The sequence below is a fragment of the Rhodococcus sp. BUPNP1 genome (assembly GCF_002215235.1).
GTDB lineage: Bacteria > Actinomycetota > Actinomycetes > Mycobacteriales > Mycobacteriaceae > Rhodococcus.
Genome location: NZ_NERM01000007.1, coordinates 1 through 57,671 on the forward strand (window position 1 = coordinate 1; position 57,671 = coordinate 57,671).

The 57,671-nt window shown below is 68.6% G+C and carries 44 protein-coding genes (1 of these 44 running past the window's edge); 38 read left to right on the plus strand and 6 right to left on the minus strand.

The window, feature by feature from the left end; all coding sequences use genetic code 11:
* The 5 genes from B9C99_RS08870 to B9C99_RS08890 form a co-directional block, all read left to right on the plus strand.
* On the plus strand, nucleotides 1-5,675 hold a 5,675-nt coding region (locus tag B9C99_RS08870; protein ID WP_143543549.1), incomplete at its 5' end, for a non-ribosomal peptide synthetase.
* A gap of 214 nt (nucleotides 5,676-5,889) precedes the next feature.
* Nucleotides 5,890-11,694, plus strand: coding sequence for a non-ribosomal peptide synthetase (locus tag B9C99_RS08875; protein WP_172414900.1), 5,805 nt, complete (start codon nucleotides 5,890-5,892; stop codon nucleotides 11,692-11,694).
* Nucleotides 11,695-11,849: 155 nt separating this feature from the next.
* Nucleotides 11,850-17,690 carry a non-ribosomal peptide synthetase gene (locus tag B9C99_RS08880; protein WP_088897608.1) on the plus strand — a complete coding sequence of 1,947 codons (5,841 nt, stop codon included), beginning with the start codon at nucleotides 11,850-11,852 and terminating at the stop codon, nucleotides 17,688-17,690.
* Between the two features lie 183 nt (nucleotides 17,691-17,873).
* Nucleotides 17,874-31,694 (plus strand): non-ribosomal peptide synthetase, encoded by a 13,821-nt coding sequence (locus B9C99_RS08885; protein WP_253250016.1) that lies wholly within the window; start codon nucleotides 17,874-17,876, stop codon nucleotides 31,692-31,694.
* Between the two features lie 110 nt (nucleotides 31,695-31,804).
* Nucleotides 31,805-32,875, plus strand: a complete 1,071-nt coding sequence (locus B9C99_RS08890; protein WP_172414901.1) for an alpha/beta hydrolase family protein — start codon at nucleotides 31,805-31,807, stop codon at nucleotides 32,873-32,875.
* A 114-nt stretch (nucleotides 32,876-32,989) separates the two neighbouring features.
* On the opposite strand, the gene B9C99_RS08895 is transcribed toward B9C99_RS08890, so the two are convergent.
* The 5 genes from B9C99_RS08895 to B9C99_RS08915 form a co-directional block, all read right to left on the minus strand.
* Nucleotides 32,990-34,054 carry a triacylglycerol lipase gene (locus B9C99_RS08895; RefSeq protein ID WP_088897610.1) on the minus strand — a complete coding sequence of 355 codons (1,065 nt, stop codon included), beginning with the start codon at nucleotides 34,052-34,054 and terminating at the stop codon, nucleotides 32,990-32,992.
* Nucleotides 34,055-34,154: 100 nt separating this feature from the next.
* Complete coding sequence (locus B9C99_RS08900) at nucleotides 34,155-35,036, minus strand: ABC transporter permease (protein WP_088897611.1); 882 nt, start codon at nucleotides 35,034-35,036, stop codon at nucleotides 34,155-34,157.
* Between the two features lie 4 nt (nucleotides 35,037-35,040).
* Nucleotides 35,041-35,907: an ABC transporter permease gene (locus B9C99_RS08905; RefSeq protein ID WP_033096988.1), complete on the minus strand. Its 867-nt coding sequence runs from the start codon at nucleotides 35,905-35,907 to the stop codon at nucleotides 35,041-35,043.
* Complete coding sequence (locus tag B9C99_RS08910) at nucleotides 35,904-36,959, minus strand: ATP-binding cassette domain-containing protein (RefSeq protein ID WP_088897612.1); 1,056 nt, start codon at nucleotides 36,957-36,959, stop codon at nucleotides 35,904-35,906. Before B9C99_RS08910 ends, B9C99_RS08905 begins: the two co-directional genes overlap by 4 nt.
* Before the next feature lie 151 nt (nucleotides 36,960-37,110).
* Nucleotides 37,111-37,806: a GntR family transcriptional regulator gene (locus B9C99_RS08915; RefSeq protein WP_088897613.1), complete on the minus strand. Its 696-nt coding sequence runs from the start codon at nucleotides 37,804-37,806 to the stop codon at nucleotides 37,111-37,113.
* 282 nt (nucleotides 37,807-38,088) lie between these two features.
* Here B9C99_RS08915 and B9C99_RS08920 point away from each other — a divergent pair, with 282 nt between their 5' ends.
* The 25 genes from B9C99_RS08920 to map all read left to right on the plus strand — a co-directional run bounded on the left by B9C99_RS08920 (nucleotide 38,089) and on the right by map (nucleotide 52,865).
* On the plus strand, nucleotides 38,089-39,597 hold the full coding sequence (locus B9C99_RS08920) for an amidase (RefSeq protein ID WP_088897614.1): 1,509 nt from the start codon (nucleotides 38,089-38,091) through the stop codon (nucleotides 39,595-39,597).
* Nucleotides 39,598-40,082: 485 nt separating this feature from the next.
* Nucleotides 40,083-40,388: a 30S ribosomal protein S10 gene (gene rpsJ / locus B9C99_RS08925; RefSeq protein WP_003938093.1), complete on the plus strand. Its 306-nt coding sequence runs from the start codon at nucleotides 40,083-40,085 to the stop codon at nucleotides 40,386-40,388.
* 45 nt (nucleotides 40,389-40,433) lie between these two features.
* On the plus strand, nucleotides 40,434-41,087 hold the full coding sequence (rplC, locus tag B9C99_RS08930) for a 50S ribosomal protein L3 (RefSeq protein ID WP_006554610.1): 654 nt from the start codon (nucleotides 40,434-40,436) through the stop codon (nucleotides 41,085-41,087).
* Entirely contained in the window at nucleotides 41,084-41,767 is a 684-nt protein-coding gene (gene rplD, locus B9C99_RS08935; protein ID WP_016694619.1) for a 50S ribosomal protein L4, read from the plus strand. Before rplC ends, rplD begins: the two co-directional genes overlap by 4 nt.
* Entirely contained in the window at nucleotides 41,764-42,069 is a 306-nt protein-coding gene (rplW, locus tag B9C99_RS08940; protein ID WP_006554608.1) for a 50S ribosomal protein L23, read from the plus strand. The genes rplD and rplW overlap by 4 nt, the downstream gene beginning before the upstream one ends.
* Before the next feature lie 38 nt (nucleotides 42,070-42,107).
* Nucleotides 42,108-42,941, plus strand: coding sequence for a 50S ribosomal protein L2 (rplB, locus tag B9C99_RS08945; RefSeq protein ID WP_024101620.1), 834 nt, complete (start codon nucleotides 42,108-42,110; stop codon nucleotides 42,939-42,941).
* 19 nt (nucleotides 42,942-42,960) lie between these two features.
* On the plus strand, nucleotides 42,961-43,242 hold the full coding sequence (rpsS, locus tag B9C99_RS08950) for a 30S ribosomal protein S19 (RefSeq protein WP_003938088.1): 282 nt from the start codon (nucleotides 42,961-42,963) through the stop codon (nucleotides 43,240-43,242).
* Complete coding sequence (rplV, locus tag B9C99_RS08955; protein ID WP_006554606.1) at nucleotides 43,239-43,631, plus strand: 50S ribosomal protein L22; 393 nt, start codon at nucleotides 43,239-43,241, stop codon at nucleotides 43,629-43,631. The genes rpsS and rplV overlap by 4 nt, the downstream gene beginning before the upstream one ends.
* Complete coding sequence (gene rpsC / locus B9C99_RS08960; protein ID WP_006554605.1) at nucleotides 43,631-44,428, plus strand: 30S ribosomal protein S3; 798 nt, start codon at nucleotides 43,631-43,633, stop codon at nucleotides 44,426-44,428. The genes rplV and rpsC overlap by 1 nt, the downstream gene beginning before the upstream one ends.
* 4 nt (nucleotides 44,429-44,432) lie before the next feature.
* The gene (rplP, locus tag B9C99_RS08965; protein WP_006554604.1) at nucleotides 44,433-44,849 is read left to right on the plus strand and encodes a 50S ribosomal protein L16; all 417 of its coding nucleotides are present in this window, start codon (nucleotides 44,433-44,435) and stop codon (nucleotides 44,847-44,849) included.
* Nucleotides 44,849-45,085: a 50S ribosomal protein L29 gene (gene rpmC, locus B9C99_RS08970; RefSeq protein ID WP_006554603.1), complete on the plus strand. Its 237-nt coding sequence runs from the start codon at nucleotides 44,849-44,851 to the stop codon at nucleotides 45,083-45,085. The genes rplP and rpmC overlap by 1 nt, the downstream gene beginning before the upstream one ends.
* Complete coding sequence (gene rpsQ / locus B9C99_RS08975; protein WP_024101619.1) at nucleotides 45,082-45,366, plus strand: 30S ribosomal protein S17; 285 nt, start codon at nucleotides 45,082-45,084, stop codon at nucleotides 45,364-45,366. Before rpmC ends, rpsQ begins: the two co-directional genes overlap by 4 nt.
* 319 nt (nucleotides 45,367-45,685) lie before the next feature.
* A complete protein-coding gene (rplN, locus tag B9C99_RS08980) occupies nucleotides 45,686-46,054 on the plus strand; it encodes a 50S ribosomal protein L14 (RefSeq protein WP_006554601.1) in 369 nt (122 codons plus the stop codon).
* Nucleotides 46,054-46,371 (plus strand): 50S ribosomal protein L24, encoded by a 318-nt coding sequence (gene rplX / locus B9C99_RS08985; protein ID WP_016694617.1) that lies wholly within the window; start codon nucleotides 46,054-46,056, stop codon nucleotides 46,369-46,371. The genes rplN and rplX overlap by 1 nt, the downstream gene beginning before the upstream one ends.
* Before the next feature lies 1 nt (nucleotide 46,372).
* The gene (rplE, locus tag B9C99_RS08990) at nucleotides 46,373-46,939 is read left to right on the plus strand and encodes a 50S ribosomal protein L5 (protein ID WP_006554599.1); all 567 of its coding nucleotides are present in this window, start codon (nucleotides 46,373-46,375) and stop codon (nucleotides 46,937-46,939) included.
* A 4-nt stretch (nucleotides 46,940-46,943) separates the two neighbouring features.
* Nucleotides 46,944-47,129 (plus strand): type Z 30S ribosomal protein S14, encoded by a 186-nt coding sequence (locus tag B9C99_RS08995; protein WP_006554598.1) that lies wholly within the window; start codon nucleotides 46,944-46,946, stop codon nucleotides 47,127-47,129.
* Nucleotides 47,130-47,302: 173 nt separating this feature from the next.
* Entirely contained in the window at nucleotides 47,303-47,701 is a 399-nt protein-coding gene (gene rpsH, locus B9C99_RS09000) for a 30S ribosomal protein S8 (RefSeq protein ID WP_006554597.1), read from the plus strand.
* A gap of 15 nt (nucleotides 47,702-47,716) precedes the next feature.
* Nucleotides 47,717-48,256: a 50S ribosomal protein L6 gene (gene rplF / locus B9C99_RS09005; protein WP_016694616.1), complete on the plus strand. Its 540-nt coding sequence runs from the start codon at nucleotides 47,717-47,719 to the stop codon at nucleotides 48,254-48,256.
* Between the two features lie 2 nt (nucleotides 48,257-48,258).
* Nucleotides 48,259-48,666, plus strand: coding sequence for a 50S ribosomal protein L18 (gene rplR, locus B9C99_RS09010; RefSeq protein ID WP_006554595.1), 408 nt, complete (start codon nucleotides 48,259-48,261; stop codon nucleotides 48,664-48,666).
* Nucleotides 48,667-48,697: 31 nt separating this feature from the next.
* Nucleotides 48,698-49,345 carry a 30S ribosomal protein S5 gene (rpsE, locus tag B9C99_RS09015; RefSeq protein ID WP_006554594.1) on the plus strand — a complete coding sequence of 216 codons (648 nt, stop codon included), beginning with the start codon at nucleotides 48,698-48,700 and terminating at the stop codon, nucleotides 49,343-49,345.
* A complete protein-coding gene (rpmD, locus tag B9C99_RS09020; RefSeq protein ID WP_006554593.1) occupies nucleotides 49,345-49,524 on the plus strand; it encodes a 50S ribosomal protein L30 in 180 nt (59 codons plus the stop codon). Before rpsE ends, rpmD begins: the two co-directional genes overlap by 1 nt.
* Nucleotides 49,525-49,526: 2 nt before the next feature.
* Nucleotides 49,527-49,970, plus strand: a complete 444-nt coding sequence (gene rplO, locus B9C99_RS09025; RefSeq protein ID WP_006554592.1) for a 50S ribosomal protein L15 — start codon at nucleotides 49,527-49,529, stop codon at nucleotides 49,968-49,970.
* 227 nt (nucleotides 49,971-50,197) lie between these two features.
* Nucleotides 50,198-51,511 carry a preprotein translocase subunit SecY gene (gene secY, locus B9C99_RS09030; RefSeq protein WP_059382411.1) on the plus strand — a complete coding sequence of 438 codons (1,314 nt, stop codon included), beginning with the start codon at nucleotides 50,198-50,200 and terminating at the stop codon, nucleotides 51,509-51,511.
* Entirely contained in the window at nucleotides 51,508-52,053 is a 546-nt protein-coding gene (locus tag B9C99_RS09035; protein ID WP_006554590.1) for an adenylate kinase, read from the plus strand. Before secY ends, B9C99_RS09035 begins: the two co-directional genes overlap by 4 nt.
* Nucleotides 52,054-52,067: 14 nt before the next feature.
* Complete coding sequence (gene map, locus B9C99_RS09040) at nucleotides 52,068-52,865, plus strand: type I methionyl aminopeptidase (protein ID WP_026061662.1); 798 nt, start codon at nucleotides 52,068-52,070, stop codon at nucleotides 52,863-52,865.
* A gap of 24 nt (nucleotides 52,866-52,889) precedes the next feature.
* On the opposite strand, the gene dtd is transcribed toward map, so the two are convergent.
* A complete protein-coding gene (dtd, locus tag B9C99_RS09045) occupies nucleotides 52,890-53,327 on the minus strand; it encodes a D-aminoacyl-tRNA deacylase (protein ID WP_059382409.1) in 438 nt (145 codons plus the stop codon).
* 219 nt (nucleotides 53,328-53,546) lie between these two features.
* Between dtd and infA the strand changes: the two genes are divergently transcribed.
* The 8 genes from infA to truA all read left to right on the plus strand — a co-directional run.
* Complete coding sequence (gene infA / locus B9C99_RS25560) at nucleotides 53,547-53,768, plus strand: translation initiation factor IF-1 (protein WP_006554587.1); 222 nt, start codon at nucleotides 53,547-53,549, stop codon at nucleotides 53,766-53,768.
* A 92-nt stretch (nucleotides 53,769-53,860) separates the two neighbouring features.
* The gene (rpmJ, locus tag B9C99_RS09055) at nucleotides 53,861-53,974 is read left to right on the plus strand and encodes a 50S ribosomal protein L36 (protein WP_003938068.1); all 114 of its coding nucleotides are present in this window, start codon (nucleotides 53,861-53,863) and stop codon (nucleotides 53,972-53,974) included.
* A gap of 209 nt (nucleotides 53,975-54,183) precedes the next feature.
* Nucleotides 54,184-54,552, plus strand: coding sequence for a 30S ribosomal protein S13 (rpsM, locus tag B9C99_RS09060; RefSeq protein WP_016694609.1), 369 nt, complete (start codon nucleotides 54,184-54,186; stop codon nucleotides 54,550-54,552).
* Entirely contained in the window at nucleotides 54,552-54,965 is a 414-nt protein-coding gene (rpsK, locus tag B9C99_RS09065; protein WP_006554585.1) for a 30S ribosomal protein S11, read from the plus strand. Before rpsM ends, rpsK begins: the two co-directional genes overlap by 1 nt.
* A gap of 22 nt (nucleotides 54,966-54,987) precedes the next feature.
* Nucleotides 54,988-55,593, plus strand: coding sequence for a 30S ribosomal protein S4 (gene rpsD, locus B9C99_RS09070; RefSeq protein ID WP_016694608.1), 606 nt, complete (start codon nucleotides 54,988-54,990; stop codon nucleotides 55,591-55,593).
* A 101-nt stretch (nucleotides 55,594-55,694) separates the two neighbouring features.
* Complete coding sequence (locus tag B9C99_RS09075) at nucleotides 55,695-56,756, plus strand: DNA-directed RNA polymerase subunit alpha (RefSeq protein WP_016694607.1); 1,062 nt, start codon at nucleotides 55,695-55,697, stop codon at nucleotides 56,754-56,756.
* 30 nt (nucleotides 56,757-56,786) lie between these two features.
* Entirely contained in the window at nucleotides 56,787-57,341 is a 555-nt protein-coding gene (gene rplQ / locus B9C99_RS09080; RefSeq protein WP_006554582.1) for a 50S ribosomal protein L17, read from the plus strand.
* A gap of 65 nt (nucleotides 57,342-57,406) precedes the next feature.
* Nucleotides 57,407-57,671 carry the start of a tRNA pseudouridine(38-40) synthase TruA gene (gene truA / locus B9C99_RS09085; protein ID WP_253250017.1) on the plus strand. 572 nt of this gene lie beyond the right edge of the window, so the window shows 265 of its 837 coding nt (coding positions 1-265); the start codon lies at nucleotides 57,407-57,409; its stop codon lies beyond the right edge, outside the window.

The following is a 57,671-nucleotide window of genomic DNA, read 5'->3' on the forward strand; positions in this document are numbered from 1 at the left end:
CGTTCGTCGATCTCGGTGGTAATTCGTTGGCGGCGACGCGGTTGGTGGCGCGGTTGTCGGCGCGGTTGGGGTATCGGGTGGCGGTGCCGGTGGTGTTCGAGGCGTCGTCGGTGCAGGAGTTGGCGGCTCGTGTCGATATCGATGCGGCCGGTGCCGGTGCCGGTGCCGGTGCGGGGGCGGCGCGGTTGGTGGCGCGGCGGCGTCCGGATCGGGTGCCGTTGTCGTTGGCGCAGCAACGCATGTGGTTCCTCAACCGGCTCGAACCGCACTCCGCCGTGAACAACATCCCTGTGGCCATTCGCCTTTCGGGACGACTGGACATCGACGCGCTGCAGGCGGCGGTCTCCGACGTGGTGGAACGCCACGAATCGCTCCGCACGGTCTACCCCGAGATCGACGGTGTCGGCTACCAGCAGGTGCTGCCCGCCTCGGACGCGGTCGTCGAGGTCCGCCCCGAGACCGTCGGTGCCGACGAGGTCGCGGCCCGGGTCGCCGAAGCGGTCACCACCGGTTTCGATGTGACGCAGCAGGTTCCGATCAGGGTGCGCCTGTTCTCGGTGGCCCCGGACGAGCACGTGCTCGTCGTCGTGGTGCACCACATCTCCGCCGACGGCTACTCGATGGGACCGCTGACCCGCGACGTGGTGACGGCCTATGCCGCACGTGTCGCGGGCGGAGAACCCGGATGGGTCCCGCTCGAGGTGCAGTACGCGGACTACACGCTCTGGCAGCGCGAGGTCCTCGGCGACGAGTCCGACCCCGAGTCGCTCATGGCGCGGGAGACCGATTTCTGGAAGCGGACCCTCGCGGATCTGCCGGAAGAGTCGACGCTGCCGTCCGATCGTCCCCGGCCGGCCGTCGCGAGCTATCGGGGTGCCTCACACCGGCTCACCCTCGACGAGCGCGTCCGCGCAGCGATCGCCGACCTCGCCCGCCGTAGCGGCGCAACGGAATTCATGGTCGTCCACGCCGCGCTCGCCGTACTTCTGGCGCGGCTCGGCGGCAACGACGACATCACGATCGGCACCCCCGTCGCCGGCCGCGGCGACGCCGCGCTCGACGACCTGGTGGGCATGTTCGTCAACACCCTGGTGCTGCGTACACCCGTCGAACCCGATGCGTCCTTCGGCGACTTCCTCGACTCGGTGCGCACGGCCGACCTCGAGGCGTTCACCCATGCCGACGTGCCGTTCGAGCGGCTCGTCGAGGTGCTCGATCCGCCACGTTCGCAGGCGCGTCACCCGCTCTTCCAGGTGATGCTCACCTTCCAGAACATGCCGGTCTCGCAGCTTGAACTGCCCGAGCTCACCGTCTCCGGTATCGACTTCGACGCGCAGGTCGCCAAGTTCGACCTGCAGGTGACCGTCGCGGACGTCGTCGACGCCGCCGGCGATCCCTCCGGTCTCGTGGTGGAGTTCAACTACGCCACCGAACTGTTCGACCCGCAGACCGTCGCCGGTGTCGCAGAACGATTCTCGCGGATCCTCGAGGCGGTCACCACCGATCCGCGCGTCGCGGTCGGCGACGTTCCGCTCGTCACCGACGACGAGCTCGACCGCATCCTCACCGAGTGGAACACACTCGGCGAGTCCGTCCCGATCGTCGAACCGGCCACGCTGGCTGCACGTTTCGACGCCGCCGTCCGCGTGCACGCCGCGAATGCCGCGGTGACCCACGGCGAGACGACCCTCACGTACGCCGAGCTCGGTGCCCGCGCGAACCGGATCGCACGCCGGCTCGTCGCCGCAGGCGTCGGGCCGGGAACTCTCGTCGCGGTGGCCCTGCCGAGGACCGAGGACCTCGTGGTCGCCCTCACCGCGGTCGTGCTCTCCGGCGGCGCCTACCTGCCGATCGACACCGCACATCCGCAGGATCGTGTGCGATACATCCTCGACCAGGCCCAGCCCCGCGTGATCCTCACCTCCGATGCGCTCGGAGACGAGTCCGGAGCGGACGCGTTGCGCGGCAGCGGAATCGACATGCTCGACGTCGCCGCCGCACAGAACGACGACTCGGTCTCGGCCGATCCGCTCACCGACGCCGACCGGATCGCGTCGCCGCAGCCGGACGATCTCGCGTATGTCATCTTCACCTCCGGTTCCACCGGCCGCCCCAAGGGCGTCGCCGTCACGCACCGGAACGTGCTGACCTTGTTCGCCAACGCCGAGCCCCGCTTCGGCTTCGGCCCGGACGACGTGTGGACGCTGTTCCACTCCTACGCCTTCGACTTCTCGGTGTGGGAGCTGTGGGGACCGCTGCTATACGGGGGCCGGCTCGTCGTCGTCGACTACCTCACCTCCCGGTCACCCGAGCTGTTCGCACAGCTCGTCCGCCGCGAGGGCGTCACGGTGCTCAACCAGACGCCCTCGGCGTTCTACCAGTTCGACGAGGCCGATCGCACTCTCGCCGCCGACACGGCACCGCTCGCGCTGCGCTACGTCGTCTTCGGCGGCGAGGCACTCGACCCGGCCCGGCTCGCGGGCTGGTTCGATCGTCACCCCGCCGGCCCACAACTGGTGAACATGTACGGCATCACCGAGACCACGGTGCACGTGTCGTACCAGCCCATCGACCGCACCCTCGCGAAGGCCGGTGCCGCCAGCGCGATCGGACGGTCGCTTCCCGGACTGGACGCCTACGTCCTCGACCGGCGCCTGCATCCCGTGCCCGCCGGCGTGCCGGGCGAGCTGTACATCTCCGGCGACCAGCTCTCCCGCGGATATCTCGGACGCCCCGACCTGACGGTCGCGCGCTTCGTCGCGAACCCCTTCGGTCGCGGTCGCCTCTACCGCACCGGCGACATCGCGCGGTGGAACGGTGAAGGCATCCTCGAATACGCGGGTCGCAGCGACTCGCAGGTCCAGCTCCGCGGCTTCCGCATCGAACTGGGCGAGATCGAGTCGCAGCTACTGCAGGCTCCGGGTGTCGCACAGGCCGTCGCCATGGTCCGGGACGACGGACTCGGCGAACGTCTCGTCGGTTACGTCGTCGCCCGCACCGGTGAGACCGTCGACGCGGCCGCGGTGCGCGCGCACGCGTCCGAATTCCTCACGGGGTACATGGTTCCCGATGTGGTGACCGTGCTCGACGAACTGCCGCTCACGGTGAACGGCAAGCTCGACCGGCGCGCTCTCCCCGCACCCCGCATCGACATCGACGCCGATCGTTTCCGCGAACCGGCCACCGAATCGGAACGGATCGTCGCGCAGGTCTGGACCGAGGTGCTGGGCATCGAACGCGTCGGTGCCGACGACTCGTTCTTCGACCTCGGCGGCAACTCCCTCGTCGCGACGCGGGTCGTCGCGCGCATCAACGAGGCGACCGGAGCGAGCCTGGCCATCCGGGAACTGTTCGAGGATCCCACCGTCGAGGGTCTGGCGGCGCGCGTCGACGCCGGCGGTTCCGATCGGGCTGTGCCGGAACTCGTCGCACGGCCGCGTCCCGATCGCATCCCGCTCTCGCTCGCGCAGCAGCGCATGTGGGTGCTCAACCAGCTCGATCCGGGCTCCGCGACCTACAACATCCCGCTCGCCATCCGCCTGAGGGGTGCGCTCGACATCGATGCGCTGACCGCAGCGGTGGGCGACGTCGTCGAGCGTCACGAGACGTTGCGCACCGTCTACGCGCAGGACGAGCAGGGCCCCTTCCAGAAGATTCTGGATGCGGAGTCGATGCCGCCGCTCGAGGTGATCCGGGTGGCCTCCGAGCAGGAGGCATTCGAGGCCGTGGTCGACGTCGCCGCGCAGGGATTCGACGTGTCCTCCGAGCCACCCGTGCGCGGTCGCCTCGTCTCGATCTCTGCCGGCGGCAGCGCCGGCCCGGTCGTCTCCGACGATCATGTCCTCGCGCTCGTGGTGCACCACATCTCGGCCGATGGCGCCTCGCTCGTGCCGTTGGCGCGCGACCTCATGGAGGCCTACGTCGCCCGGCTGTCCGGATCGCGCCCCGATCGCCCGCCGCTCGAGGTGCAGTACGCGGACTTCGCGACGTGGCAGCAGGAGACCTTCGGCGACGCCGAGAACCCCGACTCGCCGGCAGGCCGCCAGCTCGCCTACTGGAAGCAGCAGCTGGCCGGGGTGCCGGACCTGCTCGACCTTCCCACCGACCGGCCGCGCCCCGCGGTACCGAGCCTGCGCGGGGCCACGGTCTTCACCGAGGTCGACGCGTCGACCCGGCAGCGGCTCGAGGCACTGGCGACCGAGAACCGCGCGTCGTTGTTCATGGTCGTCCACGCCGCGCTCGCCGTCCTGCTCGCGCGGATGAGCGGTTCGCGCGACGTCGTCGTGGGCACCGCTGTCGCGGGACGCGGCTCACGGGTGCTCGACGACATCGTCGGCATGTTCGTGAACACACTCGCGCTGCGCACGGACGTCGATCCGGGCGCGCATTTCGCCGACATCCTCGGACAGGCACGCACCGCCGATCTCGAAGCGTTCGCGCACGCCGACATCCCGTTCGAGCGCATCGTCGACGAGGTCGTCGCCACCCGGTCGCCGGCACGTCATCCCGTCTTCCAGACGATGCTCTCGTTCCAGAACCTCGAACCCGCCCGGCTCGAACTGCCCGAGCTCACGGTGGAAGCACTCGATTCGGGGGTGCTCGCCGCGAAATTCGACCTGCAGGTGACCGTGGAGCCGCTCGCCGACGACAACGGCATGCGGATCGCGCTCACCTACGCCGTCGATCTCTTCGACGAGACGACGGCGCAGGCACTCGCGCAACGCTTCGTGACGGTCCTCGACGCCGTTGCCGCGGATCCCGGTTCGGTGGTCGGCGACATCGAGGTCCGGACCGAGACCGAGCGCGAGGCGGCAACCACCTCGGTCGCCGTTCCGGTGCGGGAAACCGCTCTCGAGACGGTCGACCGGACCGTCGTCCAGGAGTTGCAGATCGCGGTCGAGTCCGATCCCGAGGCGCCCGCCGTGGTGGTGGGCGACACCGAGCTCGGCTTCGTCGACGTCGAGCGCCGGTCGTCGCAGTGGGCCCGGTACCTCATCTCCCGCGGAGCGGGTCCGGGTCGCACCGTCGCCGTCGACCTTCCGGTCGGTCCCGACCTGATCGTTGCGGTGTGGGCCGCCGTCAAGACGGGAGCCGCCGTCACGGTCGACCCCACGGTCACTGCCGACCACGTGCTGACCACCCTCGCACGCAGCGACGATCTGCCGTCCTCGGTCGCGGGGACGTTCGTCGACGATCCGGAGACGCTCGCCCTCGTCGCGGAGCAGCCGACCCGCTCGATTGCGTACACCGACCGTTCCGGTGTCCTCGGCCCCGATGACACGGCCGTCCGGACGAGTGAACTCGAGCTCACCCACGGTGCGGTCGTCGCGGCGCTGCGGCGCGGCCGGAAGGATCTCGATCTGACCTACGAGTCGCGGGTCCTTCTCGCCGGTTCCCGCCTCGACCAGTGGACGGTCTTCGCCGTCCTGGCCGCGGCGATCACCGGTGCCGTCGTCGTTCCCGCCGGTCCCGACCATGATCCGGGCATCCTCGTCGACGAGGAGTGGGTGACCCACGGCTTCGTCCCGGCCGACGAACTCGCCGCTCTGCCCGACACCGAGGATCTCGTGGCGGTCGTCGTCACGGACGGACCGGCGCACGACGGTGCGGAGCTGTCCGCCGGTCTCGCCGGCAAACTCTCCGACCTGCGTTCCCCCTGGGTCCTGCAGGAATGATTGCGGAAAGGTAACTTTACTTACCGGCCGAGTTCGTTCGGGGTGTCCACGGCCGGAAGGAGAGCTGTTCCGTGTTGCACAGAGGTCTTGTCGGGGGCCGAGCACGCTCGGGGACGCGCACACGGATGGGGGAACCCACCGCATGAGGGCACGGAGCCAGGACCGTGCTCGCCCTCGTGCTCCGCGTATGACCCGTGGTCGTCGTGGTGTGTTGTTGCCGCAGTTGTTGGTGTCGGCGGTGGAGTCCGCGGGTGATGCGGTGGCGGTGGTGGAGGGTTCTCGGTCGTTGTCGTATCGGGAGCTCGATGCGGTGTCGTCGCGGTGGGCGCGGTGGTTGATCGGTCGTGGGGTGGGGCCGGGGGATGCGGTGGTGGTGGCGGTGCCGCGGTCGCTCGAGTCGGTGGTGGTGTTGTGGGCGGTGGCGAAGTCGGGGGCGACGTTTGTGCCGGTGGATCCGGGTTATCCGGCCGAGCGGGTGCAGTTCATGGTGGCCGATTCGGGTGCGGTGTTGGCGTTGACGGTGGCGTCGGTGGCGCAGGTGGTGGCTGAGGCGGCGGGGTCGGTGCCGGTGGTGGCGGTCGACGAGGTGTCGGTGGCTGCGCAGGTGGGGCAGTTGTCGTCGCGTCCGGTGTCGTATGCGGATCGGGTGCGTTCGCTCGAGCTGTCGGATGCGGCGTGGATGATCTATACCTCGGGGTCGACAGGGCGGCCGAAGGGTGTGGTGGTCTCGCATGCCGGTGTCGGTGGGGTGGTGTCGGCCGAGCGTGAGCATTTCGGGGTCGATGCTTCGTCGCGGGTGTTGCATGTGTGTTCGCCGAGTTTCGATGTGTCGTTGCTCGAGTTGGGGGTGGGGTTCTCGGCGGGGGCGACGGTGGTGGTGGCGCCGGCGGGGGTCGGTGGTGGTCCGGATCTGGCGGATGTGATTGCCTCGCAGTCGGTGTCGCATGTGTTCATGACGCCGGGTGCGTTGGGGTCGATGGATCCTGCGGGCTTGGACGATCTGCGTGTGGTGGTGGTGGCGGGGGAGTCGTTCACCCCGGATCTGGTGCGGCGGTGGTCGGTGCCGGGTCGGCGGCGGTTCTTCAATGCCTATGGTCCGACGGAGACGACGATTCTGGCGACCTCGTCGGCGGAGTTGGTGTCCGATGCGCCGGTGGTGATCGGGTCGGCGATTGCGGGGGTGGGGGCGTTCGTGCTCGATGAGCGGTTGCGTCCGGTGCCCGAGGGTGTGGTCGGTGAGTTGTATGTGGCCGGGGCGCAGGTGGCGCGGGGTTATCACGGTCGGTTCGGGTTGACCGCGGCGCGGTTCGTGGCCGATCCGTTCACTCCGGGGGCTCGGATGTATCGGACGGGGGATCTGGTGCGTCGCGGCGCCGATGGGGTGTTCGAGTATGTGGGGCGTAGTGATTTCCAGGTCAAGATCCGGGGGTTCCGGATCGAGTTGGGGGAGATCGATGCGGTGTTGTCGTCGGTGCCGGGGGTCGGGTTCGCGGTGACGGTGGGGGCGGCGTTGGCGTCGGGGGAGTCGGCGTTGGTGTCGTATGTGGTGCCCGAGGCGGGGGTGGTGCTCGATCCGGCGCAGGTGCGGGCGTCGGTGGGGGAGGTGTTGCCCGGTTATATGGTGCCGTCGTCGGTGACGGTGCTCGACGAGGTGCCGTTGACGCCGGTGGGGAAGGTCGATCGGGCGGCGTTGCCGGCGCCGGTGTTCGAGGTGGCCGAGTATCGGGCTCCGCGGACGCCGGTGGAGGTGGCCGTGGCCGAGGAGGTCGCGCAGGTTCTGGGGGTCGAGCGGGTCGGGTTGGATGATTCGTTCGTCGATCTCGGTGGTAATTCGTTGGCGGCGACGCGGTTGGTGGCGCGGTTGTCGGCGCGGTTGGGGTATCGGGTGGCGGTGCCGGTGGTGTTCGAGGCGTCGTCGGTGCAGGAGTTGGCGGCCCGTCTCGACACCGCCGATACCGGGGCCGGTGCCGGGAGTGTGGTGTTGGCGGCGCGGCGACGTCCGGAGCGGGTGCCGTTGTCGTTGGCGCAGCAACGCATGTGGTTCCTCGGACGATTCGATTCTTCTGCGGCATACAACATTCCGATCGTCGTCCGGCTGACCGGAGATTTCGATGCCGAGGCGATGCAGGCGGCGGTGCGCGATCTCGTCGCTCGGCACGAATCGCTCCGCACCGTCTACCCCGAGATCGACGGTGTCCCGGTGCAGGAGGTCCTTCCGGTCGAGGCGTTCCTGCCGGAGCTCCTGCCGGTCGAGGTCGAACTCGACGCCGTGCAGTCCGAGGTCGACGCAGTCCTCTCGACCCGGTTCGACGTCACCCGTGAGGTTCCGGTTCTGGCCCGACTGCTCCGGTGCAGCGGCAGTGTCGAAAGCGGCCGTGACGCAACGGAACACGTGCTCGTCGTGGTCGTCCACCACATCGCCGCCGACGGAGCGTCGCTCGCGCCGCTGACCCGCGACCTCGCCGCCTTCTATGCCGCCCGCGCGACCGGGACCACGGCGGAGCTCCCGCCGCTGGCCGTCCAGTACGCGGATTACGCACTGTGGCAACGGGATGCGCTCGGTGATGCATCCGACCCGGAATCGGTCGCCGCGCGGCAACTCGACTACTGGCGGCGCGCCCTCGACGGGTTGCCCGACCAGCTCGATCTGCCCACCGACCGTCCCCGGCCGACCGTGCAGTCGCACCGCGGAGGTAGTGTCGACGTCGAGGTCGACGCCCACGTCCACGAGCAGTTGCGCGAACTCGCCGCGCGTCACGGTGCGACCCCGTTCATGGTCGCCCAGGCCGCCTTCGCGGTGATGCTCGCCCGGTTGTCGGCGACGCGCGACATCGCCATCGGTACCCCCGTCGCCGGGCGCACCGATCCACTGCTCGACGACCTCATCGGCATGTTCGTCAACACCCTCGTCTTCCGGACCGTCGTGGACCCCGCTGAATCCTTCGACGAACTCCTCGACCGCAGTCGCGCGACGGTGCTGGAGGCCTTCGACCACGCCGACCTGCCGTTCGAGCGGCTCGTCGAAGCGCTCGATCCGGCCCGATCCCTGGCACGGCACCCGCTCTTCCAGGTGGGCCTGTCGTTCCAGAACCTCGCACCGTCCCGGCTCGACCTTCCCGGTCTGTCCGTCGAGAGTCTGGTCCCCGACACCCGTATCTCGCAGTTCGACCTGCATCTGCTCGTCGGCGAGCGCGTCGACCAGGACGGACGGTGCGGTGGGCTGGCGGGTCGGCTCACGTATGCGGCCGACCTGTTCGACGAGGAGACCGCCCGCTCGTTCTCGTCCATGTTCACGCGCGTGCTCGCCGCACTCGTGGACTGCCCGTCACGTCCCGTCGGCGATGCCGACATGATCGGAGAGAGCGAGCGGACCAGGCTGCTCGACATCGGCAGGGGAGAGCACTGCAGTCCGGACGCATCCGTCCTTCCCGATCCGTTCCGGGCGCACGCCGATCGTCGCCCCGATGCGATCGCCCTCGTCCACGAGGGAACGTCGGTGTCCTACAGGGAATTCGACGAGCGCGTCAACCGGTGTGCGCGTGCGCTGATCGCGGCCGGTGTCGGCCCCGAGACCCGGGTCGGCCTCATGATCGGGCAATCCGTCGAGCTGGTCATCGCGATGTACGCGGTGTCCGTCGCTGGCGGAGCCTACGTTCCACTCGACCCCTCCCTGCCGTCCGGACGCATCGCGCAGATCGTCGCGGCCGCCGAACCCGCCGTCGTCGTGCGTGCGGGTGGGGCGTCCGCGGACGTCGATCTCGGCGGTGCTGCGGTGATCGAGGTCGACGATCCCACCCACGCGAGACTGTCCGCGGCGCCGGTGACCGATGCCGAGCGGCTCGCCCCGCTGCGACCGGAGAACATCGCGTACGTCCTGTTCACCTCCGGTTCGACGGGGGTCCCCAAGGGTGTTGCGGTCACCCATCGTGCGGTCACCAATCAGATGCGTTGGCTGCGGGAGCGGTTCGACCTCGGACCCGACGACGTGTCGGTCCTGCACACCCCGGCGACCTTCGACCTGTCGGTCTGGGAGTTCTGGGGCTGGTCGACGTGCGGTGGCCGGCTGGTGATCGCCGACCGGGGACGCCACCCCGACCCTCGCGTCATGATCGCCCTGCTCGAACGCGAACGGGTCACCACCTTCCACGGGGTCCCGACGATGCTCGGCATGCTCCTGTCGGGGGTCGAGGACCGACTCCCGTCGACGCTTCGGCGTGTGCTGTCCATCGGCGAGTCCCTGCCCGCCGCGACCGCGCGGGAGTTCGCGGCCCGCAGCGACGCCGAACTGGTGAATCTCTACGGGCCGACGGAAGCGGCCGTCTCGGTGACCGATCACCCGGTGACCGACGCCGCCGTCCACGGCGTGCCGATCGGGACACCGGTGTGGAACACGGGCGTCCACGTGCTCGACGACCGTCTCGGTGCGGTCCCGCTCGGCGCGGTCGGGGAGTTGTACCTGTCCGGCGAGCAACTCGCGCGCGGCTACGTCGCGCGGGCAGGTGAGACCGCCGGCCGGTTCGTCGCCGACCCCTTCGGCAGCGGAGGGCGTCTCTACCGGACCGGGGACCTGGTGCGCTGGGTGACGACCGCACGCGGACCCGAACTCGACTACGTCGGTCGCCGGGATCTCCAGGTGAAGATCCGTGGGTTCCGGATCGAGCTCGGTGAGATCGAGGACGCACTCCGGGCATGCCCCGGCGTCGCTGCCGCGGCGGCAACGGTGCAGCAGGACGCACATCGTGGCGACCGCGTGGTGGCCTTCGTGGTCACCTCGGACGGCACCGCACCGGACACCGCCGCCCTGCGGACCTCACTCGGCGAACGGTTACCGAACTACATGGTGCCGGCCGACATCCGCGCGATCGACTGCCTGCCGAAGGGGAGCACCGGCAAACTCGACCGGAATGCCCTCCCACTCGTCCCGGCCGCGCCGGCCGAGCACCGTCCGCCCGCCACCGCCGTCGAATCCGCCGTGGCGAAGGTGTTCGGGAAGGTCCTCGGCATCGAGTCGGTCGGACGTGACGACGACTTCTTCCGCTCGGGCGGTACCTCGTTGGTCGCGGTCCGGGCGGTCAGCGAACTCGCGGCGGCGCTGGAGCGTCCCGTGCCTCTCGAGTGGTTGTTCGCCCACCCCGTCGTCGCCGAGCTGGCGGAGCGAATCGAACGTAGCGAGCGCGACGGTGAGGAGTCGGCGTCCACGGCGTTCGACGTCGTGTTCCCCCTGCGCACGGGACCCGCCACCGGTGAGCCGGTCTTCTTCGTCCACCCCGTCGTCGGCCTCGCCTGGGGATTCTCGCGGCTCGCGGAGTTCGTCGAGGCCGGTCGTCCGGTCTACGGACTGCAGTCTCCCGCGCTGTCGGGCACCGAGGAGCTTCCCGGATCGATCCGGGAGTGGGCGGCCCTGTACGTGGACGAGATCCGGCGCGCACATCCCGACGGTCCCTACCACCTCGTGGGGTGGTCGATGGGCGGAGTGATCGCGCACGAGATGGCCGTGCAACTGCAACGACGCGGGAGCTCCGTCGGCTCCCTCGTCCTGCTCGACGCGCACGTCCCGGCCCCGCTGCCGGAGTCCGTCGACCCGCAGTCGGTGGCCCTCGCGGCGCTGAGCGGTCTCGACAACGGCGACCGCGCGACGCCGCATGTCAGGGATATCACATCGATTCTCGAGCGTGTCGAACACGGTGGCGACGTCTTCCCGTCCGTCGAGTCGTTGCTCGCCGGTATCGGCCACTCGTTCGACGTCCTCGAACGGCATCTGCCGGAACGCTTCGACGGCGACCTGCTCTTCGTGGGGTCGCGGAGTTCGTCGTCGCCGGAAGACGATTCCCGGCGGGACTGGACCGAGTTCGTCACCGGACGGGTACATCGCCACGACATCGACGTGTCCCACTGGGCGATGACGGGAGAGCATGCGTGTCGCACCGTCGGACCACTCCTCGCCGCCTGGTGCAACCGCCGCGTATGTCCGAATTGTGAAGCCTACGAGCGCGACTCGACACTCCGTGTCGGCGATTGAAGTGGCAGCGTCTGTACTACTGTGCAAAACTCGTGTAGTTCGGCGAACGTGATCCGGCTGTCGGGGGCCTGATCACGTCGATGCGCTAGGACGCGTGCCTGTTTCGGCGTGCGTTGATCAGCCGTACCGTCCCCCGGCGCGAAGCGGGGAGTGGTATGACGACGAATGCGATGGACTTCGACTCGGCCCCCTCGGACGAGGGATCCGTTTCCGGGATCCGCACGTCGAGCAGGCCTCGGAGATTGCGCCGCAGCGCACCGACCGCATCGTTGGCCCATCTGCTTGCCGTCGCCGTCGAACGGAATCCGGACGGTATCGCCGTCGTCTCCGAATCCGGCGCTCTCACCTACCGCGAACTCGACGCGGCATCGTCACGCCTTGCACGTCTTCTGATCTCGCGCGGAATCGGTCCCGAGGACCGCGTGGCACCGTTCCTCACTCGCTCGCTCGAATCCGTCCTCGCGACCTGGGCGGTGGCGAAGACCGGCGCGGCGTTCGTGCCCGTCGACCCCACCTACCCTGCCGATCGCATCGCCTACATGCTGAACGATTCGGGGGCCGGGCTCGTCCTGACCACCGAGGAACACGCCGGCGCGCTGCCGGGAGAGGCACCCGCACTCGTGCTCGACTCGGCCGAGGTGCGCGCCGATTCGGCCGGGATGTCCTCGGAGCCCGTCTTCTTCGACGAGCGACGCGGTGTCGTCCGCGCGGAGAACGCGGCGTACGTCATCTACACGTCCGGCTCGACCGGTCGCCCCAAGGGCGTCGTGGTGACGCATTCGGGACTCGCCAACTTCTGCGCCGAACAAGTGGAGCGCTACGGGCTCTCGCCGCAGTCGCGCACATTGCATTTCGCGTCACCGAGTTTCGACGCCTCCGTGCTGGAACTCCTGCTGGCGGTGGGTGCGTCGTCGACGATGGTCGTCGCCCCGCTGACCGTCTTCGGCGGAACCGAGTTCGCGGACGTCGTGCGGAAGCACGGGGTCACACACGCATTCGTCACACCCGCTGCGCTGGCCTCGGTGGACCCGGCCGGTCTCGAGGTACTCGGCACCGTCGCGGTGGGCGGCGAGGCGTGCCCGCCCGAACTCGTGACGCGATGGGCGCCGGGCCGCCGCTTCCACAACGTCTACGGACCCACCGAGACGACCATCGTCTCGAACATCTCCGAACCCCTCACCCCGGGCGACCGGGTGACGATCGGACCTCCCATCGGCAATGTCACGGAGACCGTGCTCGATTCGCGACTCCACCCCGTCCCCGTCGGTGTCGCGGGCGAACTCTACACAGCAGGGCCGGGGGTGGCCCGCGGGTATCTCGGTCGCCCAGGGCTCACCGCAGCGCGATTCGTCGCAGCGCCGGGAGGTGCGCGGATGTACCGCACCGGCGACGTCGTGCGCGGACCCGAGACGCCCTCGTCGGGCATCGTCTACGTGGGCCGTAACGACTTCCAGGTCAAGGTCCGCGGATTCCGCATCGAACTCGGGGAGATCGACGCCGCACTCGCGTCGCACCCGGGGGTCGACTTCGCCCTCACCGTCGGCCGCGAGACCCCTGCCGGGGAGACCCAACTCGTCTCCTACGTGCACGGCACCGACGGCCCGCCCGATCCGGGCAGCCTCGTCGAACACGTCGCCGGCGTGCTCCCGACGTACATGGTCCCCGCCGCGGTCGTGCCCCTCGACCGCATCCCGCTGACCCCTTCCGGGAAGGTCGACCGCGCGGCACTTCCCGAGGTGGGAACGACCGTCGCCGAATTCCGCGCTCCCGTCACCGCTTCCGAGAAGGCCGTCGCCGATGTCTTCGCCGATGTCCTCGGTGTGGACCGGGTCGGACTCGACGACGACTTCTTCGATCTCGGCGGCAACTCGCTCCTCGCGACGTCCGTCGTCGGCCGCCTCCGGGCGCGTCTCGGCGTCACCGTCCGCGCGGCCGCGCTGTTCGACGAGCCGACCGTCGCGGCACTCGCCCGGCACCTCGACGCGGCCGGCTCCGATCGCGCGGTACCGCTCGTCGCCGGCCCGCGACCCGCACACCTGCCGCTGTCCTACGCGCAACAGCGCATGTGGTTCCTCAACCGCCTCGATCCCGAATCCGCCCTGTACAACATCCCTCTCGCGGTGCGTCTGACCGGTGGACTCGACGTCGACGCGATGCGCGCGGCGTTCGCCGACCTCGTCGAGCGCCACGAGACCCTCCGTACCGTCTACCCCGAGATCGACGGTGTGGGTGAGCAGCGCATCCTCGAACCGGGAGCACGCGTCGTCGACGTTCCGGTCGAGCAGGTGCCCGCCGGCGAGTTGCCGGAGCATCTCGCGCGCGTCGCGGGCCGCGGATTCGACGTCACGGCCGAGGTTCCGGTCCGTGCGCACCTGTTCGCGACCGCACCCGACGAGCACGTGCTCGTTCTCGTCCTGCACCACATCGCCGGCGACGGCACCTCGCTCGCGCCGCTCGTGCGCGACCTCGTCACCGCGTACACCGCACGTGTCGGTGGGCACGCGCCCGACTGGGCGCCGCTGCCGGTGCAGTACGCCGACTACACGCTGTGGCAACGGGAGGTCCTCGGCACCGACGACGACCCCGAATCGATCGCGGGCCGTCAGCTCGCGTACTGGACGGACGCGCTCGCCGGTGTCCCCGAGCATCTCGATCTCGCCACCGACCACGTGCGACCTGCGATCCTCGGCGCGGGCGGCGGTGCCGTGCGCGTCGAACTCGAGGACGACGTCCACGAGGCGATCACCGGCCTCGCCCGCCGGGCGGGAACCACCCCGTTCATGGTCGTGCACGCCGCACTCGCCGCACTCCTCGCACGCCTGTCGAACACCCACGACGTCGTGATCGGGACCCCGGTCGCCGGGCGTTCGGCGCCCGAACTCGACGGTGTCGTGGGCATGTTCGTCAACATGCTCGCGCTGCGCACCGAGGTCGATCTCGGCGGCACCTTCGCCGATCTGCTCGAGCAGGCCCGCACCGTCGACATCGACGCCTTCGACCACGCCGACATCCCGTTCGAACGGCTCGTCGAGGTGCTCGACCCCGTTCGGTCGCCGTCCCGGCACCCCCTCTTCCAGGTCGGGTTGTCGTACCACAACTTCACCATCGACACGCTCGAGCTGCCGGGCCTGCGTGTGGAGGCGCTCGACGCGTCGTCCTCGTCGGTCCGTTTCGACCTGCACGTGACGATCGTCGACAAGGGCATCGACGGCGGGCCGGGTGGATTCGACATCGAATTCGGTTACGCCACCGACCTGTTCGAGGAAGCCTCGATCCGGCGAATGGTCGACCGCTACCTGCGCATCCTGCGCTCCGTCGCCGAGGACGCCGACGTCGTCGTCGGCGACATCGACCTGCACGAGCCCGACCAGCTCGCCGCGATGCTCGAAGCCTGGGAGGCCGAGCAGATCGCGGTGGGCCCCGGCCGGACCCTCGCCGACCTGTTCGACGATCAGGCCCGCACGACGCCCACGGCATGCGCGCTCGTCGACGCGAACGGCGAACTCACCTACGGGGACTTCGCGGACCGGGTCCGACGCCTCGCGCGGATGCTGATCGAGCACGGCGTCGGTCCCGAGACGGTCGTCGCGCTCCCGATCCGACGTTCGATCGACCTCGTCGTCGCGATGTACGCGGTCGTCGAGGCCGGCGGCGCGTATCTGCCGCTCGACCCCGACCACCCGCGCGAACGCGTCGAGTACATCCTCGGATCCGCCGACCCCGCCTGCATCCTCACCACGAGCCGCGACCGCCTCGACCTGCCCGGCGACCGGCCGACCATCGAGGTCGACACCGTCGACCTCGCCGCCTACAGCGGCAAGGAGATCCGCAACGCCGACCGCCTCGCTCCGCTGCGCGCGAGCAACGCCGCCTACGTGATCTACACGTCCGGGTCGACGGGACGGCCGAAGGGCGTCGTCGTGCCGCACGAGGCGATCGTCAACCAGCTCGTCTGGAAGCGGAAGGAATACCGCCTCGGTGTGGGCGACGCCGTCCTGCTCAAGACCGCAGCGACCTTCGACCTGTCGGTGTGGGAGTTCTGGTCGTCGCTGACCTCCGGCGCGAAACTCGTCGTCGCCGCACCCGACGGCCACCGCGACCCGGCCTACCTCAACGACCTGATCCGCCGCGAGCACGTGACGACCCTGCACGTCGTGCCCTCGATGCTCGACGCGTTGCTCGACGACGCCGACGGAGAACTGCCCGACTCGCTGCGACGAGTGCTCGCGATCGGTGAGGTGCTTCCCGTCGACACGGCCGAACGCACCCTCGAACGGTCGGACACCGACCTCGTCAACCTGTACGGGCCGACGGAGGCGGCGGTCTCGGTGACCGCGCACCGCGTCACCGAGACGGGGGAGAGCTCGGTTCCGATCGGCGGCCCGATCCCCAACACGCAGGTCTTCGTCCTCGACGAGCGGCTGCACCCGGTGCCCCCGGGAGTGGCCGGGGAGCTCTACCTCGCAGGAACCCAGCTCGCGCGCGGCTACTCCGGCCGACCGGAACTGACCGCCGAGCGGTTCGTCGCCAACCCCTTCGGCGACCCCGGCACACGCCTGTACCGCACCGGCGACCTCGTGCGCTGGCGGTTCGACGACGATCAGCTGTCGGGCACGCTCGAATACCTCGACCGGGCCGACTTCCAGGTGAAGGTGCGTGGTTTCCGCATCGAGCTCGGGGAGATCGAGTCCGCGCTGCGGGCGCTGCCGCAGATCCGCGACGCGGTGGTGACGGTGCAGCACGGCGACCGGATCGTCGCCTTCGTCGTCCACACCGGCGGAGCCCCCGACATCACCGCGATCCGCGGCGCGCTGGCGCGGACGCTGCCGTCCTACATGGTCCCGCAGGGCTTCGTGACCCTCGACGCCCTCCCGCTGAACGTCAACGGCAAGGTCGACCGCAAGGCCCTCCCGGAGGCGGAGGTCGTCACGGCGCCCTACCGCGCCCCGCGCACCGGCACGGAGGCGACGGTCGCGTCGGTCTACGCCGAAGTGCTCGGCAGCGACGACCCGGTCGGTCTCGACGACGACTTCTTCGGTGTCGGCGGCAACTCGCTCAGCGCGGTCAAGGTCGCCGCGCGGTTGCGCGACCGCCTCGATGCCCACGTCGAGCTGCCGTGGCTGTTCCTGCACCCGGGTGTGGAGGAACTCGCCGCGCGGATCGACTCGCACAGCACGTCCGAGACGGACACGCTCGGCACTGCCGGGCTCGACCCGCTGCTGCCGCTGCGTTCCGGTGGGGACGGTGCACCGGTGTTCTGCATCCACCCCGTCACCGGCCTCGCGTGGGGCTTCGCCGGCCTCGTGCCGTATCTCGGCGACCGCCCGGTCTACGGCCTGCAGTCGCCCGCGCTCGGCGAGGCGGGCGACCTGCCCGGCGACATCGAGACGTGGGCGGACGAGTACGTCCGGCTCATCCGGCAGACGCACCCGCACGGCCCTTACCACCTCGTCGGATGGTCCATGGGCGGCATCCTGGCCCACGCCGTCGCGGTCCGGCTGCGACGGGCGGGGGAGCAGGTCCCGACCCTCGCGATCCTCGACGCCTACCCCGAGACCGGGGCCGCGCGGACCGACGCGCAGCGCACCGCGGCCACCGCCCCGACGGTCGCGAACGTACTCGGCATCCCGGCCGAGGGCCCGGCTGCGGAGATCCCCCTCACCGAGCTCACCGCCGAGAGCGCGCAGCAGGTGGTGCAGGCTCTGCCGGCGCCGTTCGACAGCCTCTCCCCGGAACGGATCACCCGGATCGTCGAGGGCGTCCGGCACTCGTACTCGGTCCTCGCGGTGCATCGTCCCGAGGTCTACGACGGTGACCTCACGGTCTTCGTCGCCGAGACCGATCGCCCGATGTCCTCCACCGAGGCCTGGTATCCCTACGTGAACGGGCTGGTGACCACGCGTGAGGTGCCGGTCTCCCATTGGGACATGGCCACCAGGAAGGCGTGGGCGGTCATCGGACCTGCCATCGGTCGCCGTCTCGACGAGAGGCGCTGACCGGCCACAACTCGACATCCCGCCACGGTGGGGCGGCCCGGACCGGGTCGTCCCACCGTGACGTGCGCGCCCACGGCCGTAACATGGCTCTCCGGCCGCCGATGCTCTAATGGGCACATGACTGCCCGGTAACAACCGGGTGGCCGCGGCCGGAACGGGACGTACGAGGGATCGGGACCAGTGGTGAGTGAAGCCTTGCGTAAGGTCGGCGAGCAGGGGGCCGAGGGGAACGGTGGAGCCACCGGCGGTGCTCGTATCGAAGCCTCCGGCGATGCCCGCCCTGCGGCAACCGAGCGGCGGCGGCCACGCAGGCGTCCCGAGCGTCGCGGAGCCAGGGCCGCGCTGCTTCCCCAGCTGATCACCGCTGCCGTCGAACGCGACCCCTCCGCGACCGCAGTGGTCGAGGACGACCGTTCGCTCACCTACGCCGAGCTCGACGAGGCGTCGTCGCGTCTCGCGCGGTATCTCATCGGCCTCGGTGTCGGTCCCGAGGACGTCGTCGCGCTCGCGATCGCCCGGTCGATCGACTCGGTGCTCGCTACCTGGGCGGTCGCGAAGACCGGTGCCGCCTTCGTGCCCGTCGACCCGAACTATCCCGCCGACCGCGTCGAGCACATGACGGTCGACTCCGGCGCGGCACTCGGCCTGACCCTCGCCGAGAACGAACCCGCCCTGCCCTCCACGACCCGATGGATCGCACTCGACGACCCCGCGATCGCGCAGCAACTCGCGGCTCTTCCGTCCGAGCCCGTCTCGTTCGACGAACGGGTACGGACGCTGCGGGTCGAGAACACGGCATACATCATCTACACCTCGGGGTCGACGGGACGGCCGAAGGGCGTCGTCGTGACCCATTCGGGTCTGGGGAACTTCTGCACCGAGCAGGTGGAGCGGTACGCCCTGACCTCCGACTCGCGCACGCTGCACTTCGCGTCCCCGAGCTTCGACGCCTCGATCCTCGAACTGCTGCTGGCGATCGGCGCCTCGTCGACGATGGTGATCGCCCCGACCTCCGTGTACGGCGGCGAGGAGTTCGCTGAACTCGTTGTGCGACAGGGCGTCACGCACGCCTTCGTCACGCCGGCCGCGCTGGCCTCGGTCGACCCGACGGGCCTGGAGGTGCTCGACTGCATCGTTGTCGGCGGTGAAGCGTGCCCTCCGGATCTGGTGGAGCGGTGGGCTCCGGGCCGACGATTCTTCAACGGCTACGGTCCGACCGAGACGACCATCATGACGAACATCTCGGACCCGCTGGCTCCGGATGACCAGATCACGATCGGTGCGCCCATCAGGAACACCACCGCGCACGTGCTGGACACGCGACTGCACGCCGTTCCGGCCGGAGTGACGGGCGAGCTCTACCTGTCGGGCCCGGGCGTGGCCCGCGGATACCACCGACGACCGGAGCTGACCGCCGCCCGGTTCGTCGCGGCCCCCGGCGGCGCGCGCATGTACCGTTCCGGCGACCTCGTCCGCGGACCCCGCGACGCCGCATCACCCATCGTCTACATCGGCCGGAACGACTTCCAGGTCAAGGTCCGCGGCTTCCGCATCGAACTCGGCGAGATCGACGCCGTGCTGGCGTCCGCGCCAGCAGTGGACTTCGCGGCGACGCTCGCGCGGACGGGCCCGTCCGGGCAGACCCAGCTGGTCGCGTACGTGCACGCCGCGCCCGGCGCGACGGTCGACCCGCAGGAACTGTCGGCCCTCGCTGCGGAGCGCCTCCCGGCCCACATGGTGCCCTCGGCGATCGTGCCGATCGACGAGATCCCCCTCTCGCCCACCGGCAAGCTCGACCGCGACGCGCTGCCCGATCCGGGACCGATCGTCACCGAGTTCCGGGCCCCGGAGACCGGCACCGAGCTCGCGATCGCCGCAGTGTTCGCCGACGTGCTGGGACTCGACTCCACGCGGGTCGGTCTCGACGACGACTTCTTCGATCTCGGCGGCAACTCGCTGGTCGCCACGCGGGTGGCGGCGCGGTTGAGCGAGCGCCTCGGCGTGCGGGTGCCTGCACGCCTGCTCTTCGAGGGTTCGACGGTTGCGCAGCTCGCGGCCCTGGTCGAACCCCTCACCGGTGACGACCGGATCCCCCTCGTGGCCGGTCCGCGCCCCGAGACGATCCCCCTCTCGCTCGCGCAGCAGCGCATGTGGTTCCTGAGCAGATTCGACACCGCCTCGGCCGCGAACAACATCCCCGTCGCACTGCGTCTGCGCGGGACACTCGACACCGAAGCGCTCGGCGCCGCGGTCGCCGACCTCGTCGAACGTCACGAGACGCTCCGCACCGTCTATCCGGACCACGACGGGGTGGGCAGTCAGCTGATCCTGCCCGCCTCTGAAGCGACACCGACGCTGCGGGCCGAGGACGTCACGGAGGCCGAGGTGCACGGCCGGGTGGTGCGCGCGGTGACGACCGGCTTCGACGTCACCGCCGAGGTCCCGCTGCGCCTCGAACTGCTCCGCATCTCGCGCGACGCCGCCGGCGTCACCACGGCGCAGGACGAGCACGTCCTGATCATCGTCGTCCACCACATCGCCGCCGACGGCACGTCCATCGAGCCGTTCGTGCGCGATCTCGTCACCGCCTACTTCGCCCGCACGTCGGGCACGGCGCCCGGTTGGGAACCGCTGGCCGTGCAGTACGCGGACTACACCCTGTGGCAGCGCGCGGTCCTCGGCGACGAGGACGATCCGGAGTCGACGATCTCGAAGGAGATCGCCTACTGGACTTCAGTTCTCGCCGATCTGCCGGATCGTCTCGAACTGCCCACCGACCGGCCCCGTCCGGTCGAGGCGTCGGGTCGCGGTGCCACCGTCGAGTTCGAGATCGACCCGGCCCTGCACGAGGCCGTCGTCGAACTCGGCCGGGCGGCAGGATGTTCGCCGTTCATGGTCGTCCACGCCGCCTTCGCCGTTCTGCTGTCCCGGATCTCGGGTGCGAGCGACATCGCGATCGGCACCCCGGTCGCGGGCCGCGGCGAGCAGGCGCTCGACGATCTGATCGGCATGTTCGTCAACACGCTCGTGCTGCGGACCACCGTCACGCCCGATCGGACGTTCGCCGACGTCCTGCGCGAGGTCCGCGCCTCGGACATCGACGCGTTCGCCCACGCCGACCTGCCGTTCGAGCGGCTCGTGGAGGTCCTCGACCCCGTTCGTTCCGCCGGTCACCATCCGCTCTTCCAGGTGGCCCTGTTCTTCCAGAACATGGAACAACCCGAACTCGCCCTGCCCGGACTGGACGTCGAGCCGGTGGATCTCGGTGGCAGCATCGCCAAGTTCGACCTGCAGCTCACCGTCGGACCGCGGGAGGTCGAGGGACGGCCGGCCGGTATGGGCGCCCAGTTCACGTACGCCACGGACCTTTTCGACGAGGCGACGGTGCGGTCGCTCGCCGTCCGCCTCGTGACGGTTCTCGAAGCGCTCACCGGCGACGTCGACACGGTTGTCGGTGACGTCGACCTGCTGGCCGCGCCGGAGCGGCAGACGCTCACCGTCGAGGTGAACGCCACCGAACGTCCGGTGGCCGCGCAGACCCTGCTCTCGCGCTACCGTGCGCAGGTCGCCTCGACCCCGGACGCCACCGCGGTCGTCTTCGGCGACGACGCGCTCACCTACGCGGAGTTCGATGCGCTGGTCAACCGACTCGCCCGTCACCTGATCTCGGGGGGTGTCGGACCCGAATCGCTCGTCGCACTGGGCATCCGGCGTTCGATCGACCTGGTCGTCGCCATGTACGCCGTCGTCACGGCGGGTGGCGCCTACGTGCCGCTCGACCCCGACCACCCGGCCGACCGGATCGGTCATATCCTCGACACCGCACGACCGGTGTGCGTACTGAGCACCACCGCCGACGCCGGCGACCTTGTTACCGCCGACGTCGGCGACCTTGTTACCGCCGACGCCGACGACCTTCCCGCCGGCGTCGAGGTGATCCTCGTCGACGACCCTGATCTGCCCGAACTGTCAACAGAGCCGGTGCGCGAGGACGAACTGCGGGGCGCCGTCCGGCCGGCCTCGCCGGCCTACGTGATCTTCACGTCCGGATCCACCGGACGTCCGAAGGGTGTGTCCGTCCCGCACGAGGCGATCGTCAACCAGCTCGAGTGGATGGCCGCGGAGTACGACATCTCGGCCGACGACGTGTACCTGCAGAAGACCGCCACGACCTTCGACGTGTCGCTGTGGGGCTACTTCCTGCCGCTGTGCACCGGCGGAACGCTCGTCGTCGCGACCCACGACGGTCACCGCGACCCGGCCTACGTGGCCGACGCGATCGTCCGGTACGGCGTCACGCTCACGGACTTCGTCCCGTCCATGCTCACCGTCTTCGCCGCCCACGCCCCGGCGGGCAGCTGCGCCGGCCTGCGCCACGTCTTCGTCATCGGCGAGGCCCTGCCGCCGGAGACCGTGACGGCCTTCCGGCGTCTCGGTGACGCGGCGGTCCACAACCTCTACGGCCCCACCGAGGCCGCGGTCTCGGCGACCTACTGGCCCGCCGAGGACGGCGACCATTCCGTGCCGATCGGTGTTCCCGAAGCGAACGTGCAGGTGTACGTGCTGGATTCGCGTCTGCGTCCCACCCCCGTGGGAACGCCGGGCGAGCTGTATCTCGGCGGCGTGCAACTCGCGCGCGGCTACGAGAAGCGCCCCGACCTCACGTCCGACCGGTTCGTCGCGAGCCCCCTCGGGGTGCGGGGAAGCAGGATGTACCGCACCGGCGACCTCGTGCGGTGGCGCCGCACCGCCGACGGTGCCCTCGTCCTGGACTATCTCGGACGCACCGACTTCCAGGTCAAGTTCCGCGGTCAGCGCATCGAACTCGGCGAGATCGAGACGGCGCTGCTCGGCTGCGCCGAGGTGAGCCAGGCCGTCGCGCTCGTCGTGCCGACACCGACCGGTGAGCAGCTGGTCGCCTACGTCGTGCCGGCACCCGAGCACACCGTCGACAAGGCGGTGCTGCTCGACGCGGTGCGCAGCGTCCTGCCGTCGTACATGGTGCCGTCGGCGGTCGTCGTGCTCGACGCGTTCCCGCTCAACACCAGCGGTAAGCTCGATCGCAAGGCCCTACCGGAACCCGTCTTCGAGGTCCGCGAATTCCGCGCTCCCCGCACCCCGATCGAGGAGATCGTCGCGAACGTCTACGCCGACGTCCTCGGCGTCGACCGGGTCGGACGCGACGACCACTTCTTCGACCTCGGCGGCAACTCGCTCGTCGCCACGCAGGTCGCTGCGCGACTCGGGGCCGCACTCGGCATGCGCGTCGCGGTGCGGTCGCTCTTCGAACACCCCGTCGTCGAATCCCTCGCCGCCCACATCGAGTCGTCGACGGCCGGTGCCGCAGCCGTCCCGCTCACGGCACGCACCCGGCCCGACCACGTGCCGCTCTCGCTGGCGCAGCAGCGGATGTGGTTCCTCAACCGGTTCGAACCGGATTCGGCGGTGAACAACCTGCCGCTCGTGATCCGGCTGCGCGGATCGCTGGATCTCGACGCCCTGCGCGGTGCCGTCGGCGACGTGGTGCTGCGGCACGAGTCCCTGCGGACCGTCTACCCGGAGACCGACGGCATCGCCCACCAGGTCGTCCTCCCGGCGGCGTCCGTCGTTCCCGACATCGAACCGTCCGAGGTCGATCCTGCCGACATCCTGGACGAGGTCGCCGCGATCCTCGATGCCGGTTTCGACGTCACGGCGGAGGTCCCGCTGCGGATCCGGCTGCTGCGTCTCGCCGACGACGACCACGTGCTCGTCGTGGTGCTCCACCACATCAGCGGTGACGGTTTCTCGATGGGCCCGCTCGCCCGCGACGTCATGGTCGCATACAGCGCCAGAACCGAAGGGCTGCAGCCGAACTGGGCGCCGCTTCCCGTCCAGTACGCCGACTACACCCTGTGGCAGCGGGAGGTGCTCGGCTCCGAGGACGACCCGGAGTCCCCCATCGCCCGCCAGCTCGCCTACTGGCGTCACGCCCTGAAGGGCATCCCGGAGCAGATCGACCTGCCCGCCGACCGTCCGCGGCCCGCGGTCGCCTCGGGCAGGGGTGCGAACACCGCCGTGGAGATCGACGCGCGGACGCACGCGGCACTCGATCGTCTCGCGCGCGAGCGCGGCGCGTCGCTGTTCATGGTCTTCCACAGCGCCCTGGCGGCCGTCCTCGCGCGGCTGTCGGGCACCGAGGACATCGTGATCGGCGCCCCCATCGCCGGACGCGGTGAGCAGCTGCTCGACGACATGATCGGCATGTTCGTCAACACGCTCGTGCTGCGCAGCGAGGTGCGCCCCTCCGACACCTTCGCCGACCTCCTCGGACGGGTGCGCGAGAGCGACCTCGGGGCGTTCGGGCACGCCGACCTGCCGTTCGAACGGCTCGTGGAGGTCCTCGACCCGGAACGGTCGCAGGCGCGCCACCCGTTGTTCCAGATCGCTCTGACCTTCCAGAATCTCGGGCAGTCCCGCTTCGAACTGCCGGGCCTGGCCGTCGAAGGTTTCGACGTCCCGGTCGCCCACGCCAAGTTCGACCTGCAGGTCACCGTCGTCGAGCGGTTCGACGCGGACGGCGCTCCCGGCGGCCTCGACGTCGTGCTGACCTACGCCGTCGACCTGTTCGACGAGGCGACGATACGCAGCTTCGGCGACCGTCTCGGTCGCATGCTCGCCGCGGTGGCGACCGATCCCGAGTCCGTGATCGGCGACGTCCCGCTGCTCGACCCGGCCGAACGCACCGAGGTGCTCGAGGCGTGGAACGAGCCCGGTACCCGAGTCCCCGACGTCACGCTCGTGGACCGCTTCCGCGAGGCCGCCGAGGCGCACCCGGATTCGGTCGCCGTGACCTTCGGCGACCGGCAGCTCACCTACGCCGAACTGTCCGCGCGGGTCAACCGCCTCGCGCGCGAACTCGTCGACCGCGGTGTCCGTCCCGACGCCCTCGTCGGAGTCGCGTTGCCGCGCACGGAGGAACTCGTCGTCGCGCTGCTCGCGGTGCAACAGGCCGGCGGTGGCTATCTGCCGATCGACCTCACCTACCCGGCCGAGCGTCTGACCTTCATGCTCGAGGACGCGGCGCCGGTGTGCGTGCTCGTGGCGGGGGAGCCGGACGTGCTGCCCGCCACCGACGTCCCGGTGATCGACCTCGAACGGCTCGACCTGTCGACGCGATCGGCCGATCCGCTTTCCGACGACGAGCGTGCGATGCCGCTGCGCAGCGACCACCTCGCCTACGTCATCTACACCTCCGGCTCCACGGGCCGGCCCAAAGGCGTGCAGATCCCGCACCGCACGGTGCTCGAACTCTTCGAGAACACCGCGCCCGCATTCGGATTCGACGCCGACGACGTGTGGACCCTGTTCCACTCGTACGCCTTCGACTTCTCCGTGTGGGAACTGTGGGGCCCGCTGCTCCACGGCGGTCGCCTCGTGGTCGTCGACTACCACACCTCCCGCTCCCCGGAGGACTTCCACGCCCTCCTGCGGCGCGAGAAGGTCACGGTGCTCAACCAGACCCCGTCGGCCTTCTACCAGCTCGCCGAGGCGGACGCCGTCGTGGCCGAGCAGGATCCGGACGTGCAACCGCTCTCGCTGCGGTACGTCGTGTTCGGTGGCGAGGCACTGGATCTGCGTCGTCTGGCCGGTTGGTATCAGCGGCACGGGGATTCAGGGCAAGCGCCGCGCCTGGTCAACATGTACGGCATCACCGAGACCACCGTGCACGTCTCGCATCTCGAACTGTCCGCTGCAGACGTCGACAACCAGGCGAGCGCCGTCGGTCGCGCGATCCCCGGCCTCGGCATCTACGTGCTCGACGCCCGTCTGCAGCCCGTCCCGGTGGGCGTGCCCGGCGAGATCTACGTCCGCGGTGGCCAGCTCGCACGCGGCTATCTCGGTCGTGCCGAGCTGACCTCCGGGCGGTTCGTCGCCGATCCCTACGGTGCGCCGGGCTCGCGCATGTACCGCACCGGTGACGTCGCCCGATGGAACGCGCACGGGCAGCTCGAATACGCCGGTCGCAGCGACCTGCAGGTGCAGCTGCGCGGCTTCCGCATCGAACTCGGCGAGATCGAGGCGGCACTGACCGGTGTGGAGGGTGTCGCGCACGCCGTCGCGTCCGTGTGGTCGGACGAGCACACGGGGGACAAGCTCGTCGGTTACGTCGTGCCGCGGGCCGGGCACACGGTCGCCCCGTCCGAGGTGCTCGAACGGGTGGGTGAATTCCTCACCGGTTACATGGTTCCCGATGCGGTGCTCGTGCTCGACGAGTTGCCGCTGACCCCGAACGGCAAGCTCGACCGCAGGTCGCTGCCCGCGCCGGTGTTCACCAGCGACCGCGAGTTCCGAGCGCCGCGAACACCCACGGAGGAGACCATCGCCGAGGTCTTCGCCGACGTGCTCGGTCTCGAACGGGTCGGGATCGACGACTCGTTCTTCGCCCTCGGTGGCGACAGCATCGTGTCGATCCAGCTGGTGTCCCGCGCGAAGGCGCGGGGTGTCGTGTTCACCCCGCGCGAGGTGTTCGAGCAGCGCACGGTGGCCGGTCTCGCCGAAGTGGCGCGCGCCGGAACGGGATCCGAACCGGTGCTGCGCGAACTCGAGGGCGGCGGCGTCGGCGAGATCCCGCTCACCCCGATCGTGCGGTACATGGTCGAGCGTGGCGGCGGTTTCGATCGCTACACGCAGACCATCGCACTCGAACTGCCCGCCGGTATCGGACGCAGCGACGTGGTGGCGACGATCGCCGCCGTGGTGGACCGGCACGACATGCTCCGGGCGTGCTTGCGGAACAACGGTTCCGGTGAGTGGGTGCTGTCGACCTCCGTGCCGGGAAGTGTCGACGTCGATGCGCTCGTGACGCGCGTCGAGGTTCCCGCGGATGCCGGCGACGACCAGTGGGTCGAGATCGCCGCGCGCGAACTCGACGCCGCCGAGGGGCGTCTCGCTCCGTCGCAGGGCATCGTCACGCAGTTCGTCTGGCTCGACCCCGCTGCCGGGGCGACACGGACCGGACGGCTGATCGTGGTGGCGCACCACCTCGTCGTCGACGGGGTGTCGTGGCGGATCCTGGTGCCCGACTTCGTCACCGCGTGGGCCCAGATCGATCACGGGCAGCAGCCCGCCCTCCAGCCCGTCGGCACGTCGTTCCGCACCTGGGCGCACGCCCTCGTCGACGGTGCCGCCGGACGCGTGACGGAACTGCCGTTGTGGACATCCGTTCTCGACGGACCCGACCCGCTGCTCGGCGACCGCCCGTTCGACCCGTCGGTCGACCTGGCGTCGACGGTCGTGAAGGTGCCGGTCCGGGTCGACGCGGCGACCACCGAGACGTTGCTGACCACCCTTCCCGAGCTCTACCACGGCTCGGTCAACGACGTGCTGCTCACGGGTCTCGCACTGGCCCTGGCCGAGTGGCGGCGGGCGCGGGGTACGGACGTGCGATCGGCACTGATCCGTCTCGAGGGCCACGGCCGCGAGGAGGACGTCGTACCGGGCTCGGACCTCTCGCGCACCGTCGGCTGGTTCACGACGATGTTCCCCGTGCGGCTCGACCTGACCGACGTCGACCTCGACGACGCCGCGGCCGGTGGTGCGAGCGCGGGTGCGGCACTGAAGGCGGTCAAGGAGGATCTCCGCCGCGTCCCCGACAAGGGCATCGGCTACGGCCTGCTCCGGTACTGCAACCCCGAGACGTCCGCTCGTCTCGCCGCGACGCCCGCCGGGCAGATCAGCTTCAACTATCTCGGCCGGCTCGACGCCGGTGAGGTCTCGACCGACCGGGGGCCGGAACTCGGGTGGCTGCCCGCCGGCGACCTCGGGGACCTGTCCGGAACCGATGATCCCGACGCCCCGGCCCTCGCCGCCGTCGACATCAACGCCGTCGTCCTCGGAGGCGAACTCGGAGCGAACTTCGGCTACGCGTCCGGTCTGCTCGACCGCGCCGACGTCGAGGACCTCGCACAGCGCTGGGTGCGTGCACTCGAAGCCCTCGCGGCGCACGCCACGCGCCCGGAGGCCGGGGGACGGACCCCGTCCGACCTGTCGCTGGTCGACGTCACCCAACGCGACATCGACCTGTGGGAGTCGCGGTACCGCGGCGCGGCGGACGCCTGGCCGCTCGCTCCGCTCCAGGCCGGCCTGCTCTACCACGCACTCCTGGCGGAGGGGCACTCCGATGCCTACAGCACGCAGGTGCTCGTGCACCTCGCAGGAGTGGTCGACGCGCAGCGGCTGCGCACGGCGGCTGAGGCGCTGCTGGGGCGCTACCCGAACCTCCGCACGGCATTCGTCGCGAGCGAATCGGGCATCCCCGTCCAGGTCGTCGTCGACGAGGTCACCCTGCCGTGGCGCGAGGTCGACATCCGGGGCGAGGACTCCGCAGTACTCGCCGATGTGCTGCGAGCGGAACAGGCCGTCGCGTTCGACATGGCCGAGCCGCCGCTGATCCGCTTCGTCCTCGTCCGCACGGGTGACGACAGTTGGACCCTCGCCGTCACGAGTCACCACATCCTGCTCGACGGCTGGTCGATGCCGCTGTTGATGAAGGACCTGCTGGTGCTCTACGCGACCCGCGGTGATGCGGGCGTCCTCGGCCGGGCACCGTCCTACCGGGCGTATCTCGAGTGGCTCGCGCGTCGCGACCACGAGGCCTCTGTCGACGCGTGGATGCGCTCGCTCGACGGGATCGAGGAGCCCACCCTGCTGGCCGGGGGCAACACCGACGGCACGGGCGGTACCCCGGACGAGCACCGGATCGACCTCGGTCGTGAACGGTCCGATCTCCTCGCGGCCACGGCCACGCGGCTCGGCGTCACGGTCAACACCGTGCTGCAGGGCGCCTGGGCCGTCCTCCTGGCCCGCACGACCGACCGCGACGACGTCGTGTTCGGCACCACCGTGTCGGGCCGGCCCGCGGACCTTCCCGGCGTCGAGGCGATGGTGGGACTGTTCATCAACACCCTCCCGGTGCGGGTGCGCCTCGGCGCCGGCGAGACCGGGCACGATCTGCTCCGCCGCATCCAGGGCGAGCAGGCCGAACTGCTCGATCACCATCACGTCGGGCTCGCCGAGATCCAGCAGCGTGCCGGTACGGGAGCGTTGTTCGACACGCTGCTCGTGTACGAGTCCTATCCGGTCGACCGCAGCGGAATCGAAGCCGCGGGATCGATCGACGGACTCGTCGTCGCCGGTGTCAACGCCCGGGACGCGACGCACTATCCGCTCACGGCCGTCGTCACCTCCGAGGAGGCGTTGACGCTCGCGTTCAAGTACCGCAGCGACATCCTGGCCGCGGAGGACGTGGCGACGCTGGCCGCCAGGTACGTCCGTATCCTCGATGCGCTCGTCGCCGATCCCGACGCCTCGGTGGACTCGCTGCCGTATCTCGACGCGGCCGAGATCGAGGACCTCGCCGACCGGTGGGGCGGACCCGCACTGCCCGCGGTGCCGCTCGGTGATCTGCTCGCGGAGACCGCCGTCCGCAACCCCGACGGCGTCGCGGTCGTCCACGACGGACGCTCGCTGACCTACGCCGAACTCGACGCCCGGTCGTCGCGACTGGCGAGGCTGCTCGTCGGCCGGGGCATCGGGACGGAGGATGTGGTCGCGCTCGGACTGACGCGGTCGTTCGACTCGATCACCGCCGTGTGGGCGGTCGCCCGCGCCGGAGCCGCCTACGTGCCGGTCGATCCGAACTATCCGGCCGACCGTGTCGCCCACATGCTTTCCGACTCGGGGGCCGTCCTCGGCCTCACCGTCTCGGCCGAGCGGGAGCGGCTGCCCGGCGACGTGCAGTGGGTCGACCTGACCGACCCCGCGACGCTCACCGAGCTGGAGGCCCTGTCCGACGAACCGTTCGCCGCGCACGAGAGGGTCCGTCCGGTCCGAGCGGACAACACCGCCTACGTCATCTACACCTCGGGGTCCACGGGCCTTCCGAAGGGCGTCGTGGTGTCGAACTCCGGATTGGCGAATTTCACTGCGGCGCAGCGTGAACACTATGGACTGGATGCCGACACCCGGGCGCTGCACTTCGCGTCGCCGAGTTTCGACGCCTCCATGCTCGAACTGCTCCTCGCCGTGGGCGGAGGCGGCACCCTCGTCGTCGCGTCCCCGGGTATCTACGGAGGCAGCGAACTCGCCGAGCTGATCCGCTCCGAGCGCGTGACGCACGCGTTCATCACCTCCGCGGCGGTCGCCACCCTCGATCCGGAGGGACTCGACGGGCTCCGGGTGCTCGCCGCCGGCGGCGAGGCCGTGCCGCCGGAACTGGTCGCGCGCTGGGCGCCCGGACGGGCGTTCCACAACGTCTACGGTCCGACGGAGACCACGATCGTGACCACGATCAGCGAACCGTTGGCGCCCGGGGACCCGATCACGATCGGAGGACCGATCCGAGGTGTCCGCGCGCTCGTGCTCGACAGGCGCCTGCGGCCGGTGCCGGTCGGTGTGCCCGGCGAGCTGTACATGTCGGGAGTGCAGATCGCACGCGGATACCACCGCAGGCCCGGTCTCACGGCGGAGCGCTTCGTCGCCGATCCGTTCGGATCCGGTGGACGCCTCTACCGCACCGGCGACGTGGTCCGGTGGACCGACGACGGGAAGATCGCCTACGTGGGTCGGTCGGACTTCCAGGTGAAGGTGCGCGGCTTCCGCATCGAACTCGACGAGATCGACGCCGTCCTGCGACACGATCCGAGCGTGGACTTCGCCGTCACCGTCGCCCGCCGGTACGACACCGGCAGTGTCCGGCTCGTCTCGTACGTGACCGCGACGGCCGGCCACGTCGTCGACACGGACGATCTGCTCCGCGCGGCTGCCCGAGCGTTGCCGCAGCACATGGTTCCCGACGACATCGTCGTGCTCGACGCCGTGCCGCTGACGCACGTCGGCAAGCTCGACCGCGCGGCGTTGCCGGAACCGGAGACACGGACCCGCCCGTACCGCGCTCCGCGCACCCACCTCGAGGAGGTCGTCGCGCGGGTGTACGCCGACGCCCTCGACGCCGAGCAGGTCGGTCTCGACGACGACTTCTTCGACCTCGGCGGCAACTCCCTCGTGGCCACCCAGGTGGTCGCGCGGCTGCGCGACGAGACCGGACTGCAGGTCCGCGTCCCGTGGCTGCTGGAGACGCCGACTGTCGCGGCGCTCGCGTCGCGGCTCGCCGCAGCCGTGGACGGAGCGGACGTCGATTCCGCAGGGACCGCGAACGCGGCGTCGGACGTGCTCGTCACGCTGCGTCCGGGCGATGCGACGACACCGGTCTTCTGCTTCCACCCGATGATCGGACTGGCCTGGCCGTATGCGCCTCTGGCAGCGCGACTCGCGACGAGCAGCGCGGTGTACGGCGTACAGACGCCGGCTCTGCGCGAACCCGGCTTCGTCGCGTCCTCGCTCGCCGATCTCGCGCGGAGGTACACGGACGAGATCGTCGCCGCCGCACCCGGCGGCCGATACCGCCTCATCGGATGGTCGCTCGGCGGTGTGCTCGCGCACGCCGTCGCGGTCGAGTTGCAGGCACGCGGACTGCAGGTCGAGGGCCTCGCCCTCATCGACAGCATCCCGCGGATCGACACCGACCGGTTCGCGACCGAACTCGCGGAGAACCTGCGTGCCTTCGGGGTCTTTGTGGACACCACCGCACTCGACGGCGGTCTTCCGCAGGAAGCTGCGGAAGCGCTGGTCCGGGCCGTGCCGGACGGGTTGATCGACCTCGACGTGGAGCGGGTGCAGGGCCTGTTCTCCGCGGCCGTGACCTCGCCCGAACTGATCAACGGTCACGACCCTGAGGTGTTCGCCGGCGACATGGAGTTCTTCAGTGCGACGGAGGAGCACCCGACGGAGGCGGACGCCGCAGATCTGTGGCGACCGTTCGTGTCGGGCCGTATCCGGACCCGGTTCGTGCCGGGTGCGCACGGCGAGATGATGGAGCCGTCCGCCATCGAGATCATCGCGCCGGCGCTCGACGCCGCCACACGGGTGGTCGCCGAAAGTGGAGGAGACCGTCGGTCGCGGTAATGTGCACGAACGATTCGTCGATACACGTTGTGCTGCGCCGGACGGCGCGCCTCGGCCCCGCCCGAGGTCTGTAGCCCACGCCCGGAAGCGGGTCTGAGGAGGTTGTCGGAATGAAGGTTGTCCAGTCGAGGACGCGAGCTCGGAAGGTGAGGTTCGCTGCGGTCTCCGCGGCGGTCGTCGCCCTGCCGTTGTTCTTCGGCGGCGTGACCGCCGGGGCGGACCCGGTCGCGGACACGCTTCAGCCGATCGAGTCGGTGACCAGCGAGAACGGCTCGAAGATCACTCGTATCGAGAACTACGGCGAGCAGCAGCTGCTGGTCTACGTGTACTCCGCTTCGATGGACAAGGAGATCCTGCTCGACGTCTGGCGTCCGGCCGACACGAGCGAACCGCGCCCGACGCTGTACCTCCTCAACGGCGCCGGCGGCGGCGAGGACAGCGCGACCTGGCGCTTCCGTACCGACGCGATCGAGTTCTTCAAGGACAAGAACGTCAACGTCGTCTCGCCGGTCGGCGGCAAGTGGAGCTACTACACCGACTGGAAGAACGAGGACCCGGAGCTCGGCGTCAACAAGTGGGAGACCTTCCTGACGAAGGAGATCCCGCCGCTGATCGACGCCGCGCTCGGCACCAACGGCGTCAACGCGATCGCCGGTCTGTCGTCCTCGGGTACGTCCGTCCTGCAGCTGCCCATCGCTGCCCCCGGCCTGTACCAGGGCGTCGCGGCCTACAGCGGATGCGCGCAGACCTCCGACCCGATCGGTCAGCAGTTCGTCAAGCTCGTCGTCGAGACCTGGGGTGGCGGCGACACCCGCAACATGTGGGGCGAGCTCGATGATCCGGCCTGGGTCGAGAACGACCCCTACGTGCACGCCGAGGAGCTGCGCGGGCTCGATCTGTACATCTCCAACGGCACCGGACTGCCGGGTGTCCACGACACCCTGAACGGCCCGCAGATCGACGGTGAGGTCGACGTGCTCGCCAACCAGATCGTCGTCGGCGGTGTCATCGAGGCTGCGACCAACTACTGCACGCACAACCTCCGTGGCCGCCTCGACCAGCTGGGCATCCCCGCCACCTACAACTTCCGCGACTCCGGCACCCACTCGTGGGGTTACTGGCAGGACGACCTCAAGGATTCGTGGCCCGTCCTCGAGAAGGCCCTCGGTCTCTCGGACTGACAGGCTCGGCGACAGAGCACAGCAGAAGGCCCCTACCGCTCGCGTAGCGGTAGGGGCCTTCTGCGTTCGGTGTTCGACGTTCGGTGTTCGACGGTCGACCGAGGTGCGACGGCGCTATCCGGCCTCGGGCGCCGGGCACGGCACGGAGTTTCCGGCCGCGTAGTCGGGGTCGAGGGCGGCCTTCACCAGGTGGAGCGATTCGGGCCGCATGAGGATCGTGGAGTGGTCGGCGGGGGAACTCGGGCAGCCGTCCTGGACCCACACGTTGCGGACCTCGGCGCCCGGTCCGGGCCGCAGGAACGAGCTCTCCGGTGGCGTGACGATCTGGTCGTAGCGCGTGGCGATCGACGTGTACGTCACGCCGGGACGGGTGTCGCCGTCCTTGTTCAGATTGCTGAGCATGCGCGAGCCGATCAACTGCTGCTGGCCGGCGGCACCGAGATCGGTGCCGCGGAACAACAACTCGGCCACCGCATCGCTGCCGTTCGTCAGGCCGAGCACGGCGAGCACCGTGTAGAGCTGCTGGAGACCGTTGAAGGTGGTGCCGTGGTTGGTCGCACCCAGCATCACGAGGTTCCGGACGCGGTTGAGGGCAGGATCGGCCGGGTTCGCGCCGCCCTCGAACTTCAGGTACTGGCGGGAGACGACACCACCTTGGGAGTGACCGACGAGATCGACCTGCCCGGCGCCGGTGTGCTCGAGGACCGCGTCGACGAACGTTCCGAGTTCCTCGGCGGACCTCTCGATGTTCGACACGCCCCACACCGTGCGATCGGGATCGAGATACCCCTGCGCGGCGCCGTAGTTCAATGCGTAGACGCAGTACCCGAGCCGTTCGAGTTCGGGCGCGACATAGGTCCATGTCGGGTACATGCCCGCCCCGGTGCCGTGCACGAGGACGACCGGACGTGGATGCTCCGGCGACGGCACACACCCGAGGTCGTTCGCACCGTCGATGCCCTGGCCCATCGTGCTCAGCAGGGCAGCGAGGCGACTGTCCGGCGCATCCGCCGAGGTGGGGAGCGGTACGGGAGCGGGGGCGGTGGCCGCCGGATCGGCATCCCGCCGGTCGGCCGGGATCGGATCGGCGGCCGAGATCGCCGGCGCGACGAGTGCCGATGCGGAGACGGCGAGGACGGCGACGCCGGACACGAGTGTGCTGCGACGAAAACGGAACATACGAAACTCCTCGGCGAACGCTCTGGGTACGGCGTTCACACGGGTCGGGATCGCGGGACAGCGTAACAGCAGGTCGCGGGGTGGTCCGGAGAGTGGAAGATCAATTCTGTTCGGCCGAGCGCCGGTATCCGACGACGGCGGGGACCACGAAGATCGCCACCATCCCGGCCGACCACAGGACGGTCTTCAGGAACGGTTCCGCGATCGGACCACCCATCGCGAGCGAGCGCATGGTGTCGATCGCGCAGGACATCGGCTGGTTCGCCACCACGGGTTGCAGCCAGCTCGGATACGCCATGACCGGCACGAACCCCGAGTTGAAGAACATGAGCAGGGTGCACAGGATCGAGACGGTCTCGACGAGGGGTGTGCGTCCCGGCAGGGTCGCCAGAGCCGTCACCATCATCGCGAATCCCAGACCGAAGATCAGCGGGACCACGAGGCTGAGCAGGGTGGGGCCGATGCCCTGCGTGAACCGGAAACCCAACGCCATACCGGCGGCGAAGATCACGAGAGAGGTGACGAACACGCGCACCATCTCCGCCATCAATCGTCCCACCAGACCGGACGAGCGGTGGACGGGCAGCGTGTGGAACCGGCTCAGCAGGCCGGAATCGCGTTCGGTGCGCAGCCCCACCGCGCTGACGACCGAGCCGAACATCGCGCCGACGAGCACGATCATGGGCACGGTGCCGAAGATCGACGAATAGCCGGTCGCGGCGGTGATGCTGTCGCCGAGCACGATGCGGAACATCACCAGGGTGAGCGCCGGATAGATGAGCGCCTGGATCATCGTGGCCGGATCGCGGGCCCATCTGAGCAGCAGCCGACCGCACTGCAGGCGACTGTGCTCCCACAGTGCGCCGAGGGAACTCTCGCTGCGGACACGATCCGGTTCGGGATAGGCGAAGGCGCGACCCGGAGTCCCTGCCCGCTCCCGCGATCGGGCCCGTGCCCGCTGTGTCTCGACGGTCTTGCTCATCGACTCACTCCCGCCTCGTCGCGGCCCACACGGCGCCCGGGATGCAGATCACGGCCAGCCCGATCATCCAGAACAGGCTCGGCCGGAAGACCTCCCAGGTCACGCCGTCCTGGGCCATGTCGCGCATCGCGAAGGAGAACTGCGAGATCGGCTGGTTGCGGACGAACGGTCTGATCCACTCGGGGAATCCCTCCTCGGGCACGAAACCGCACGAGAGCATCCCGAGGATCAGCTGCGGCAGGGTCAGCGCCTGCGCTGTGGCCTCGGGGCTCCGGGACAGACATCCGATCGCGTCGGCGCCCAGGCACAACAACAGGCTGATGATCAGTGCGGTCGCGCAGAACAACGCTGCCTGCCCGGGCCCGGCGGAGAAACGGAAACCGATGAGATAACCGAATCCGATCGCCGCGGCCAAGGAGATGACCGACCGCACCATGCTCGCCGTCATCCGTGACGCCAGGGGCGCCGCCGGGGCGACGGGCATCGTCTGCAGACGCGAGGTCACACCGGTCGTGCCCTCCTGTGCTGCCAGCTGCGCCGCGGAGATGGCGGTGAACGCCATCGACTGCAACACGATGATGGGCATCAGGAACTGCGCGTAGTCGATGCCCTGCAACTGCATCACGAACTTGAGCGGCAGATAGAAGCCGAGACCGAAGACGAACGGTGCCAGGACCGCGAGGACCAACTCGCCGTACCGCGCCATCGTGCGCAACGACCGGAGCGTCAGCACCCACCACTGCTCGACGCCCGACGGCGTGATCCGGCGGTGGACACCTCCCCGACGTGCGGGAAGGGTGGACGAGGAGTCGGTGAACGAGACCGTGGAGGCTTCCGTCCCGCGGACCGTCTCGTCGGTGCGGGCCGTCACGGCCGCTCACCTGCCGGCGCAGGCACCGCTCGTTCCGCCTCGGGCGGCGCTGTCGGGCCGCCGTTCGTGGGGCCACCGTCCGTCGGACCGCCGCCGTCGGAAGCGGAGTGCCCGGTGAGGCGGAGGAAGACGTCGTCGAGCGAGGGACGTCGCAGACCGATGTCGGCGAGTTCGATGCCCAGGGGTTCGATGCGCCGCAGCACCTCGGTGAGGGTCGCGGCGCCGTCCGGTGCCGGGACGGACACCCGATCCGTGTCGGGGACCGTACCCACCAGGACGTCCTGGGGGAGCAGACCGTCCAGGGCGTGCAGGATCTCGGGTATCGCCCGCGGGTCGGCCGGAACGATCTCGCAGTGGGTGCCACCCGCGGAGGACTTCAGCTGGTTCGCGGTGCCCTCCGCGATCACGGTGCCCTTGTCGATGACGATGATGTTGTCGCTCAGCACGTCGGCCTCTTCGAGGTACTGCGTCGTCAGGAGCACCGTGATGCCCTGGTCCTTGAGCGCCGCCACCAGCGACCACACGCCCTGCCGGCTGCGCGGGTCGAGACCGGTGGTCGGCTCGTCGAGGAAGACCACCTTGGGACGGACCACGAGGCCGCACGCGATGTCGACCCGGCGGCGCATACCGCCGGAATAACCCTTCACGGGGCGGCGACCGGCGTCGACGAGATCGAACTCCCGGAGCAGATCGTCGGCGCGCCGGGTGGCCGACTTCTTGTCCAGACCCATCAGGCGGCCGAACAGGATCAGGTTCTCCCGGCCGGTGAGGGTGTCGTCGAGCGCGGCGAACTGGCCGGTCATCATGATCGACCGCCGGACCGCTGCGGCGTCGGCGACCACATCGTGCCCGGCGACCACGGCGCGACCCGAGGTGGGACGCAACAGTGTCGACAGCACCTTGACCATCGTGGTCTTGCCGGCGCCGTTGGGGCCGAGGATGCCGAGGACACGGCCCGGCGGTGCAGAGAAGCTGATCCCGTCGAGTGCGTGGACGTCGCCGAACGACTTGTGGACGTCCTCCACGAGAACTGCCTGGTCGTGATCGCTCACATCACACCCCGCCGTAGATCTCGGTCCCCGTCGGGGACGGGTCGGTCCGTCACCGTCGGAATCGTACCGGTGCGCACGATCCCGGGAGGGGTGGACGGACATGCGCGTCGGCGCCGACGTCCGTTCCCCTCGGGGTGTTCACGCCGGTCGGTCAGGACCAGACGCCGAGATCTTCGAGGTGTTCGACGAGTCGGTGGGCCCCGTCGGTGAAGTGTTCGCGCGTCTCGCGTCCGGCGGCCTCGACGTCACCGGTGCGCAGCGCCTGCAGCAACCGCTCGTGCGAGGCGATCGCCGCCGTCCCCCAGTTGCGATCGTCGGAGTAGAAGTGCACGGGGGTGTACCGGGTCGCGTTGTGGAGGAACCACGCGAGCTTGCGCGAACGCGCCACCCGGTTCAACGTCCGGTGGAACTCGAATTCGAGGTCCTCGATGCGCGCGCCGTCACCGGCCCGCACGGCCTCGGCGAAACGCGCGGCCAGCTCGTCGAGCTCCGCGAGGGTCTCGGCCGTCATCAGGGTCGCGGCGCGCTCCACGAGCCGCTCGGCGAGTCTGCCCTGGAGCCAGAAGATGTCGTCGATGTCCGATCTGTCGAGCGGGGACACCACGTACCCGCGATGGGGGACGAGTTCGACGAGCCCCTCACCACGGAGGGTGAGCAGAGCCTCGCGCACCGGGGTCACGCTCACCCCGAGTTCGGCCGCGGTCTCGTCCAGACGGACGAAATCGCCGGGTCGCACACCGCCGGACATGATGAGGTTTCTCACGTGCGCCGCCACGTCGTCCGAGAGCTGCGGTCGCCGACGAATCTTCGGAGACCGTGATGATCCGGACGAAGCGGACGAGTTCATGGCATGCGCCTTCCTCTGGTGGACGGCTCGCATTATCACCGCACGGTCTCGACGGCATCACGGCCGGGGGTGACATGTGGCACACATTCCCCGCCTCGCCCGGATCGTGACGCAGTTCGTGGTTTGGTTGGCGGGGTGAGCACCGGAGTATCACGCCGACGGTTACTGGGAGGGGCCGCCGGCGGATTGTTCGCGTGGGGTGCGACCGCGGGGAGCGGTCGTGCGGCTCCGCCACGCAGGCTTCCTCCACCCGACACCGTCACCGTCACCGATCCCGCGAGGATGAGTGCGGTCGAGGCGGCAGCGCTGCTGCACGCCGGCGAACTGCACCCCCGGGAACTGCTCGACGCTTGTCTGGACCGCACCCGCTCGTACGACGGAGCGATCGGTGCGTGGATCCGGCTCTACCCCGAGGTCGCCTACGCGGCGGCCGACGCGGCGGGGGAGCGGCTCGCCCGCGCGCGCCGCGATCAGGCCCCGGCACCGCTCGTGTGCGGGCTTCCGATCGCGCTCAAGGACATCTTCGCGGTGTCCGGACTACCGCTCACGGCGTCGAGCCGCGTGCTCGAGGGCAACATCGCGGCCGGCCACTCGGGTGTGTGGCGTCGACTCGAGGACGCCGGCGCGGTGCTCATGGGGCACGCGCACACCGACGAGTTCGCGATCGGTGTCGCCACCCCACAGGTGGGCAACCCGTGGAACACCGAGATGTCGCCCGGCGGATCGTCGGGCGGCAGCGCGGCCGTGCTCGCCGCACGGTTCGCGCCCCTCGCGCTCGGCAGCGACACCGGCGGTTCGGTCCGGTTCCCGGCGAGCGCCTGCGGTGTCTCCTCGATCAAGCCGACCTACGGGCGCATCACCTCGCACGGCATGATCCCGCTGACCTGGACCCGCGACCACGTGGGTCCGATGGGCCGCAGTGTTGCGGACGCGTCCCTGATGATGACCGTGCTCGCGGGCGCGGACCCGGCCGACCCGATCACGGCACTCGGCCCCGACGTTCCCGAGGGTGGTTATCCGGTGACGCCGGCCGGTGGAGCGAGTCCCCTCGCCGGCGTGCGCATCGGCCTGCCCGTGAACACGAATCCCGCACCTCCCGAGGCCGTGCAGCGCGTCGTCGACGACGCGGCGCGGGTGGCGGAGTCGCTCGGCGCGGTCACCGTCCCGGTGACGATGCCGCCGCTGCCCGAATCCCTCGCGACCGGCGACCAGGTCGAGATGGGCGCCTACCACCAGCAGTTCACCGACCGGCTCGGCCTGTACCGTCCCGAGAACGCGGTGGCCGCAGGCACGGCAGTGGCCTCGCTGGCCGTGCCGGTAGGCGACTACCTCACCTTCGAACGCGACCGCCTGCGCTACCAGAGCGACTACAACCGGATGTTCGTCGACCAGGATCTCGACGCGATCATGCTGCCCGGCGCCTCCGTCGACGGCGCACGGCGCCAGGAGTTCCTCGGCATCAGCGTCACGGCCGGAGTGACGGGTCCTGTGCGCTGGGCGAACTACTCCGGTGCCCCCGTGGTGACGCTGCCCGCCGGGTATTCCGCCGTGACAGGGATGCCGGTCGGTGTGCAGCTCGGCGCGCGGCCGTGGCAGGACGAACGTCTCATCGGCATCGGGCTCGAACTGCAGGAGGCGCTGCCGGTCTGGCGTGACGAGCCGCAACTCGTCGCCGCCGGCGCGCGGGTCCCCGAGGTGGCGCAGGTGCCGCCGGGTCCCGGCCCCGACCCGACGAATACGATCGGTGCGGCCGCTCCGGTTCGGACCCTGCCGATGAACCCCATCGGCTAGGCTCGACCACGCGGACCCCACCGCACGGCGTATCGCCGAGGTGCAGATCACGCACCGTCGTGAGTTGAACTCTCGGCCGTGCTCCTGCATACTGGTCGGGTTGCCTTGACCGGGCCATGGATGTTTCGCGGCTCGGAACGGGAAAGACGTGACAGTCGCGGATCGAGCCTCACGGCCTGGTCGCGGCCACATGCAAGACGGAAGCAGTACCCCTGTGTGCTCCTGCGGAGCGCAGCCGGTTCCGTTCCTTGCGGTGTCGAAGCCTTCGAGTATCGACGCCGGGGAATGAGCGGCGGGCCGACACGCCCGACCGCGTGGACCGGAGAACAATGACAGATGAACAGCGGCAAGCGGATCGGATACGTCCGGCTCGCACTGTGTTTCGAGTGCTGTTCTCGGTCGCCGTTCCCTGGGGAACTGTGCAGACGAGGTGGTTTCCGGCTCCGCCGGGGATCACGAAACGCGGCAAGAAAAGGACACTAAGCGTGGCGGGACAGAAGATCCGCATCAGGCTCAAGGCCTATGACCACGAGGCGATCGACGCATCTGCGCGCAAGATCGTCGAGACGGTGACCCGTACGGGTGCCCGCGTGGTCGGCCCGGTGCCGTTGCCCACTGAAAAGAACGTGTACTGCGTCATCCGCTCGCCGCACAAGTACAAGGACTCGCGCGAGCACTTCGAGATGCGGACGCACAAGCGGCTCATCGACATCCTCGACCCGACGCCGAAGACCGTCGACGCGCTCATGCGCATCGATCTCCCGGCGAGTGTCGACGTCAACATTCAGTGACATTCGATTACAGCGAGCTTGTGAAAGACGCAGCGGAGACAACACATGACTAACCAGATCAAGGGAATCCTGGGCACCAAGCTCGGCATGACCCAGGTCTTCGACGAGAACAACCGGGTCGTCCCGGTCACCGTCGTCAAGGCCGGACCGAACGTGGTCACGCAGATCCGCACCGAGGAGCGCGACGGCTACAACGCCGTGCAGCTCGCCTACGGTGCCATCGCGCCGCGCAAGGTCAACAAGCCGGTTCGCGGCCAGTTCGAGAAGGCCGGCGTCACGCCGCGCCGTCACCTGGTCGAGCTCCGGATCGAGGACGCCTCCGAGTACGAGGTCGGCCAGGAACTCACCGCAGAGGTGTTCGAGGACGGCGCCTACGTCGACGTCACCGGCACCTCGAAGGGCAAGGGCTTCGCCGGCACCATGAAGCGTCACGGCTTCGCCGGCCAGGGTGCGTCGCACGGTACGCAGGCCGTGCACCGTCGTCCGGGCTCCATCGGTGGTTGCGCCACCCCGGGCCGCGTGTTCAAGGGCACGCGCATGTCCGGCCGTATGGGCTCCGACCGCATCACGACGCAGAACCTCTCGGTCCACAAGGTGGACGCCGAGAACGGTCTGCTGCTGATCAAGGGCGCGATCCCGGGTCGCAAGGGCGGCCTCGTGATCGTCAAGACCGCAGTGAAGGGTGGTGCACGGGCATGACCAGCACCGAGACCGCAACCAAGCTGACCCTGGACGTCAAGGCCCCCGGTGGCCAGACCTCCGGCTCCGTCGATCTCCCCGCCGAGATCTTCGACGCTCCCGCGAACATCGCGCTGCTGCACCAGGTCGTCACCGCGCAGCTCGCCGCGGCCCGCCAGGGAACGCACGCCACCAAGACCCGCGGCGACGTCCGCGGCGGTGGCAAGAAGCCGTACCGCCAGAAGGGCACCGGCCGCGCACGTCAGGGCTCGACCCGTGCGCCGCAGTTCGCCGGCGGTGGCACCGTCCACGGCCCGCAGCCGCGCGACTACAGCCAGCGCACCCCCAAGAAGATGAAGGCCGCCGCCCTGCGCGGAGCCCTCTCCGACCGGGCGCGCAACGAGCGCATCCACGTGATCACCGAACTCGTCGCGGGTCAGACCCCGTCGACGAAGAGTGCTCGCACGTTCCTGGGCGAGATCAGCGACCGCAAGAAGGTCCTGCTCGTCGTCGGCCGTGAAGACGTGGCGGCGTGGAAGTCGGTTCAGAACCTTCCCAACGTTCACGCGCTCGCCCCGGATCAGCTGAACACCTACGACGTGCTCTACAGCGATGACGTCGTGTTCAGCGTCGAGGCGCTCAACACGTTCATCCACGGGCCGGCCGAGTCCGGCCAGGAAGTTAAGGAGGAGAGCAAGTGAGCACGATCGCCGATCCTCGCGACATCCTGCTGGCTCCCGTCGTCTCCGAGAAGTCTTACGGGCTGATGGAAGAGGGCACCTACACCTTCCTGGTCCACCCGGACTCGAACAAGACGCAGATCAAGATTGCCGTCGAGAAGGTCTTCGGCGTCAAGGTGAGCAGCGTCAACACCGCCAACCGTCAGGGCAAGCGCAAGCGGACCCGGTTCGGTTACGGCAAGCGCAAGAACACCAAGCGCGCGCTCGTGACCCTCACGGCCGACAGCAAGCCCATCGAGATCTTCGGAGGCCCGGTCGCCTAGCGATCGGAACTCTCGAGAGATAGAGGACGAGAAGACTCATGGCAATCCGTAAGTACAAGCCGACTACGCCGGGCCGTCGTGGCGCCAGCGTGGCGGACTTCGCCGAGATCACTCGGTCGACGCCCGAGAAGTCGCTGGTGCGCCCGCTGCACGGTCGCGGTGGACGTAATGCGCACGGCCGCATCACCACCCGTCACAAGGGTGGCGGACACAAGCGCGCCTACCGCCTGATCGATTTCCGTCGCAACGACAAGGACGGCGTGCCGGCCAAGGTCGCTCACATCGAGTACGACCCCAACCGCACCGCGCGCATCGCGCTGCTCCACTACGTGGACGGCGAGAAGCGCTACATCATCGCCCCCAAGGGCCTCGTGCAGGGTGCTCCGGTCGAGTCGGGCCCCAACGCCGACATCAAGCCCGGCAACAACCTGCCGCTGCGCAACATCCCGACGGGTACGACCATCCACGCGGTCGAGCTGCGTCCGGGTGGCGGCGCCAAGATGGCCCGCTCCGCCGGTGCGAGCATTCAGCTCCTCGGTAAGGAAGGCACCTACGCCACGCTGCGTATGCCCTCCGGCGAGATCCGCCGCGTCGACGTGCGCTGCCGCGCCACCGTCGGCGAGGTCGGCAACGCCGAGCAGTCGAACATCAACTGGGGCAAGGCCGGCCGTATGCGCTGGAAGGGCAAGCGCCCGACCGTCCGTGGTGTCGTGATGAACCCGGTCGACCACCCGCACGGTGGTGGCGAGGGCAAGACCTCGGGTGGTCGCCACCCGGTCAGCCCGTGGGGCAAGCCCGAGGGCCGCACCCGCAAGAACAAGGCGTCCGACAAGCTCATCGTCCGTCGTCGCCGTACCGGCAAGAAGCGCTAGTCAAGGAGGGAGTTAGAGAATGCCACGCAGCCTCAAGAAGGGCCCGTTCGTCGACGACCACCTCCTGGCGAAGGTGGACACGCAGAACGAGAAGGGCACCAAGCAGGTCATCAAGACCTGGTCGCGCCGTTCCACGATTCTGCCCGACTTCATCGGTCATACGTTCGCTGTCCACGATGGACGCAAGCACGTGCCGGTGTTCGTCTCGGAGTCCATGGTCGGTCACAAGCTCGGTGAGTTCGCGCCGACCCGTACGTTCAAGGGCCACATCAAGGACGACCGGAAGAGCAAGCGTCGATGAGCACTGAAACCACCACCAACAGCGCTCGGGCTGTTGCGCGCCACGTGCGCGTGACCCCGATGAAGGCGCGCCGCGTCGTCGACATCGTTCGCGGTAAGTCCGTCGAGGAGGCCCTGGCCATCCTCAAGTTCGCGCCGCAGGCCGCGGCCGAGCCGGTCGCCAAGGTGATCGCGTCGGCCGCTGCGAACGCGCAGAACAACTACAACCTCGACCCCAGCACGCTCGTCGTCGCGACTGCGTACGTGGACGAGGGTGCGACCCTGAAGCGGTTCCAGCCGCGTGCCCAGGGCCGTGCGTTCCGCATCCGCAAGCGGTCGAGCCACATCACCGTGATCGTGGAAAGCGTCGGGTCGGCCTCGACTCGTAACCGCCGGAAGGGAGCTCAGTAGTGGGCCAGAAGATCAACCCGCACGGCTTCCGTCTGGGCGTCACCACCGACTGGAAGTCTCGTTGGTACGCGGACAAGCAGTACGCGGACTACGTCAAGGAAGATGTCGCGATCCGCAAGTTCCTGGCCTCCGGCCTCGAGCGCGCCGGCATCGCGAAGGTCGAGATCGAGCGCACCCGCGACCGTGTGCGTGTGGACATCCACACCGCTCGTCCGGGCATCGTCATCGGACGCCGCGGCGCCGAGGCCGATCGCATCCGCGCCGAGCTCGAGAAGCTGACCGGTAAGCAGGTCCAGCTGAACATCCTCGAGGTCAAGAACTCGGAGTCCGAGGCTCAGCTCGTGGCGCAGGGCGTCGCCGAGCAGCTCTCGAACCGCGTCGCCTTCCGTCGTGCGATGCGCAAGGCCATCCAGTCGGCCATGCGTCAGCCGAACGTCAAGGGCATCCGCGTGCAGTGCTCGGGCCGCCTCGGTGGCGCCGAGATGTCGCGTTCGGAGTTCTACCGCGAAGGTCGCGTCCCGCTGCACACGCTGCGCGCGGACATCGACTACGGCCTCTACGAGGCACGGACCACCTTCGGCCGCATCGGCGTGAAGGTCTGGATCTACAAGGGCGACATCGTCGGTGGCCGTCGCGAGCTCGCTGCTGCTGCAGCTGCTCCCGCCGACCGGCCGCGTCGTGAGCGTCCGAGCCGCCCGCGTCGTTCCGGCGCGTCGGGCACCACCGCGACGAGCACCGAGGCCGGCCGCGCCGCATCGAGCGACGCCCCTGCCTCGACCGAGAACAAGGAGGGCTGACGCAATGTTGATCCCCCGGCGGGTCAAACACCGCAAGCAGCACCATCCGAGCCGTACGGGTGCCGCCAAGGGCGGAACCCAGGTGGCCTTCGGTGACTACGGCATCCAGGCTCTCGAGCCGGCCTACATCACCAACCGGCAGATCGAGTCCGCTCGTATCGCCATGACCCGGCACATCAAGCGTGGCGGCAAGATCTGGATCAACATCTTCCCGGATCGCCCCCTCACCAAGAAGCCTGCCGAGACCCGCATGGGTTCCGGTAAGGGTTCGCCGGAGTGGTGGGTCGCGAACGTCAAGCCCGGTCGCGTGCTGTTCGAGATGAGCTACCCCAACGAGGAGATTGCGCGCGAGGCCCTGCGTCGCGCGATGCACAAGCTCCCCTGCAAGTGCCGCATCGTGACGAGGGAGGAGCAGTTCTGATGGCTACCGGTACCCCCGCCGCGGAACTCCGCGAGCTGAGCGACGAAGAGCTGACCGACAAGCTCCGCGAAGCCAAGGAAGAGCTGTTCAACCTCCGCTTCCAGATGGCCACCGGCCAGCTGGACAACAACCGTCGGCTCCGCGTCGTGCGCAACGAGATCGCCCGTATCTACACGGTGCTGCGCGAGCGCGAGCTCGGACTGGCCACCGGCCCGAATGCGGGTGACGTGGCATGAGTGAGGAAAAGGCAGTGAGCAACCAGGAACAGCGCGCGAGCCGCAAGGTCCGCATCGGTTACGTCGTCTCGGACAAGATGGAGAAGACCATCGTCGTCGAGCTCGAGGACCGCGTGAAGCACCCGCTGTACGGCAAGATCATCCGCCGTACGACCAAGGTGAAGGCGCACGACGAGAACGGTCTGGCCGGCATCGGCGACCGCGTGCAGCTGATGGAGACCCGTCCGCTGTCCGCGTCGAAGCGCTGGCGTCTGGTCGAGGTGCTCGAGAAGGCCAAGTAAGGCCTCCTCGTCCTCGACGGGACCGAGAACATGCAGCACCCCACCACCCGCATCGCGGGTGGTGGGGTGCTGTGCGTCCGGTAGTAGGTACAGCCCTCGCGCGGGGGAGCGGTGGACGTCGCTGCGACACGCCCGGTTCCGGGGTGGGGAGTGACATCACAATTCGCGAATTTGCCCTGCGTACGGTATATGGCCTACTCTGGACGGGTTGCTTACGGGACCCGTGTGTGATTCGCACGTGCGCCGCAGGCGACCGACGACCGCGTACGTCCAGGTCGGAAATCTGACGTACACACCAATCCAGGTCAAGGAGAAGTAAGTGATCCAGCAGGAGTCGCGACTGCGCGTCGCCGACAACACGGGTGCCAAGGAGATCCTCTGCATCCGCGTTCTCGGTGGCTCGTCCCGTCGCTACGCCGGAATCGGTGACGTCATCGTCGCCACCGTCAAGGACGCGATCCCCGGCGGCAACGTCAAGCGTGGCGATGTCGTCAAGGCCGTGATCGTGCGCACCGCCAAGGAGCGCCGCCGTCCGGACGGTTCCTACATCAAGTTCGACGAGAACGCTGCCGTCATCATCAAGGGCGACAACGATCCTCGCGGCACCCGCATCTTCGGACCCGTCGGTCGCGAGCTCCGCGACAAGCGGTTCATGAAGATCGTCTCGCTCGCTCCGGAGGTGCTGTGATGAAGGTGCACAAGGGTGACACCGTGCTCGTCATCTCGGGCAAGGACAAGGGCGCCAAGGGCAAGGTCATCGCGGCCTACCCGGCGACCAACAAGGTCCTCGTCGAGGGCGTGAACCGTATCAAGAAGCACACCGCCGTCTCTGCGAACGAGCGTGGCGCCTCCTCCGGCGGCATCGTGACGCAGGAGGCCCCGATCCACGTTTCCAACGTTGCGGTCGTCGACTCGGACGGAAACCCCACCCGCGTGGGCTACCGCACCGATGAGGAAACCGGCAAGCGCGTTCGGATTTCCCGGAAGAACGGGAAGGACCTCTGACATGACTTCCACCGAGAACAAGACCCAGCCGCGCCTGAAGGCCCGCTACCGCGCCGAGATCAAGGACGCGCTGAACGCGGAGTTCGACTACGCGAACGTCATGCAGATCCCCGGCGTCGTGAAGGTCGTCGTCAACATGGGTGTCGGCGACGCCGCCCGCGACGCGAAGCTCATCAACGGAGCCGTCAACGACCTCGCGCTCATCACCGGTCAGAAGCCGGAGATCCGCAAGGCCCGCAAGTCCATCGCACAGTTCAAGCTGCGCGAGGGCATGCCGATCGGTGCGCGCGTCACGCTGCGCGGCGACCGCATGTGGGAGTTCCTGGACCGTCTCGTGTCCATCGCGCTTCCCCGTATCCGGGACTTCCGCGGCCTCAACGGCAACCAGTTCGACGGCAACGGCAACTACACGTTCGGCCTGAACGAGCAGTCGATGTTCCACGAGATCGACGTGGACAAGATCGATCGCCCGCGCGGCATGGACATCACTGTCGTGACCACCGCTACCAACAACGAAGAAGGCCGTGCCCTGCTCAAGCACCTCGGCTTCCCGTTCAAGGAGAACTGAGCCCATGGCTAAGAAGGCACTGGTCAACAAGGCCAACAAGAAGCCGAAGTTCGCGGTGCGCGCCTACACCCGCTGCCAGCGCTGCGGGCGCCCGCACTCGGTCTTCCGCAAGTTCGGACTCTGCCGCATCTGCCTTCGCGAGATGGCACACCGCGGAGAACTTCCGGGAGTTCACAAGAGCTCCTGGTGACGTGAGCGGTGGGCGGAGGACCGAGATGTTCTCCGCCCACTGTCACGCTGTCATGGGTTCGTCGCCGATCCGGCCGACGAACTCGCTATCGAACCGAGTTTCGATGTAGGCCCACGGCCGGCACGTTCCGGCGTTGCATGGGAACCGCATCGAGAAAGGTGAACAGGTCAGCCATGACCATGACCGACCCCATCGCAGACTTCTTGACGCGTCTGCGTAACGCCAACACGGCGTACCACGACGAGGTCAAGCTCCCGTCCTCGAAGATCAAGGTGAACATCGCCGAGATCCTCAAGCGCGAGGGCTACATCTCCGACTACCGCACCGAGGACGCCGAGGTGGGCAAGACCCTCATCGTCGACCTCAAGTACGGACCTTCCCGTGAGCGCAGCCTTGCCGGCGTGCGTCGCGTGTCGAAGCCCGGCCTGCGCGTGTACGCGAAATCCACCAACCTGCCCAAGGTCCTGGGCGGCCTCGGCGTGGCGATCATCTCCACGTCCTCCGGTCTGCTCACCGATCGCCAGGCGGCCAAGCAGGGAGTGGGCGGGGAAGTCCTCGCCTACGTCTGGTAAAGGGAGGCCACCACAATGTCGCGAATCGGAAAACTCCCCGTTGCAGTTCCTTCGGGCGTCGAGGTCACCATCGACGGCCAGGATGTTGCAGTCAAGGGTCCCAAGGGCAACCTGTCCCTGACGATCGCCGAGCCGATCGCCGTCGCCAAGGGCGAGGACGGGGCAATCAACGTCACGCGCCCGAACGACGAGCGTCGCAGCCGCGCGCTGCACGGCCTGTCGCGGACGCTCGTGCAGAACCTCATCGTCGGCGTGACCGAGGGTTACACCACGAAGATGGAGATCCACGGCGTCGGCTACCGCGTGGCTCTCAAGGGCAAGGACCTCGAGTTCTCGCTCGGCTACAGCCACCCCGTGCTGATCGAGGCTCCCGAGGGCATCACGTTCGCCGTCGAGAACCCCACGCGCTTCTCGATCTCGGGCATCGACAAGCAGAAGGTCGGCCAGATCGCGGCCAACATCCGCCGGCTGCGCAAGTCCGACCCGTACAAGGGCAAGGGCATCCGCTACGAGGGTGAACAGGTCCGTCGCAAGGTCGGAAAGACGGGTAAGTGATCATGAGCCAGACCGAGAACCAGAAGGCCAAGCGCATCCCGCGCGGCAAGGACGCCTCCACCACGCGTCGCCTTTCGAAGACGCGTCGTCACTTCCGCCTCCGCAAGAAGATCTCCGGCACCGCCGAGCGTCCCCGCCTCGTCGTCAACCGGTCGTCGCGCCACCTGCACGTGCAGCTGGTCGACGATCTGACGGGGACCACCCTCGCCGCAGCGTCGTCCATCGAACCCGATGTGCGCGCTCTCGAGGGCGACAAGAAGGCTCGCGGCGCGAAGGTCGGTCAGCTGATCGCCGAGCGCGCGAAGGCTGCCGGCGTGGAAGCCGTGGTCTTCGACCGCGGTGGCCACACCTACAGCGGACGCATCGCGGCCCTCGCGGACGCGGCTCGCGAAAGCGGGTTGAAGTTCTGATGACCATTTTCTCGAACGGAAGGAACGCCTGATGCCGGGACGTCAGCGGCGTGACGGCGGCAACGGCCCCGCCGGACAGAACCCCAACAGCGGTGACAACCGTGGCGGTCGCGACCGCCGCGACCGCGACTCGCGCGGCGGCAACGCTGCCGAGAAGTCGAACTACATCGAGCGTGTCGTCTCGATCAACCGTGTGTCGAAGGTCGTCAAGGGCGGTCGTCGCTTCAGCTTCACCGCTCTGGTGATCGTGGGCGACGGCAACGGTCTGGTCGGCGTCGGCTACGGCAAGGCCAAGGAAGTTCCCGCGGCCATCCAGAAGGGTGTCGAGGAAGCTCGCAAGAACTTCTTCCGCGTCCCGCTCATCGGCGGAACCATCACCCACCCCGTCCAGGGAGAGGCTGCAGCCGGTGTCGTCCTGCTGCGTCCGGCTTCCCCCGGTACCGGTGTCATCGCCGGTGGCGCTGTGCGCGCGGTGCTGGAGTGCGCGGGTGTCCACGACATCCTGTCGAAGTCGCTCGGCTCCGACAACGCCATCAATGTGGTGCACGCGACGGTTGCGGCCCTCAAGGGTCTGCAGCGTCCCGAGGAAGTCGCGGCTCGCCGTGGCCTCACCCTCGAGGAAGTTGCCCCCGCCGGCATGCTGCGCGCACGTGCACAGGCTGCTGGGAGCGTGAAGTAATGGCAGAGCTGAAGATCACCCAGATCAAGAGCACCATCGGGGCCAAGTCGAATCAGCGCGACAGCCTCCGGACCCTCGGTCTGCGGAAGATCCGCCAGTCCGTCGTCCGCGAGGACAACGCGCAGAACCGCGGCCTCATCAACGTGGTGCGTCACCTCGTCACTGTTGAGGAGGTCTGAGAATGACCATCAAGCTGCATCACCTGCGCCCGGCTCCGGGTGCGAAGACGGACAAGACCCGCGTCGGACGCGGTGAGGGTTCGAAGGGCAAGACCGCCGGCCGCGGTACGAAGGGCACGAAGGCACGCAAGAACGTGTCGCCGGCCTTCGAGGGTGGCCAGATGCCCATCCACATGCGTCTGCCGAAGCTCAAGGGCTTCAAGAACGCATTCCGTACCGAGTACCAGATCGTCAACGTCGGGGACATCGCTCGCGTGTTCCCCGAGGGTGGACAGATCGGTGTCGCGGACCTCGTGGCGAAGGGTCTGGTTCGCAAGAACCAGCTCGTCAAGGTCCTCGGCGAGGGCGAGCTGACGGTGGCCGTGCAGGTCACCGCCGACAAGTTCTCGGCCTCCGCTCAGGAGAAGATCGCTGCAGCCGGTGGCAGCGCGACCGTCCAGGCCTGACCTGTACTTTCGCGTGTGAGTCACGGCTGTCGAACGGCCGCGGTGCAGATATCTGCACCGCGGCCGTTCGCGCGTTCACAGCGGTGTCACAGGCTGCGTTCGCAGCGGTGACATAGGCTACCGGGCTACCCCTCTCATCGGGGCCCACTGTTAGAGTTTCAGAGTTGTCCACCGTCCGACGGATCCTTCTCGATCCGTCGTCCCCGATCGGCCCGCCAGGAGGATCTTTGCTTTCCGCCTTCGTCTCGGCCCTCAGGACACCGGACCTGAGGCGGAAGATTCTCATCGCCCTCGGGCTCGTGGCGCTGTACCGCCTCGGTGCTACCGTGCCGTCCCCGGGCGTCGACTACGGCAACGTCCAGGCCTGTGTCGATCAGCTCGCCGGCAGTGAGCAGGCCGGCATCTACTCGCTGATCAATCTGTTCTCCGGCGGCGCGCTGTTGCAGCTGTCGGTCTTCGCGATCGGCATCATGCCGTTCATCACCGCGAGCATCATCGTCCAGCTGCTCACCGTGGTCATTCCACGCTTCGAGGAACTGCGCAAGGAAGGCCAGTCCGGCCAGGCCAAGATGACGCAGTACACGCGTTATCTCGCCGTCGCGCTCGCCGTCCTGCAGGCCACCGGCATCGTCGCCCTCGCCGCCCGAGGGCAGCTGTTGCAGGGCTGTTCGGAGCCGATCCTCGCCGACGACAGCATCTTCGGGATGGTCGTCATCGTGCTGGTGATGACCGCCGGTGCCGCCGTCGTCATGTGGTTCGGTGAGCTCATCACCGAACGCGGTGTCGGCAACGGCATGTCGCTGCTGATCTTCTCCGGTATCGCGGCCGCGCTGCCGAGCGAGGGTCGGATGATCCTCGAATCCCGCGGCGGTCTCGTCTTCGCGATCGTCTGCGTCGTGGCCCTGGCCCTCATCACCGGCGTCGTGTTCATCGAGCAGGGTCAGCGCCGCATCCCGGTGCAGTACGCCAAGCGCATGGTCGGCCGTCGTATGTACGGCGGGTCGTCGACCTACCTGCCGCTGAAGGTCAACCAGGCGGGCATCATCCCCGTCATCTTCGCGTCGTCGCTGCTGTACCTGCCCAACCTCGTTGCGCAGCTCACCGGTGCCACGACGAACCCGGATCCGAGTTGGTGGCAGCGGATCATCAACGAGTACCTGGTCAATCCGAACAACCCGGTCTACATCGCGATCTACTTCGCGCTGATCGTGTTCTTCGTCTTCTTCTACGTCGCCATCACCTTCAATCCGGAGGAGCGGGCCGACGAGATGAAGAAGTACGGCGGCTTCATCCCGGGCATCCGCCCCGGTCGCCCGACCGCCGAATATCTCAGTTTCGTGCTCAACCGCATCACGGTTCCGGGCTCGATCTACCTCGGTCTCATCGCGACGCTGCCGAACTTCTTCCTGTCCGGCAGCCAGACGGCCTCGAGCATCTTCGGTGGCGCCGCGGTTCTCATTCTCGTCAGTGTCGCGCTGGACACTGTCAAGCAGATCGAAAGTCAACTGATGCAGCGCAACTACGAAGGGTTCCTCAAGTGAGACTTGTACTGCTCGGTCCTCCCGGTGCCGGCAAGGGCACACAGGCCGCGATTCTGTCCGAGAAGCTCGGCGTCCCCGCCATCTCGACGGGCGATCTTTTCCGCGCGAACATCGGGCAGGGCACCCCGCTCGGAGTCGAGGCCAAGAAGTACATCGACGCGGGGGAGCTCGTTCCCGCCGAGATCACCAACAACATGGTGCGTGAGCGTCTGGCCGAGCCCGACGCCGCCAACGGCTTCCTCCTCGACGGCTTCCCGCGCAGCGTGGAGCAGGCCAAGGAACTCGAGAACATCCTGAAGGATCTCGGCGTCGAGCTCGACGGCGTGCTCTCCTTCGTCATCGACGAGGACGTCGTGGTCGAGCGCATGCTCGCCCGCGGTCGCGCCGACGACACCGAAGACGTGATCCGCAACCGTCTCCGGGTCTACCGTGAGGAGACGGCCCCGCTGCTCGACTACTACGCCGACTCGATCATCACGGTCGACGCGATCGGTGAGGTCGAGGAGATCAATTCGCGGGCACTGTCCGCACTCGGAAAGTAGACGGGTAGTTCGATATGGGTTTCGGGCGCAAGCGCTCAGTGGTTCCGTTCCGCACCTCGGGTGAACTCGACGCGATGGCGGCGGCGGGAGCCGTGGTCGGTGCCGCACTCGTCGCAGTGCGTGAGGCGGCAAAGCCGGGCGTGAGCACCCTGGAACTCGACCAGGTGGCGGAATCGGTCATCCGTGATGCGGGGGCCGTTCCGTCCTTCCTGGGCTACCACGGCTTCACCGGTTCGATCTGTTCGTCGGTCAACGAGGTCGTCGTCCACGGCATCCCGTCGGCGTCGGTGGTGCTCGCCGAGGGCGACCTCGTCTCGATCGACTGCGGCGCGATCCTCGACGGCTGGCACGGCGACTCGGCGTGGACCTTCGGGATCGGGGAGCTGTCGCAGGCCGACATCGACCTGAGCGAGGCCACCCGCCTGTCGCTTGAGGCCGGTATCGCGGCGATGCTCCCGGGCAACCGCCTGACCGACGTCTCGCACGCGATCGAGCAGGGCACGCATGCCGCCGAGAAGTTGCACGGCCGCTCGTACGGCATCGTCGACGGCTACGGCGGTCACGGCATCGGGCGCGAGATGCACATGGATCCGTTCCTCCCCAACGAGGGCAAGCCGGGCAAGGGCCCGAAGCTCGTCGTCGGGTCGGTGCTCGCCGTCGAGCCGATGCTCACCCTCGGTACCTACGAGACCGAGGTCCTCGACGACGAGTGGACGGTCGTGACCGTCGACGGCAGCCGGGCCGCGCACTGGGAGCACACGGTCGCGGTCACCGAGGACGGCCCCCGCATTCTCACCGTCCGGCCGGAGTGACGGTCGCGGTCACGCCGCGTGGGTTCAGACCTCGACGAGGAGCGTGACCGGTCCGTCGTTGACGAGGCTCACCTCCATGTGGGCCCCGAACTTCCCGGTCTCCACCGTCGCGCCGAGATCTCGGAGAGCGTTCGCGAACGCATCGACGAGAGGTTCGGCGATCGGGCGGGGAGCGGCGGCCGACCACGACGGACGCCGGCTCTTCCTCGTGTCGGCCATGAGCGTGAACTGACTGACCACCAGGATCGGGGCGCCGACGTCGGAGGCGGAGCGCTCGTCCTCGAGGATGCGCATCGTCCACACCTTTCGGGCGAGTGTCGCGGCCTTGGCCTCGTCGTCGTCGTGCGTGACGCCGACCAGCACGAGCAGGCCGTGACCACCTTCGGCCGGCGTGATACGGGCCACCTCGGCTCCGTCCACCGCCACTGCCGCCGTGGTCACCCGCTGGATCAACGCCCGCACGTGCGGTCCTCCTCCTGGTCGTGGGCACGAGTGTGCCCGAGCTCATTTGTCCTGGACGGTCAACTTCCCGTACCATTGATCGGTGGTGCGCGCTGCGCTCCGATCGGTCCCGTGTCGAATTCCTTCGAATCTCGGTTCGTGTCCGGTCCCGGAGTTGCCGAGCGTCACGGTAACGGATGCCGATGCAACCACAACGCCGAACAACGGATCGCGGAGGATATGGCTAAGAAAGACGGGGCAATCGAGGTCGAGGGCCGGGTAATCGAACCGCTGCCCAATGCGATGTTCCGCATCGAGCTGGAGAACGGGCACAAGGTTCTCGCCCACATCAGCGGAAAGATGCGTCAGCACTACATTCGTATCCTTCCCGAGGACCGCGTTGTCGTGGAGCTTTCTCCCTACGACCTCACGCGTGGACGCATCGTCTACCGCTACAAGTAACGAAGCTTCCCCGGCCACACGGTCGGGGAGAATCATGTCGCCGGGCCGGCTCTGCCGTGTCCGGCGGCGCACATACAGGAGATCGGACTTACGTGAAGGTTCAGCCTAGCGTCAAGAAGATCTGCGAGAAGTGCAAGGTGATCCGCCGTAACGGTCGGGTCATGGTGATCTGCGAGAACCTGCGCCACAAGCAGCGTCAGGGCTAGATCCACCTTCGTCTCGAAGATCTGCTTGGCAACAAGCACGAAGACCTTCCAGCACCAGTCGCGTGGTTACGATCCTCGATCCGTCGAGGAGCTGCGCGATCAACCCCCGGTACGGAGGCCGGGGCCCCACTGTGTTTATGAATCACACAGTTCTTCGACGCAGGGGACGGGCTGGGAGCAGACCTCCGCACACCGAATAGGAATGCCACATGGCACGTCTCGCAGGTGTCGATCTTCCCCGCGAAAAGCGGATGGAGATCGCACTCACGTACATCTACGGCATCGGCCGTACCCGCTCCAAGGAGATCCTCGAGGCCACGGGTGTCAACCCGGACCTGCGCAGCAAGGATCTGACGGACGAGGACCTCGCCAAGCTCCGCGAGTACATCGAGGAGAGCTACAAGGTCGAGGGTGACCTCCGTCGCGAGGTTCAGGCGGACATCCGCCGCAAGATCGAGATCGGCTGCTACCAGGGCCTGCGACACCGTCGTGGTCTGCCCGTGCGTGGACAGCGCACCAAGACCAACGCCCGCACCCGTAAGGGTCCGAAGCGCACCGTCGCAGGAAAGAAGAAGTAATGCCTCCCAAGTCACGCAGCACCGGTCCGAAGAAGACCCAGAAGGCACGGCGCAGGGACAAGAAGAACGTTCCGCACGGTGCCGCTCACATCAAGAGCACGTTCAACAACACCATCGTGTCCATCACGGACCCGCAGGGCAACGTGATCTCCTGGGCGTCCTCCGGCCACGTCGGCTTCAAGGGTTCGCGCAAGTCGACCCCGTTCGCCGCGCAGCTCGCCGCCGAGAACGCCGCCCGCAAGGCGCAGGAACACGGTGTCAAGAAGGTCGACGTCTTCGTCAAGGGTCCGGGCTCGGGCCGCGAGACGGCGATCCGTTCCCTCCAGGCCGCAGGCCTCGAGGTCGGCACCATCTCCGATGTCACCCCGCAGCCGCACAACGGTTGCCGTCCGCCCAAGCGGCGTCGCGTCTAACGGGAAAGGAAGGTAAAGAATAATGGCTCGTTATACCGGTCCCGTTACCCGTAAGTCGCGTCGTCTTCGCGTCGACCTGGTCGGAGGCGATCAGGCCTTCGAGCGTCGCCCCTACCCGCCCGGCCAGCACGGCCGCGCGCGGATCAAGGAGAGCGAGTACCTGCTCCAGCTGCAGGAGAAGCAGAAGGCCCGCTTCTCGTACGGCGTCATGGAGAAGCAGTTCCGCCGCTACTACGAAGAGGCCGCAAGCCGCCCCGGCAAGACCGGTGAGGTTCTGCTGACCATCCTCGAGTCGCGCCTGGACAACGTCGTCTACCGTGCCGGCCTCGCCCGCACGCGTCGTCAGGCCCGCCAGCTGGTGAGCCACGGCCACTTCCTGGTCAACGGCAAGAAGGTCGACATCCCCAGCTACCGCGTCTCGCAGTACGACATCATCGATGTCCGCGAGAAGTCGCTGAGCACGCTGCCCTTCCAGGTCGCCCGCGAGACCCAGGGCGAGCGCCCGATCCCGGGTTGGCTGCAGGTCGTCGGCCCGCGTCTGCGGGTGCTGGTCCACCAGCTCCCCGAGCGCGCGCAGATCGACATCCCGCTGCAGGAACAGCTGATCGTCGAGTACTACTCGAAGTAAGACACCTCGGTGTCGTGGTGTCCTCCGGTCCGTCCGGGCGGGAGGACACCGCTCCATTCCACTAGGGCGTCATATGGCGGACGCCCACAAGGAGGCAACAGATGCTCATCTCTCAGCGACCCACACTGACCGAAGAGGTCATCGCTGAAAACCGCTCGAAGTTCGTCATCGAGCCGCTCGAGCCTGGCTTCGGGTACACCCTCGGCAACTCGCTTCGTCGCACCCTGCTCTCGTCGATCCCGGGCGCCGCTGTCACCAGCATCCGTATCGACGGTGTTCTCCACGAGTTCACCACCGTTCCCGGCGTGAAGGAGGATGTCACCGACATCATCCTGAACCTCAAGGGTCTCGTGGTGAGCTCCGAAGAGGACGAGCCGGTCACCATGTACGTCCGCAAGCAGGGACCGGGCACCGTCACGGCCGGCGACATCGTGCCCCCGGCCGGTGTCACCATCCACAACCCGGATCTGCACATCGCCACCCTGAACGACAAGGGCAAGCTGGAGATCGAGCTCGTCGTCGAGCGCGGTCGCGGCTACGTTCCTGCCGTGCAGAACAAGGCGTCCGGCGCCGAGATCGGCCGTATCCCGGTCGACTCGATCTACTCGCCGGTGCTCAAGGTGACGTACAAGGTGGAAGCGACCCGCGTCGAGCAGCGCACCGACTTCGATCGGCTCATTCTCGACGTGGAGACCAAGAACTCGATCAGCGCGCGGGACGCGCTCGCCTCGGCGGGCAAGACCCTCGTGGAGCTCTTCGGTCTGGCTCGTGAGCTGAACGTCGAAGCAGAAGGCATCGAGATCGGTCCCTCGCCCGCCGAGGCCGACCACATCGCCTCCTTCGGACTTCCGATCGAGGACCTCGACCTCACGGTCCGGTCCTACAACTGCCTCAAGCGCGAAGGTGTCCACACCGTCGGCGAGCTCGTGGCACGGACGGAGTCCGACCTGCTCGACATCCGCAACTTCGGCCAGAAGTCCATCGACGAGGTCAAGGTCAAGCTGCACTCGCTCGGCCTGTCCCTCAAGGACAGCCCGGCATCGTTCGACCCCAGCACCGTCGCCGGCTACGACGCCGCGACCGGTACCTGGAGCGATACCGAGGCCGGCTCCTTCGGTGACAACGACGGCAACGAGGACTACGCCGAGACCGAGCAGCTGTAGCAGCTCACGGTCCGTTACTAGGAGAAAATCATGCCCAAGCCCAAGAAGGGCGCCCGCTTCGGCGGATCGGCCTCGCATCAGAAGGCGCTCATGGCCAACCTGGCCACCGCGCTCTTCGAGCACGGCCGCATCACCACCACCGAGGCCAAGGCCAAGGCCCTGCGCCCGTACGCCGAGAAGCTCGTCACGCACGCCAAGGCCGGCACGCTGGCCTCGCGTCGTGAGGTGCTGAAGGTCATCCGCAACAAGGACGTCGTCCACTCGCTGTTCGCGGAGATCGGTCCCTCCTTCGAGGACCGCAACGGCGGCTACACCCGCATCATCAAGACGATGCCGCGCAAGGGCGACAACGCCCCCATGGCCATCATCGAGCTGGTGCGCGAGAAGACCGTCACCTCCGAGGCCGACCGCGCTCGTCGCGTCGCCGCCTCGCAGGCACCCGCCGAGGACAACGCGGTCCAGGCCGTCGAGGCCGAGGCCACCGACGCCGAGGTCGCGAACGCCGACGCCGTCGTCGAGGGTGTCGAGGACACCAACGCCACGGCTGCCGACGCACCCGAGGCGGACGAGGCCAAGAAGGACTAGTCCACTTGGTTTCGGCATCTGCTGAAGCTCACGAGCCCGCCGTCCCTTCCGAGGGCGGCGGGCTCGTGGCTTCTCACGAGACAACCCGTCTGCGGCTCGACATCTCGTACGACGGCACCGACTTCTCCGGCTGGGCACGGCAACCCGGACGTCGCACCGTGTGCGGGGAGATCGAGGAGAAGCTCTCCGCGATCGTCCGTACCCCCGTGCTGCTCACCGTCGCCGGTCGCACCGACGCCGGCGTGCACGCGTCCGGGCAGGTCGCCCACGTCGACGTCCCCACCGCGGCGCTGCCCGACGATCCGTCGCGCTGGGTCCGCCGTCTCGCAC

What these genes read in the sequence shown, in the direction of transcription:
- B9C99_RS08995 (WP_006554598.1), top strand. Translation starts at nt 46,944, where the DNA reads ATGGCTAAGAAGGCACTGGTCAACAAGGCCAACAAGAAGCCGAAGTTC.
- rpsS (WP_003938088.1), top strand. Translation starts at nt 42,961, where the DNA reads ATGCCACGCAGCCTCAAGAAGGGCCCGTTCGTCGACGACCACCTCCTG.
- rpsH (WP_006554597.1), top strand. Translation starts at nt 47,303, where the DNA reads ATGACCATGACCGACCCCATCGCAGACTTCTTGACGCGTCTGCGTAAC.
- rpsE (WP_006554594.1), top strand. Translation starts at nt 48,698, where the DNA reads ATGCCGGGACGTCAGCGGCGTGACGGCGGCAACGGCCCCGCCGGACAG.
- rplD (WP_016694619.1), top strand. Translation starts at nt 41,084, where the DNA reads ATGACCAGCACCGAGACCGCAACCAAGCTGACCCTGGACGTCAAGGCC.
- B9C99_RS09075 (WP_016694607.1), top strand. Translation starts at nt 55,695, where the DNA reads ATGCTCATCTCTCAGCGACCCACACTGACCGAAGAGGTCATCGCTGAA.
- rplP (WP_006554604.1), top strand. Translation starts at nt 44,433, where the DNA reads ATGTTGATCCCCCGGCGGGTCAAACACCGCAAGCAGCACCATCCGAGC.
- rplC (WP_006554610.1), top strand. Translation starts at nt 40,434, where the DNA reads ATGACTAACCAGATCAAGGGAATCCTGGGCACCAAGCTCGGCATGACC.
- B9C99_RS08890 (WP_172414901.1), top strand. Translation starts at nt 31,805, where the DNA reads ATGAAGGTTGTCCAGTCGAGGACGCGAGCTCGGAAGGTGAGGTTCGCT.
- B9C99_RS08895 (WP_088897610.1), bottom strand. Translation starts at nt 34,054, where the DNA reads ATGTTCCGTTTTCGTCGCAGCACACTCGTGTCCGGCGTCGCCGTCCTC.
- B9C99_RS08900 (WP_088897611.1), bottom strand. Translation starts at nt 35,036, where the DNA reads ATGAGCAAGACCGTCGAGACACAGCGGGCACGGGCCCGATCGCGGGAG.
- rpsD (WP_016694608.1), top strand. Translation starts at nt 54,988, where the DNA reads ATGGCTCGTTATACCGGTCCCGTTACCCGTAAGTCGCGTCGTCTTCGC.
- rplB (WP_024101620.1), top strand. Translation starts at nt 42,108, where the DNA reads ATGGCAATCCGTAAGTACAAGCCGACTACGCCGGGCCGTCGTGGCGCC.
- rplF (WP_016694616.1), top strand. Translation starts at nt 47,717, where the DNA reads ATGTCGCGAATCGGAAAACTCCCCGTTGCAGTTCCTTCGGGCGTCGAG.
- rplR (WP_006554595.1), top strand. Translation starts at nt 48,259, where the DNA reads ATGAGCCAGACCGAGAACCAGAAGGCCAAGCGCATCCCGCGCGGCAAG.
- rpsM (WP_016694609.1), top strand. Translation starts at nt 54,184, where the DNA reads ATGGCACGTCTCGCAGGTGTCGATCTTCCCCGCGAAAAGCGGATGGAG.
- rpsQ (WP_024101619.1), top strand. Translation starts at nt 45,082, where the DNA reads ATGAGTGAGGAAAAGGCAGTGAGCAACCAGGAACAGCGCGCGAGCCGC.
- rpmD (WP_006554593.1), top strand. Translation starts at nt 49,345, where the DNA reads ATGGCAGAGCTGAAGATCACCCAGATCAAGAGCACCATCGGGGCCAAG.
- rpsK (WP_006554585.1), top strand. Translation starts at nt 54,552, where the DNA reads ATGCCTCCCAAGTCACGCAGCACCGGTCCGAAGAAGACCCAGAAGGCA.
- rplQ (WP_006554582.1), top strand. Translation starts at nt 56,787, where the DNA reads ATGCCCAAGCCCAAGAAGGGCGCCCGCTTCGGCGGATCGGCCTCGCAT.
- rplO (WP_006554592.1), top strand. Translation starts at nt 49,527, where the DNA reads ATGACCATCAAGCTGCATCACCTGCGCCCGGCTCCGGGTGCGAAGACG.
- rplE (WP_006554599.1), top strand. Translation starts at nt 46,373, where the DNA reads ATGACTTCCACCGAGAACAAGACCCAGCCGCGCCTGAAGGCCCGCTAC.
- B9C99_RS08920 (WP_088897614.1), top strand. Translation starts at nt 38,089, where the DNA reads ATGAGTGCGGTCGAGGCGGCAGCGCTGCTGCACGCCGGCGAACTGCAC.
- B9C99_RS08880 (WP_088897608.1), top strand. Translation starts at nt 11,850, where the DNA reads ATGACGACGAATGCGATGGACTTCGACTCGGCCCCCTCGGACGAGGGA.
- rpmC (WP_006554603.1), top strand. Translation starts at nt 44,849, where the DNA reads ATGGCTACCGGTACCCCCGCCGCGGAACTCCGCGAGCTGAGCGACGAA.
- map (WP_026061662.1), top strand. Translation starts at nt 52,068, where the DNA reads ATGGGTTTCGGGCGCAAGCGCTCAGTGGTTCCGTTCCGCACCTCGGGT.
- B9C99_RS08915 (WP_088897613.1), bottom strand. Translation starts at nt 37,806, where the DNA reads ATGAACTCGTCCGCTTCGTCCGGATCATCACGGTCTCCGAAGATTCGT.
- infA (WP_006554587.1), top strand. Translation starts at nt 53,547, where the DNA reads ATGGCTAAGAAAGACGGGGCAATCGAGGTCGAGGGCCGGGTAATCGAA.
- rplV (WP_006554606.1), top strand. Translation starts at nt 43,239, where the DNA reads ATGAGCACTGAAACCACCACCAACAGCGCTCGGGCTGTTGCGCGCCAC.
- rplX (WP_016694617.1), top strand. Translation starts at nt 46,054, where the DNA reads ATGAAGGTGCACAAGGGTGACACCGTGCTCGTCATCTCGGGCAAGGAC.